Annotated in this window: 51 protein-coding genes and 1 tRNA gene (2 of these 52 cut by a window edge); 32 read left to right on the plus strand and 20 right to left on the minus strand. The window is 67.5% G+C overall.

Translation table 11 applies throughout. The features are described from left to right. The 3 genes in view from JTE92_RS18670 to JTE92_RS18680 are tightly spaced (at most 17 nt apart) and all read left to right on the plus strand, a layout consistent with a single transcriptional unit that may run on beyond the window. Positions 1-322 carry the 3' end of a (Fe-S)-binding protein gene (locus JTE92_RS18670; RefSeq protein WP_063238614.1) on the plus strand. 404 nt of this gene lie to the left of the window's left edge, so only the last 322 of its 726 coding nucleotides appear in the window; its start codon lies off the left edge, out of view; it ends in the stop codon at positions 320-322. A 17-nt stretch (positions 323-339) separates the two neighbouring features. Then, complete coding sequence (locus JTE92_RS18675) at positions 340-1,752, plus strand: LutB/LldF family L-lactate oxidation iron-sulfur protein (RefSeq protein WP_063238615.1); 1,413 nt, start codon at positions 340-342, stop codon at positions 1,750-1,752. Then, positions 1,749-2,018, plus strand: coding sequence for a hypothetical protein (locus tag JTE92_RS18680; protein ID WP_063238616.1), 270 nt, complete (start codon positions 1,749-1,751; stop codon positions 2,016-2,018). Before JTE92_RS18675 ends, JTE92_RS18680 begins: the two co-directional genes overlap by 4 nt. 46 nt (positions 2,019-2,064) lie before the next feature. Here JTE92_RS18680 and JTE92_RS18685 read toward each other — a convergent pair whose 3' ends face one another. Further along, a complete protein-coding gene (locus JTE92_RS18685) occupies positions 2,065-2,952 on the minus strand; it encodes a LysR family transcriptional regulator (RefSeq protein WP_063238617.1) in 888 nt (295 codons plus the stop codon). A 115-nt stretch (positions 2,953-3,067) separates the two neighbouring features. Here JTE92_RS18685 and JTE92_RS18690 point away from each other — a divergent pair, with 115 nt between their 5' ends. The 3 genes from JTE92_RS18690 to JTE92_RS18700 all read left to right on the plus strand — a co-directional run bounded on the left by JTE92_RS18690 (position 3,068) and on the right by JTE92_RS18700 (position 6,028). Beyond that, the gene (locus JTE92_RS18690) at positions 3,068-4,069 is read left to right on the plus strand and encodes an ornithine cyclodeaminase family protein (protein ID WP_063238618.1); all 1,002 of its coding nucleotides are present in this window, start codon (positions 3,068-3,070) and stop codon (positions 4,067-4,069) included. Next, positions 4,066-4,899, plus strand: coding sequence for a phosphate/phosphite/phosphonate ABC transporter substrate-binding protein (locus JTE92_RS18695; RefSeq protein WP_063238619.1), 834 nt, complete (start codon positions 4,066-4,068; stop codon positions 4,897-4,899). The genes JTE92_RS18690 and JTE92_RS18695 overlap by 4 nt, the downstream gene beginning before the upstream one ends. A gap of 160 nt (positions 4,900-5,059) precedes the next feature. Next, positions 5,060-6,028 (plus strand): tripartite tricarboxylate transporter substrate binding protein, encoded by a 969-nt coding sequence (locus JTE92_RS18700; RefSeq protein ID WP_063238720.1) that lies wholly within the window; start codon positions 5,060-5,062, stop codon positions 6,026-6,028. Positions 6,029-6,271: 243 nt separating this feature from the next. On the opposite strand, the gene JTE92_RS18705 is transcribed toward JTE92_RS18700, so the two are convergent. The 14 genes from JTE92_RS18705 to JTE92_RS18770 all read right to left on the minus strand — a co-directional run bounded on the left by JTE92_RS18705 (position 6,272) and on the right by JTE92_RS18770 (position 20,020). After that, positions 6,272-7,066, minus strand: coding sequence for an ABC transporter ATP-binding protein (locus JTE92_RS18705; RefSeq protein WP_063238620.1), 795 nt, complete (start codon positions 7,064-7,066; stop codon positions 6,272-6,274). 1 nt (position 7,067) lies between these two features. After that, entirely contained in the window at positions 7,068-7,964 is an 897-nt protein-coding gene (locus JTE92_RS18710) for an ABC transporter permease (protein ID WP_063238621.1), read from the minus strand. 174 nt (positions 7,965-8,138) lie between these two features. Beyond that, positions 8,139-9,116: an ABC transporter substrate-binding protein gene (locus JTE92_RS18715; RefSeq protein ID WP_063238622.1), complete on the minus strand. Its 978-nt coding sequence runs from the start codon at positions 9,114-9,116 to the stop codon at positions 8,139-8,141. 365 nt (positions 9,117-9,481) lie between these two features. Continuing rightward, entirely contained in the window at positions 9,482-10,516 is a 1,035-nt protein-coding gene (locus JTE92_RS18720) for a quinone-dependent dihydroorotate dehydrogenase (RefSeq protein WP_063238623.1), read from the minus strand. An 81-nt stretch (positions 10,517-10,597) separates the two neighbouring features. After that, a complete protein-coding gene (locus JTE92_RS18725; protein ID WP_063238624.1) occupies positions 10,598-11,395 on the minus strand; it encodes an arginyltransferase in 798 nt (265 codons plus the stop codon). A gap of 69 nt (positions 11,396-11,464) precedes the next feature. Next, the gene (aat, locus tag JTE92_RS18730; protein ID WP_063238625.1) at positions 11,465-12,217 is read right to left on the minus strand and encodes a leucyl/phenylalanyl-tRNA--protein transferase; all 753 of its coding nucleotides are present in this window, start codon (positions 12,215-12,217) and stop codon (positions 11,465-11,467) included. Positions 12,218-12,260: 43 nt separating this feature from the next. After that, entirely contained in the window at positions 12,261-12,845 is a 585-nt protein-coding gene (locus JTE92_RS18735; protein ID WP_063238626.1) for an NUDIX hydrolase, read from the minus strand. 229 nt (positions 12,846-13,074) lie between these two features. Further along, a tRNA-Met gene (locus JTE92_RS18740) sits at positions 13,075-13,150 on the minus strand. A gap of 123 nt (positions 13,151-13,273) precedes the next feature. Continuing rightward, the gene (locus tag JTE92_RS18745; RefSeq protein ID WP_084254532.1) at positions 13,274-14,026 is read right to left on the minus strand and encodes an RES family NAD+ phosphorylase; all 753 of its coding nucleotides are present in this window, start codon (positions 14,024-14,026) and stop codon (positions 13,274-13,276) included. Then, complete coding sequence (locus tag JTE92_RS18750; RefSeq protein WP_063238628.1) at positions 13,986-14,375, minus strand: MbcA/ParS/Xre antitoxin family protein; 390 nt, start codon at positions 14,373-14,375, stop codon at positions 13,986-13,988. The genes JTE92_RS18745 and JTE92_RS18750 overlap by 41 nt, the downstream gene beginning before the upstream one ends. Positions 14,376-14,499: 124 nt before the next feature. Next, positions 14,500-15,738 carry a benzoyl-CoA 2,3-epoxidase subunit BoxA gene (gene boxA / locus JTE92_RS18755; RefSeq protein ID WP_063238629.1) on the minus strand — a complete coding sequence of 413 codons (1,239 nt, stop codon included), beginning with the start codon at positions 15,736-15,738 and terminating at the stop codon, positions 14,500-14,502. Positions 15,739-15,778: 40 nt separating this feature from the next. Then, positions 15,779-17,203, minus strand: coding sequence for a benzoyl-CoA 2,3-epoxidase subunit BoxB (boxB, locus tag JTE92_RS18760; protein ID WP_063238630.1), 1,425 nt, complete (start codon positions 17,201-17,203; stop codon positions 15,779-15,781). 29 nt (positions 17,204-17,232) lie between these two features. Beyond that, positions 17,233-18,933: a 2,3-epoxybenzoyl-CoA dihydrolase gene (gene boxC / locus JTE92_RS18765; RefSeq protein WP_063238631.1), complete on the minus strand. Its 1,701-nt coding sequence runs from the start codon at positions 18,931-18,933 to the stop codon at positions 17,233-17,235. A gap of 124 nt (positions 18,934-19,057) precedes the next feature. Beyond that, the gene (locus JTE92_RS18770) at positions 19,058-20,020 is read right to left on the minus strand and encodes a helix-turn-helix transcriptional regulator (protein ID WP_063238721.1); all 963 of its coding nucleotides are present in this window, start codon (positions 20,018-20,020) and stop codon (positions 19,058-19,060) included. Positions 20,021-20,341: 321 nt separating this feature from the next. Here JTE92_RS18770 and JTE92_RS18775 point away from each other — a divergent pair, with 321 nt between their 5' ends. The 10 genes from JTE92_RS18775 (at position 20,342) to JTE92_RS18820 (ending at position 32,241) form a co-directional block, all read left to right on the plus strand. Beyond that, the gene (locus tag JTE92_RS18775; RefSeq protein ID WP_063238632.1) at positions 20,342-21,967 is read left to right on the plus strand and encodes a benzoate-CoA ligase family protein; all 1,626 of its coding nucleotides are present in this window, start codon (positions 20,342-20,344) and stop codon (positions 21,965-21,967) included. A 4-nt stretch (positions 21,968-21,971) separates the two neighbouring features. Continuing rightward, on the plus strand, positions 21,972-22,808 hold the full coding sequence (locus tag JTE92_RS18780; protein ID WP_063238633.1) for an alpha/beta fold hydrolase: 837 nt from the start codon (positions 21,972-21,974) through the stop codon (positions 22,806-22,808). A 121-nt stretch (positions 22,809-22,929) separates the two neighbouring features. Next, a complete protein-coding gene (locus tag JTE92_RS18785) occupies positions 22,930-24,123 on the plus strand; it encodes an ABC transporter substrate-binding protein (protein ID WP_063238634.1) in 1,194 nt (397 codons plus the stop codon). Between the two features lie 256 nt (positions 24,124-24,379). Next, complete coding sequence (locus tag JTE92_RS18790; protein WP_063238635.1) at positions 24,380-25,246, plus strand: branched-chain amino acid ABC transporter permease; 867 nt, start codon at positions 24,380-24,382, stop codon at positions 25,244-25,246. 1 nt (position 25,247) lies between these two features. Then, positions 25,248-26,336 (plus strand): branched-chain amino acid ABC transporter permease, encoded by a 1,089-nt coding sequence (locus JTE92_RS18795; RefSeq protein WP_063238636.1) that lies wholly within the window; start codon positions 25,248-25,250, stop codon positions 26,334-26,336. Next, positions 26,333-27,094 (plus strand): ABC transporter ATP-binding protein, encoded by a 762-nt coding sequence (locus JTE92_RS18800; RefSeq protein WP_063238637.1) that lies wholly within the window; start codon positions 26,333-26,335, stop codon positions 27,092-27,094. Before JTE92_RS18795 ends, JTE92_RS18800 begins: the two co-directional genes overlap by 4 nt. Further along, entirely contained in the window at positions 27,091-27,828 is a 738-nt protein-coding gene (locus JTE92_RS18805) for an ABC transporter ATP-binding protein (protein WP_063238638.1), read from the plus strand. Before JTE92_RS18800 ends, JTE92_RS18805 begins: the two co-directional genes overlap by 4 nt. A gap of 317 nt (positions 27,829-28,145) precedes the next feature. Then, positions 28,146-30,047 (plus strand): potassium transporter Kup, encoded by a 1,902-nt coding sequence (locus tag JTE92_RS18810; protein WP_063238639.1) that lies wholly within the window; start codon positions 28,146-28,148, stop codon positions 30,045-30,047. Between the two features lie 428 nt (positions 30,048-30,475). Then, the gene (locus JTE92_RS18815) at positions 30,476-30,883 is read left to right on the plus strand and encodes a hypothetical protein (RefSeq protein WP_063238640.1); all 408 of its coding nucleotides are present in this window, start codon (positions 30,476-30,478) and stop codon (positions 30,881-30,883) included. A 278-nt stretch (positions 30,884-31,161) separates the two neighbouring features. Beyond that, positions 31,162-32,241, plus strand: a complete 1,080-nt coding sequence (locus tag JTE92_RS18820; protein ID WP_063238641.1) for an alpha/beta fold hydrolase — start codon at positions 31,162-31,164, stop codon at positions 32,239-32,241. A gap of 25 nt (positions 32,242-32,266) precedes the next feature. Here the strand turns inward: JTE92_RS18820 and JTE92_RS18825 are convergent, their stop codons facing one another. Further along, positions 32,267-33,322 (minus strand): bifunctional UDP-4-keto-pentose/UDP-xylose synthase, encoded by a 1,056-nt coding sequence (locus JTE92_RS18825; protein ID WP_063238642.1) that lies wholly within the window; start codon positions 33,320-33,322, stop codon positions 32,267-32,269. 66 nt (positions 33,323-33,388) lie between these two features. Continuing rightward, positions 33,389-35,122 carry a glycosyltransferase family 39 protein gene (locus JTE92_RS18830; RefSeq protein WP_063238722.1) on the minus strand — a complete coding sequence of 578 codons (1,734 nt, stop codon included), beginning with the start codon at positions 35,120-35,122 and terminating at the stop codon, positions 33,389-33,391. A gap of 243 nt (positions 35,123-35,365) precedes the next feature. Here JTE92_RS18830 and JTE92_RS18835 point away from each other — a divergent pair, with 243 nt between their 5' ends. Both JTE92_RS18835 and JTE92_RS18840 read left to right on the plus strand, forming a co-directional pair. Next, a complete protein-coding gene (locus JTE92_RS18835) occupies positions 35,366-36,037 on the plus strand; it encodes a response regulator (protein WP_063238643.1) in 672 nt (223 codons plus the stop codon). Next, a complete protein-coding gene (locus tag JTE92_RS18840) occupies positions 36,034-37,392 on the plus strand; it encodes an ATP-binding protein (RefSeq protein WP_063238644.1) in 1,359 nt (452 codons plus the stop codon). Before JTE92_RS18835 ends, JTE92_RS18840 begins: the two co-directional genes overlap by 4 nt. A gap of 57 nt (positions 37,393-37,449) precedes the next feature. Here the strand turns inward: JTE92_RS18840 and JTE92_RS18845 are convergent, their stop codons facing one another. Further along, the gene (locus tag JTE92_RS18845; RefSeq protein ID WP_063238645.1) at positions 37,450-39,795 is read right to left on the minus strand and encodes a Tex family protein; all 2,346 of its coding nucleotides are present in this window, start codon (positions 39,793-39,795) and stop codon (positions 37,450-37,452) included. A gap of 143 nt (positions 39,796-39,938) precedes the next feature. Here JTE92_RS18845 and JTE92_RS18850 point away from each other — a divergent pair, with 143 nt between their 5' ends. The 3 genes from JTE92_RS18850 to yoaA are packed head-to-tail and all read left to right on the plus strand — an operon-like array spanning position 39,939 to position 43,246. Beyond that, a complete protein-coding gene (locus JTE92_RS18850; protein ID WP_063238646.1) occupies positions 39,939-40,778 on the plus strand; it encodes a hypothetical protein in 840 nt (279 codons plus the stop codon). A gap of 35 nt (positions 40,779-40,813) precedes the next feature. Further along, positions 40,814-41,017 (plus strand): DUF465 domain-containing protein, encoded by a 204-nt coding sequence (locus tag JTE92_RS18855; RefSeq protein ID WP_013956445.1) that lies wholly within the window; start codon positions 40,814-40,816, stop codon positions 41,015-41,017. Positions 41,018-41,038: 21 nt separating this feature from the next. Beyond that, entirely contained in the window at positions 41,039-43,246 is a 2,208-nt protein-coding gene (gene yoaA / locus JTE92_RS18860; protein WP_063238647.1) for a DNA repair helicase YoaA, read from the plus strand. 81 nt (positions 43,247-43,327) lie between these two features. Here yoaA and JTE92_RS18865 read toward each other — a convergent pair whose 3' ends face one another. Beyond that, a complete protein-coding gene (locus JTE92_RS18865; RefSeq protein ID WP_084254533.1) occupies positions 43,328-44,158 on the minus strand; it encodes an outer membrane protein assembly factor BamD in 831 nt (276 codons plus the stop codon). Between the two features lie 17 nt (positions 44,159-44,175). Between JTE92_RS18865 and JTE92_RS18870 the strand changes: the two genes are divergently transcribed. Together JTE92_RS18870 and pgeF are read left to right on the plus strand one after the other, a co-directional pair. Continuing rightward, complete coding sequence (locus JTE92_RS18870; RefSeq protein ID WP_063238648.1) at positions 44,176-45,426, plus strand: RluA family pseudouridine synthase; 1,251 nt, start codon at positions 44,176-44,178, stop codon at positions 45,424-45,426. After that, positions 45,410-46,213, plus strand: coding sequence for a peptidoglycan editing factor PgeF (pgeF, locus tag JTE92_RS18875; protein WP_063238649.1), 804 nt, complete (start codon positions 45,410-45,412; stop codon positions 46,211-46,213). Before JTE92_RS18870 ends, pgeF begins: the two co-directional genes overlap by 17 nt. A gap of 4 nt (positions 46,214-46,217) precedes the next feature. On the opposite strand, the gene JTE92_RS18880 is transcribed toward pgeF, so the two are convergent. Beyond that, a complete protein-coding gene (locus JTE92_RS18880; protein WP_063238650.1) occupies positions 46,218-46,454 on the minus strand; it encodes a hypothetical protein in 237 nt (78 codons plus the stop codon). Between the two features lie 436 nt (positions 46,455-46,890). Between JTE92_RS18880 and phaC the strand changes: the two genes are divergently transcribed. From phaC to JTE92_RS18925, 9 genes are all read left to right on the plus strand, one after another. Next, positions 46,891-48,660: a class I poly(R)-hydroxyalkanoic acid synthase gene (gene phaC, locus JTE92_RS18885; RefSeq protein WP_063238651.1), complete on the plus strand. Its 1,770-nt coding sequence runs from the start codon at positions 46,891-46,893 to the stop codon at positions 48,658-48,660. A gap of 81 nt (positions 48,661-48,741) precedes the next feature. After that, positions 48,742-49,923, plus strand: coding sequence for an acetyl-CoA C-acetyltransferase (locus JTE92_RS18890; RefSeq protein WP_063238652.1), 1,182 nt, complete (start codon positions 48,742-48,744; stop codon positions 49,921-49,923). 104 nt (positions 49,924-50,027) lie between these two features. Next, positions 50,028-50,768 (plus strand): 3-ketoacyl-ACP reductase, encoded by a 741-nt coding sequence (locus JTE92_RS18895; RefSeq protein WP_063238653.1) that lies wholly within the window; start codon positions 50,028-50,030, stop codon positions 50,766-50,768. A 424-nt stretch (positions 50,769-51,192) separates the two neighbouring features. Then, positions 51,193-51,744 carry a polyhydroxyalkanoate synthesis repressor PhaR gene (phaR, locus tag JTE92_RS18900; protein WP_022534503.1) on the plus strand — a complete coding sequence of 184 codons (552 nt, stop codon included), beginning with the start codon at positions 51,193-51,195 and terminating at the stop codon, positions 51,742-51,744. A 229-nt stretch (positions 51,745-51,973) separates the two neighbouring features. Then, entirely contained in the window at positions 51,974-52,942 is a 969-nt protein-coding gene (locus JTE92_RS18905) for a tRNA dihydrouridine synthase (protein ID WP_063238723.1), read from the plus strand. Positions 52,943-53,087: 145 nt separating this feature from the next. Beyond that, complete coding sequence (rimO, locus tag JTE92_RS18910) at positions 53,088-54,467, plus strand: 30S ribosomal protein S12 methylthiotransferase RimO (protein WP_063238654.1); 1,380 nt, start codon at positions 53,088-53,090, stop codon at positions 54,465-54,467. Between the two features lie 116 nt (positions 54,468-54,583). Then, positions 54,584-55,768: a beta-ketothiolase BktB gene (gene bktB / locus JTE92_RS18915; protein ID WP_063238655.1), complete on the plus strand. Its 1,185-nt coding sequence runs from the start codon at positions 54,584-54,586 to the stop codon at positions 55,766-55,768. Positions 55,769-55,776: 8 nt separating this feature from the next. Further along, positions 55,777-56,394: a hypothetical protein gene (locus tag JTE92_RS18920; protein WP_063238656.1), complete on the plus strand. Its 618-nt coding sequence runs from the start codon at positions 55,777-55,779 to the stop codon at positions 56,392-56,394. 176 nt (positions 56,395-56,570) lie between these two features. Beyond that, a protein-coding gene (locus JTE92_RS18925; protein WP_063238724.1) for a cystathionine beta-lyase crosses the window boundary here: on the plus strand, positions 56,571-57,058 show its beginning. The gene runs 748 nt beyond the window's last position; only the first 488 of its 1,236 coding nucleotides appear in the window; its start codon is at positions 56,571-56,573; its stop codon lies off the right edge, out of view.

Consider the following 57,058-nt stretch of genomic DNA (forward strand, 5'->3'; position numbering starts at 1 on the left):
CGATTCCTGTTCCGGCCTGCGCGAGCTGGGCGTCAAGCAGCAGCCGCGCGAACTGCTGTCGCGCCTGCCCGGCGTGCAGCTGACCGAGATGAAAGACTGCGAAGCGTGCTGCGGCTTCGGCGGCACCTTCTCGGTCAAGTACGGCAATATCTCGACGGCGATCGTCGACGAGAAGTGCGCCAACATCAAGGCCAGCGGCGCCGATGCGGTGGTGCTGGGCGACCTCGGCTGCATGCTCAATATCGAAGGCCGGCTGCGCCGCACCGGCGACAGCCAGACCCGCGTGCTGCATATCGCCCAGGTGCTGGCCGGCGACGCCTGACCACGGGAGACGCCACGATGCAAGTCCACAGCATGGAATTCAAGGCGCGCGCCGGCCAGAAGCTGGCCGACCAGCGCCTGCAGCAGAACCTGAAGAAGCTCTCGACCAAGTTCGTCACGGCACGCGCCGATGCCATCCGCGATATCGACTTCGACGCCACGCGCGAGGCGCTGAAAGAGCGCCGCAACCGCGCGCTGGAGAACCTCGACGTCTGGCTGGCGGAGTTCGAGCAGAACGCCACCAGGCGCGGTGCCACCGTGCTGTTCGCCGAGACCACCGCCGATGCCGCGCGCCTGGTCGCCGAGATCGCGCAGAAGCACGGCGTGAAGAAGGTCATCAAGAGCAAGTCGATGGTGACCGAGGAAATGCGCCTGAACCAGGTGCTGGGCGAGATGGGCGTACAGAGCATCGAGACCGACCTCGGCGAGTACATCCTGCAGATCAACGACTCGGAGCCGCCATCGCACATCATTGCGCCGGTGGTGCACAAGGACAAGGACGAGATCGCCGACCTGTTTGCCAAAGTCCACCACAAGCCGCGCCTGACCGACATCCCGGAGATGACGCGCGAGGCGCGCGAAGTGCTGCGTCCCGAGTTCCTGAGCGCCGACATGGGCGTGACCGGCGGCAACTTCATCATTGCCGAGACCGGCTCGGTGGCGGTGGTCACCAACGAAGGCAATGAAGGCATGTGCACGGTGATGCCGCGCGTGCACGTGGCCGTGACCGGCATCGAGAAGGTGCTGCCGACGCTCGAAGACCTGGCCACGGTCATGCGCCTGCTGCCGCGATCGGCCACCGGCCAGGCGATCTCCAACTATTTCTCGCTGCTGACCGGCCCGCGCGCCGAAGGCGAACGCGACGGCCCCGAGCATATGTACTTCGTGCTGGTCGACGGCGGCCGCTCGGGGCTGATCGGCGGCGACTTCCAGGAGATGCTGCGCTGCATCCGCTGCGGCGCCTGCATGAACCACTGCCCGGTGTACCAGAAGATCGGCGGGCATGCCTATGGCTGGGTCTATCCCGGGCCGATGGGCAGCGTGCTGACGCCCAGCTACGTAGGCCTGGCGAACGCGGTGGACCTGCCGCAGGCGGCGACCATGTGCGGCGAGTGCAACCGGGTCTGCCCGGCTTCGATCCCGCTGTCGGATCTGCTGCGCAAGCTGCGCGAGAAGCAGATGGAACGCGGGCTGCGGCCGTGGCAGGAGCGGTTTGCGCTGAAGGCCTGGGGCTACGTGGCGAAGCGTCCCGACCTTTATGCCTTTGCCACGCGCATCGGTGCCTGGCTGCTGCAACGCATGGGCGGCGGCAACCGCCTGATCACCAGCCTGCCGATGGCCGGCAAGGGCTGGACCGAAACCCGCGACATGCCGGCCCCGTCGGGCCGCACGTTCCGCGAACTCTACAAGGAAAGGAGGGCGCGATCATGAGCGCAGCCAACACGGAAACGCTGGCGCGCATGCGCGCCGCACTGGACCAGCACGTGGCCGGGTCGATGCCGGCGCAGGAACTCGTGCGCGCATGGCGCGATGCCGGCGGCGGGCTGGCGCTGCCACCCGTCTATGGCCAGGCGATGGAGGAACTGCTGCGCAGGCTGGAGATGTCGGCGGTGTTTGCGCAGGACAGCTGCTCGTTCTCGAGCAGCGCGGTGACGGACCAGTTGGCGCGCTGGCTGGACAAGGCGGCGACGGCCTGAGGCCGCAACGCTTCGCCGCGGCAGTTTCCGCAGTCGCCGCCGCGGCTCAACGCTTCATCATCCCCGTCAGCGTCTCCACGAACTCCAGCGACAGCCGCGACAGCGGCTCCGTCTGCACATGGAAGATCTGCACCGAGGCATTGACCTTGGTGCGGATCGGCACGGCAACGATGTTGGGCCAGTTCGCGCCGAATACCGTCATCGCATCGACCAGCGCGATGCCGGCGCCGGCCTGCGCCAGCGCGCGCGCCACGTGCGCCTGCTCCACCTGCACCCGCATGTCGGGCTGGTCACCATCGTTGCCGAACATCTCGTGCACCAGCAGCGCGAACGGCACCTCGGGCCCATAGCCGATCAGGTCTTCGCCGACCAGGTCGGCCGGACGCACCCATTTGCGCGTGGCCAGCCGATGTTCCACCGGCACCAGCGCCACGATCTCGTTCTTCACCAGCAGCCGCGCCTCAAGGTTGGGGTGCGTCAGCGGCATGTTCGATACCGCCAGGTCCACCTGTCCCGATAGCAGCGCGCGCAGCATGTTGCCCGGAATCTGCGTGCGCACCACCACGCGCACCGCCGGGTGCGCGGCGCGGAAGCTGGCGATCGCGCGCGGCAGCACGGTCTGCCCCAGGTTGGGGCTGCATGTGATGCGCAGGCTGCCGGTCCGGTTGGCGGCGAGATCCTCCGCGATCTCGTTGACGCGCTCGATCCCTTCATAGACCGCATTCACTTCGCCCAGCAGCCGCCGCGCTTCCGGCGTGGGGTAGAGCCGCCCCTTGGTGCGGCGGAACAACTCGAGGCCGAGGCGCTGTTCGGTGTGCGACATCAGCCGGCTGATGGCCGGTTGCGACACATAAAGCAGCTTAGAGGCGCCGCTGATGGAACCGGTCAGCATCACCGCGCGGAAGACTTCGATCTGGCGCAGGTTCATTTTCATGGCATTAACCTGATGTTAAGGCAGGCGGATATATAAGCATATGACAGTCAAGGGCGCCAACCCTACACTGGACTCCATCGACACACCACACACTGATCTGGAGAGCGGGGACCGCATGGCTGATATTCATCTCACCTATCTCAACGGCCGGGACATTGCGCGGCTGGAAATGACCGACGCCGAAATCATCGACGCGGTGGAGCAGGCACTGATCGCGCAGGGCAACGGCCAGACCGTGATCGAGCCGCGCATGCACCTGATGCCGGACCCCGCCTTCAACGGCCACTTCAACGTGCTGCGCGGCTACGTGGCGCCGCTGGGGCTGGCCGGCGTCAAGGTGGTCGGCGATTTCGTCGACAACTACAAGCTCGGCCTGCCTTCGGAGATGGCCATGCTGAACCTGTTCGATCCGCGCACCGGCATGCCGGTCGCGGTGATCGATGCCACCTTCATTACCGATGCCCGCACCGGGGCGCTGACCGCGCTCGGTGCCAGGCACCTGGCGCGCCGCGACAGCAAGGTGCTCGGCCACATCGGCGCGCGCGGCACTTCCTACTGGAACGTGCGCCTGCTCGACAGCCTCTATGACTTCGACGAGATCCGCGTGCATTCGCGCCGCCCGGAAAGCCGCAATGCCTTTGCCGCGCGGCTGGAGCGCGATCTCGGCAAGAAGATCGTGGTGACCGAGGACTGGGAATCGTGCGTGCGCGGCGCCGACATCGTGGTCGAGGCCTCGCGCCTGGAACGCCCGACGCCGATGCTCAAGACCGAATGGATCAAGCCCGGTGCGTTCGTCGTGCCCTACGGCACCATGAGCGCGGTCGAGCTGTCGCTGACCGACATCATGACGCGGATGGTGGTGGACCACTGGGGCCAGTGCAAGGGCGGCATGTTCGGCTCGCTGCGCGCGCATGTCGAAGCGGGCAAGCTGACGGAACAGACGCTCTACGGCGAGCTGGGCGAGATCGCCGCGGGCCGCAAGCCGGGCCGCCAGAGCGACGACGAGACCAACCTGTTCTGGCACCGCGGCCTGTCGCTGAGCGATATCGCGCTGGGACACGCCATCCTGAAGAAGGCCGGGCAGCGCGGGCTGGGCCAGCAGCTGGTGTACGCATGATCGCCAATGCCCGCATGTACGCGGTAACGCCGCAGGCCGAAGCGGCATGGCGCGCACTGCTGGCGCGCGTGTCCGAGCGTGCGGGCGTGGCGTTGCCGTATGTCGGGCATCCCGCGCCGGCGCCGGTCAGCGCGCTGTGGGCGCGGCCGGACTGCGGCTGCGTGTTCATGTGCGGCTATCCGTACGCGAGCGCGCCGGTTGCGCCGCAGTTGCTGGCGGCTCCGGTGCCGGCACTGGCGCGCTACGACGGCCGGCCGGTCTATTTCACCGAGTTCATCGTGCGCGCCGATGCGCCGGTGCAGTCGCTGGCGCAGAGCTTCGGCGGGCGGCTGGCATGCATGTTGCCTGAGTCGAACTCGGGCTATAACGCGCCGCGCCATTACCTGATGCGGCTGGCGCCGGCGGGTACGCAGGCGCTGTACCGGCCCGCCGCGATGCCCACGCCAACGCCACGCGAGGTCATCGGTGCCGTGCTTGCTGGCGATGCCGAGGTGGGGGTGATCGACAGCTATGTGATGGACCTGCTGCGCCGCTATGACCCTGGGCTTGCCGCGCAACTGAAGACGCTGGCGCTGACGCCGCCGGCACCGATTCCGGTGCTGGTCGCATCGGCGGGAGCCGATCCGCAGCAGTGCGTGCGCGTGCGTGCGGCATTGCTGGGCCTGCATGAGGATGCCGCGGGCACCGCGCTGCTGGCCATGCTGGGGCTGGCGCGCTTTGCCGCGGTGCAACCCGCCGACTATGCATGCCTGACCGCGATGGCGAACGAAGCGGACCAGGCGCGCTTCGCGCTGACCGATCCCGCGGCCGGAGGGCGGGGCACGGGATAGGCCACGCGTCGGACCGCACAAGGCCATTGACGATAACAAGACTGCCGGCGCGGTGGAGGAGCCATAGCCTGATGACTGCCAAATTGGGGGAACCGTCATGAAATCCGTTGTGAATGCCGCTGTGAAATCTGCCGTGAATCCTGACATCCGGCGCCGTGCCATGCATTGCCTGTTCGCCTGTGCGGCAGCCTGTGCGACATGGCTCGGCGCGGCGGCGCATGCCCAGCCGCCAGCATATCCCGCCAAGCCGGTGCGCATCATCGTGCCGTTCGCCGCCGGCGGCCCCGCCGACGTGCTGGCGCGCGCCACCGGGGAAGGCATCGCCAGGGCCACTGGTCAAAGCGTGGTGGTCGAGAACAAGGCCGGCGCCGCCGGCACCATTGGTGTCGACATGGTGGCCAAGGCCGCGCCCGACGGCTACACCATCGCGCTGGTGCCGGTCGGCAATATCGCGGTGAATCCCACGCTGATGCCGAACCTGCCTTACAAGCAGTCCGACCTGGCGCCGGTGGCGATGCTCGCCACCGCTGAAAACGTGCTGGTGATCAACGCGGCCACGCCTGTCAGGTCGGTGGCGGAACTGCTCAAGCTGGCCGCACAGAAGCCGGGCGAACTGAGCTTCGCCTCTCCCGGCGCCGGCAGCCAGGCGCACCTGGCCGGGGAGCTGCTGCAGCTCGATGCCAACGTCAAGCTGAACCACGTGCCGTACAAGGGCGTGAGCCCGGCCATGACCGACGTGGTCGGCGGGCAGGTGACGATGATGTTCGCCCAGCTGTCGGCGGCACTGCCTTACATCAAGGCCGGCAAGCTGCGTGCCTTGGGCGTGGCCAGCGCCAAACGCTCGACGGTGCTGCCGGATGTGCCGACGATCGCCGAGCAGGGCTTCCCGAAGTTCGAGGCGGTGTCGTGGTATGCGTTGATGGCGCCGGCGGGTACGCCGCCCGAGGTCGTGCGCAAGCTCAGCCAGCATGTCGACGCGGTGCTGGCGGATGCGGCGCTGAAGGAGAAGCTGGCGACGCTGGGGATGGAGGCGGCGGGCGGTACGCCGCAGCAGCTGGCGTCAACGATCCAGCAGGAGAGTGCGCGGTGGGCGGGGGTGATCAGGCAGCGGCGTATCACGATCGATTGAGCTGTGACGCGCTTTGAGACGCCACCGGTTTGCTCCCCTCTCCCGCTTGCGGGAGAGGGGCAGGGGGTGAGGGCAGGCATGTGGCAAGCATGATGCGCTTTACTTTGTGGAGACACCAGCCCTCACCCCCGCCCCTCTCCCATAAATGGGAGAGGGGAGCCAACAGATGGTGTGAGCAACGGTAACGAAGGCTGAAAAAAATGGGGAGCCAAAGCTCCCCATTCTTCTTGGATGTCAGCGCTATCACCCCAGCAGCAGCGCATCATCATCCAGCTGCTCATGCCGCGTCTGCTCGAACATCTTCAGCAGGTCCGGCACGTCCAGCCCCTTGCGCTTGTCGCCCGACACATCCAGCACCACCTGCCCCTGGTGGAGCATCACCGTGCGCTGCCCGTAGTCCAGCGCCTGGCGCATGCTGTGCGTCACCATCATCGTCGTCAGCTTGCTTTCCTCGACGATGCGCGCGGTCAGTTCCAGCACGAACGCGGCGGTCTTCGGGTCCAGTGCGGCGGTATGCTCGTCCAGCAGCAGGATGCGCGACGGCTGCAGCGATGCCATCAGCAGGCTCACCGCCTGGCGCTGGCCGCCGGAGAGCAGGCCGATGCGGTCGGTCAGGCGGTTTTCCAGCCCCAGGTTCAGCAGCCGCAGCTTCTCGCGGAACAGCTCGCGCGAGGCGCGGTTCAGCGCCGGGCGGAAACCGCGCTTCGCGCCGCGGGCCATTGCCAGCGCCATGTTCTCTTCGATGGTCAGCGCCTCGCAGGTGCCGGCCATCGGGTCCTGGAACACGCGCGCCACCAGGTGCGCGCGGTCCCATGCCGGCTGGCGGGTGACGTCGGTGTCATCGATGGTGATGCGGCCAGAGTCGACCATCTGGTCGCCGCTGATGGCGTTCAGGAAGGTCGACTTGCCGGCGCCGTTGGAGCCGATCACGGCAACGAACTGGCCGCTCGGGATTTCCAGTGTCAGGCCGCGCAGCGCGCGCGTCTCGATCGGCGTGCCCGGGTTGAAGGTGAGCTTCAGGTCTTGTGCGCGCAGCATCTCAGGCACCTCCGTTCTTGCGGGCAAACAGCTTCTTGCGCGTGGCCGGCAGCACCAGCGCGATCGTCACCAGCGCGGCGGTGACCAGGTTCAGGTCCTGCGCCTTCAGGCCGATGAAGTCGCTGTTCAGCGCCAGCGCGATGAAGAAGCGGTACAGGATGGCGCCCAGCACCACGGCCAGCGTGGTCCAGATCAGGCGGCGCGCCGGCAGCACGGTTTCGCCGATGATCACCGCGGCCAGGCCGATCACGATGGTGCCGATGCCCATCGAGATATCCGAGCCGCCCTGGGTCTGTGCGAACAGCGCGCCGGCCAGTGCCACCAGCGCGTTGGACAGCGCCATGCCGGCCAACGTGGCGCGGCCGGTGGGGATGCCCTGCGCGCGGGCCATGCGCGGGTTGGCGCCGGTGGCGCGCATCGCCAGGCCCAGCTGCGAGCTGAAGAACCAGTCCAAACCGAGCTTGGCGATCACCACCACGATGAACAGCACCAGCGGGCGCAGCACGTAGTCGGGCATCCACTCCGGCTGCAGCATGGTGAACAGGGTCGGCTCGGTGATCAGCGGCACGTTGGGGCGGCCCATGATGCGCAGGTTGATCGAGTACAGCGCGATCATCATCAGGATACTGGCGAGCAGGTCCATGATCTTGAGGCGCACGTTGAGCCAGCCGGTGATCCAGCCTGCCAGCGCGCCGGCGGCGATCGCCACCACGGTAGCCAGGAACGGATCCTGGCCGGCGGCGATCAGCGTCGCGGCAACGGCGCCGCCCAGCGGAAAGCTGCCGTCAACGGTCAGGTCGGGGAAATTGAGGATGCGGAAGGAAATCAGCACCCCGAGCGCCACCAGGCTGAAGATCAGGCCGATCTCCAGGGCGCCCAGAAGGGAAAAAAGGGACATGGGGGAATCCTGTTGCGGGGGCCGGCGGCTACCCTGGCGCCGGCTTTTTGGGCGGGGCGGGCAGCGCTGCCCGTGTGGGGCTGCCTGCCGCCTCGCCCTGTCATGTCCTGCCGGTCCGGATAGGACCGGCAGGGCGCCCTCCGTCCAACGACGGCAGGGACGGGCTTGCCGTGATTACTTGATGACCGTCTTGGCTTCCTTGATCAGCTCCGGCGACAGCGTGGCGCCTTGCTTGGCGGCGGCGCCCGTGTTCACGAACAGTTCCAGGTTGTCGCTGGTCTGCGAAGCGATCGCGCCCGGCTTCTCGCCCTTCAGGATGCGCACCACGACCTTGCCGGTCTGGTGGCCCAGGTCGGCGTAGTTGATGCCCAGCGCGGCCACCGCGCCACGCTTGACGCTGTCGGTATCGGCCGCCACCAGCGGGATCTTCGATTCGTTGGCGACCTTGACCAGCGACTCATACGCCGACACCACGTTGTTGTCGGTGTTGGTGTAGATCACGTCGACCTTGCCGATCAGGCTCTTGGCGGCCGGGCCGATGTCCACGGTGCGCGGCGCGGCGGCTTCCTTCAGTGTCAGGCCTTCCTTGGCCAGCAGCTCCTTCAGCTCCTTGACCACCACCACCGAGTTGGCCTCGCCCGGGTTGTAGACCATGCCCACGTTCCTGGCCTTCGGCACCACGCGCTTGATCAGGGCGACCTGCTTGTCCAGCGGCAGCTTGTCCGACACGCCGGTCACGTTGGTGCCCGACGGCGACCAGCTCTTGACCAGCTGCGCGGCGACCGGATCGGTCACGCCCGAGTACACCACCGGCACCGTCTTGGTGGCGGCGACCACGGCCTGGGCCGACGGGGTGGCGATGGCAACGATGGCGTTCGGGTTGTCGCCGACGAACTTGCGGGCGATCTGCGCGGCGGTGCCGGTGTTGCCCTGGGCGCTCTGGTATTCCCACTTCAGGCTCTTGTCGGCGTCATAGCCGGCGGCCTTCAGTTCGGCGCGCACGCCGTCGCGGATTGCATCCAGCGCAGGGTGGTCGACGATCGACAGCACCTTGACGGTCTGGGCTTGCACGGCGCCGCCGTACAGCAGGGCCAGCGCCACGGCGCCGCCCAGGATCGACTTGGTTGCTGCGAGACCCTTGATGGACTTCATTCTCTGTTCTCCCCCGAATGCTCGGTTCTGGATGGATGCGGCCGCGGTTGGTTCGGTCCGCTGTCCTGGCGCGCGCCCGCGCGCTGGCGGACGGTGCCGGTCCGGGGCGTGCGCGGCGGCTTCCTGCGGCGGGAGGGAGCGTGCGCGGGCGCGTCGGATGCGACAGCGATAAGCCTGCGAGGATACCACTTCTCGCGCACGAAATGCGTAGTCATCATGCTGATTGAGAGCATCCGATGCTGTCGGAAGCCCGCAATCGGCCATCGGGGCGCATATTATTGCGCGGGATTCGTCATTTGCTTGTGGATTACCCTGATTGCGGTGATCGCATCTTCATGCCATTGCGCGTGCGGGGTGTCACGGTTTTAGCGGCGCAAGGCGGCGGCGCAGTCGCGCACCAGCGCCGGGCCGCGGTAGATCAGCCCGCTGTAGACCTGCACCAGCTTCGCGCCGGCATCGACCTTGGCGCGCGCATCCGCGCCGCTGAAGATGCCGCCCACGCCGATGATCGGCACCGCGTCACCGACCACGGCGTGCAGCGCGCGTACCACGCGCGTGGAGGCCTCGAACACCGGGCGCCCCGACAGGCCGCCGGCTTCCTCGGCATGGGGCAGTCCCTTGACCGCCTCGCGCGAGATGGTGGTGTTGGTGGCGATCACGCCGTCGATCCTGTGGCGCACCAGCGCGTCGCCGATATTGCCGACCTGGTCGGCATCGAGGTCCGGCGCGATCTTCAGCGCCAGCGGCACATAGCGCTTGTGCCGGTCGGCCAGGCGCTGCTGCGCGTCCTTCAGCGTCGACAGCAGGCTGTCCAGTTCGCTGGCGCCTTGCAGCTGGCGCAGGTTCTTGGTGTTGGGCGAAGAGATATTGACCGTCACATAGCTGGCGTGCGGGTAGACGCGTTCCAGGCAATAGAGGTAGTCGTCGTTGGCGCGCTCGATCGGGGTGTCGGCGTTCTTGCCGATGTTCAGCCCCAGCACGCCGCCCTCGGCCTTCCAGCGCGAGGCCCTGACGTTGGCGACAAAGGCATCGACGCCGCCGTTGTTGAAGCCCATGCGGTTGATCAGCGCATCCGCCTGCGGCAGCCGGAACATGCGCGGGCGCGGGTTGCCGGGCTGCGCGCGCGGCGTGACCGTGCCCACCTCGATAAAGCCGAAGCCGAAAGCGGCCAGCCCGTCGATATACGCGCCGTCCTTGTCCAGCCCGGCGGCCAGCCCGACGGGGTTGGGGAAGCGCACGCCCATCACGGTGCGCGGATCGTCCGTGATCTTGTTGCCGATGCAGCCGGCCAGGCCCATGCGGTGGGCGCGGATCAGGTTGTTCAGCGTGAAATGGTGGGCGTCCTCGGCATCCATCGAGAACAGGGCGGGGCGAAACAGGGGATAGAGCGCGTTGAGCACGGGACAGGCGGCCGGTGGGGCCGTCACAGAGTGAATTCCAGCCCGGCATTGTAGCGGCTGGGCCGCTTGCCCGGTGGCGGGCTACTCCTGCGCGGGGGGCGCGGATGGTGTGTCAGGCCCTGCGGGCGCGGCGTCCTTTTCCTCGAAGGCGTGCCAGTGGTTGCCGGTCAGTACCTGCAGCGGCTGGAAGCGTGCCTTGTACGCCATCTTGCGGCTGTCTGCGATCCAGTAGCCCAGGTACAGGTGCGGCAGGCCGAGCGCATGGGTCTGCTGGATCTGCCACAGGATGTTGAAGGTGCCATAGCTGGCATTGCGCTCGAGCGGGTCGTAGAAGGTGTAGACCGACGAGAGCCCGTCGTCCAGCACGTCGATCATGCTGACCATGCGCAGCCGGCCCGCCTCGGGCGACCCGGGCGGCTCGCGGAACTCCACCAGGCGCGAATTGACGCGGCTTTGCAGCAGGAACTGCTCATACTGGTCGCGGCTGTCCTGGTCCATGCCGCCGCCGGCGTGGCGCATGGACTGGTACAGCAGGTACAGCGAATAGTGTTCTTCGACGTAGGTCAGCGGCGCCACCAGTGCCTGCAGGTGCTCGTGCCTGCGCCACGCGCGGCGCTGCGAGCGGTCGGGCGTGAACTGGTCGACCAGCACGCGGCACGGCGTGCAGGCGCGGCAATCGTCGCAATATGGCCGGTAGGTGAAGATGCCGCTGCGCCGGAAACCGGCGCGCACCAGTCGCGAATAGACGTCGGCGTTGATCAGGTGCGCGGGCGTGGCGACCTGCGAGCGCGCCATGCGGCCTTCCAGATAGCTGCAAGCGTAGGGCGCCGTGGCGTAGAACTGCAGCGCAGAGAGCGGTAGTTCCTTCAGCTTGCTCATGGCTCTGGGGGCTCCGGGCGGGACGATGCGGGCGGACGGTGACTTGCAGCGGCGTCCTTCCCTCGGGATTCAACCGGCTGGCGCGGCTGGCGTCCCGGCCCAGCGCTCCAGCACCGACTTGTCGAACCGCCACGGGTGGATCGCGGGCTGCACCGCCGCCGCGCGCACATGTGCCACGAACTCTGCGCGGGGGATCGGGCTGGCGCCCAGCGAGGCCAGGTGGTCGGTCTCTTGCTGGCAGTCTATCATCGCCACGCCGTGGTTGCCGAGGAAGGCGCACAGCGCTGCCAGCGCAATCTTGGAGGCGTCGGTGCGGTGCGCGAACATCGACTCGCCGAAGAACATCCGGCCCAGCGCCACCCCGTACAAACCGCCGACACGCTCGCCGCGATACCAGCTCTCGACCGAATGCGCCATGCCGTTGCGATGCAGCGTGCCGTAGGCGGCAATGATCTCGTCGGTGATCCAGGTGCCGTCCTGGCCATCGCGCGGCGTGATGGCGCAGGCGCGCATCACCGCCAGGAAATCGTCATCGACGCGGATTTCCCAGTCCGCATCGCGCAGCACGCGGCGCAGCGTCTTGCGCAGCGTCGCCGACACGCGCAACGCGTGCGGCGCCAGCACCATGCGCGGGTCGGTGCTCCACCACAGCACCGGCTGGCCGCTCGAATACCAGGGAAAGATGCCTTGCCGATACGCCAGCAGGAGACGTTGGGGCGACAGGTCGCGGCTCGCCGCCAGCAGGCCCGGCGCGTCCGAATCGGATCCGAGCGCCTGCTCCACCGGCGGAAACGGGTCGTGCGGGTCCAGCCAGGCGATCATGCGGGCCGTGCCGGGAGTGGTGCTGCGCGCGCCGGCCGGGCGCTCAGGGCGTGACCGTGGCCCGGCTGGTCAGCGGGCGCATCGGCTTGTCGATATCCAGGCTGTGCAGCCGGAAGCTGCCGTCCTGCAGCCGGCCGGCGGCGCGGTCGGCAAAGAAGCAGCGCAGCGTGTGGATGACGGTCGGGAACGCGAGTTCGTCCCACGGCACGTCGGCTTCTTCCACCAGCTTGACCTCCAGGCTTTCCTCGCCCGGCGCGACGTCCAGGTCGTCCAGCGTGGCCAGGTAGAACAGGTGGACCTGGTGCACATGCGGCACATTCAGGATCGAGAACAGCTCGCCCACCTGCACGCGGGCGCCGGCTTCTTCCAGCGTTTCGCGGGAGGCGGCCTGCGCGGTGGTCTCGCCGATTTCCATAAAGCCGGCGGGCAGGGTCCAGAAGCCATAGCGCGGCTCGATCGCGCGCTTGCAGATCAGGATCTTGTCTTCCCAGACCGGAATCGTTCCCACGACATTGCGCGGGTTGACGTAGTGGATGGTGCCGCAGCTGTCGCAGACACTGCGCGGGCGGTTGTCGCCGTCAGGCACACGCAACACGACCGCATGGCCACAGTTCGAGCAGAATTTCATGAGGGGCGTCCGGGAGGAATGGCGAAAGTGTATCACCCTCGCGGAGGGCGCCGGGGCGGGCCGGCGGGGCAATGCGGCGCGCTCGGTTGCGTGCCGCACCGATGATGCCCACGGTGTCTGCCCGTAGCGGCGCGACCAAAACAAAAAACCCGCCAGCGGCGGGTTTCTCTGTCGTTTTCTGTCGAACGGATCGGATGACTTGCCGTGTCCAACCGCATCATCAAGCGGTTGGTTGCGGGGGCAGGACTTGAACCTGCGACCTTCGGGTTATGAGCCCGACGAGCTGCCAACTGCTCCACCCCGCGTCCGTCGAAGAAAAGATTATAGGGCAACTTGGTTGCGCATTGCAACACCTGATTGAAAATATCGTCAGTCGCGGCGACAACCCGCATCCCATAACGATTAGATCGCCGCCAGCGCGAACAGGTTCAGCCCTCGCCCGGACTATCGCTTGTGCGCTGCCACAGCGTGGCGGCGAACTCGAAGCTGTCGCGCTGCTGCAGGTCGTCGCGCTGCCAGATCACGCGGTCGCGGCGCACGGTCAGCATCCACGTGGTGGTCGCCAGTGGCTGCGGGTGGGCGAAAGCGCGCGGCGTCAGCACGGCGCCGCACAGGCCGTGGAGCGGGTCGCGGACCGAGGTGTAGCGGATCATGCCGAGGCCGGCTTCGCGCGCGACGCGGCCGAAGGACTGGCAGGGTTCGTGTTGGTCCGGGTCGGTCCAGGTGTCGCGGTCGCGGTCGAAGGGCGGGGCGTCGAGCGCCACGCCGTCGGTGGCGATGCGCACTTCGAACAGCGTCTGCGCGCGGGCGTCGATGCGTGGCAGTGCCGGGCTGTCGTTGAGGAAGCGCCAGCGCCAGTAGCCCAGCTCCGCGCAGGCGGTGCGGATCTCGGCGGCGCCATAGAACACGCCGGGATCCTGGGCGGCGCGGAAGCGCGAACCCCAGGGAGACGGGGGATAGCGAAAGGGGGTGAACAGCAGGTAGTGCAGGTGGCGTGCCTCGATCGGCACGGCGGGCTTGCCGGCATCGAGCACGGCTTCCAGCACAGCCTGTTCTTCGAGGCTGTCGACCAGCGGCATGGTGGAGACAACGTGCTGGGCTTCCACCGCCCGCCACAGCGTGAGCGCGAACTGCCGGCGCTCAGATGCGACCGCGGGTGGCGTCCAGGTAGTGAACGACACGGACCAGACCTTCCGTTGTGCGGATCATTTCGATGGGCTTGCCGCCCAGTGCCAGGTTTTCATGGGTGAGCCACAGCCGCGCCTGGTCGCCATGGCCGAGGATTGCGTCCAGCGAGCGGAACAGGCGTACGAACAGGACGCCGAATTCCCACTCCTTGCGGTGGGCATCGAGCACATAGCCGCCGGATGCCATGCGCGATACCGAGGCCGTGCTGATGCCGAGCACACTCGCTACCACCGCCTGGCTGATGCCGAGGAAGCCGGCGGCGCGCATTACCGCCTTGGTCAGCGTGGTGCCGGGGTCGGGGCCGCCGGCGGGGTCTGTTTCCGGGATCCGCCTGGATTGCATCGCCTTGCTCCTGTTTCTTGAGAAAGATTATAGGCGAACGATTTCAGAAGGGAAGTGCTTGACGTAAAAAGCGCCCGGCCCGCCGGGTTCTGGCGGGCCGGTATCGGTTAGACAGGCGTGCAGGCTAATAGGTCTCGATATGCAGCCGGCCCTCGGCTTTCATGGTGGCTTCCAGTTCGGCCCAGCTGCGGCCGGCACCGGTGCAGACCGCGTCGAAGGCGGCCAGCACGCCTGCCTCCATCCCTTTCAGGCCACAGATGTAGACATGGCCGTTCGGATCCGCGAGCAGGGTGGCCGCGGCATCGGCGGCCTCGCGGATCGCGTCCTGCACATAGCGGCGCGGCGCGTCGGGATCGCGCGAAAAGGCGAAATGGATGTCGAGGAAATCCCTGGGCAGCTTGAGCAGCGGGCCGAAGTAGGGCAACTCGCTGGCGTTGCGCGCGCCGAAAAACAGCATCCGGCGCCCGCTGAAGTGCGCCAGGTTGCGGCGCATGCGCTCGGTCATGGCGCGCATCGGTGCCGAGCCGGTGCCGGTGCAGACCATCATCACGCTGGCCTGGGCGTGGTTGGGCATCAGGAAGGTGGTGCCGAACGGGCCCACCACCTGGACGGTATCGCCCTTGGCCAGGTCGCACAGGTAGCTGGACGCCACGCCGCGCACCGGCCGGCCGTCATGGTCCTGGTCGACCCGCTTTACCGTCAGCGCGAGGTTGTTGTAGCCGGGACGCTCGCCGTCGCGCGGACTGGCCACCGAGTACATGCGGATGTAGTGCGGCTTGCCGGCGTCGTCGGTGCCCGGCGGCACGATGCCGATCGACTGGCCTTCCAGGATGGGGAAGAAATGGGTGCCGAAGTCCAGCACGATATGGTGGATATCGCTGGATGCGTCGTCGGCGGTGAGCCGGTAGTTGCCGGCCACCGTCGCCGTGACCGGGGCGCGCACGCCGTGCAGGTTCACATACGGGTGCGCCGCCGACCATGGCGCGCGCGGCGAGGTGTGGCGGCTGGTTTCCACCGACTGGATCGTGGCTTCAGGCGTAGCCGTGGCTGGCGTTGCTGAGCCGGCACCTTCGGCCGCGGTGTCCAGTTCAGGCAGCGGCACCTCGGCCGGCAGTTCGTCCCACAGCAGCTGCGCCGCGATGGGATAGGCGTCGCCGCGCAGCATGGTGCGCCAGTTGTCGATGGCGCCGGTCGGGCACGGCGACAGGCAGGCGTTGCAGCCGTTGCAGACGTCGGCCTTGACCACGTAGTTGCGGTCGTCGTGGGTGATGGCGTCGATCGGGCAGGTGTCTTCGCACGTATTGCAGCGGATGCAGATTTCCGGGTCGATCAGGTGCTGCTTGATGATGTCGGGGGCGCCCATCCTTTATCTCCGGTATCTCCTTGCCGGCTTCTGGCCAGGCTCAGTTGAAGCGCACGTACTCGAAATCCATCGGCTGGCGGTTGATGCCCACCGCCGGCGGCGCGATCCAGTTGGCGTACTTGCCGGGCTCGACCACGCGGCCCATCAGGCTGGCGACAAAGGCGCGGTCCTCGTCGGTGGCGAGCCACTTGCGCTCGTTGGCCTTCCACTCGGCCTCGGAGATCAGCTCGCCCTGCGGCGACACATGCACATTGGCCAGCGTGCCGATCTTGCGGTTGAAGGCCTTGTGCGGCACGGTCAGGCGGAAGGGGATGCCGGCTTTCTCGATCACCTTGTTCCAGCGCGCCACGCCGCCCATGCTGTCCTTGATGTAGTCGTCGCGCAGCACTTCATTGAGCGCATTGAGCATCGGCACCTCGCGCTCGCCCAGGCGGCCGTCGCGCACTTCCAGCACGCGGTAGGCATCGCCCTTGAGCACATGGTCGTCGGCGCGCTTGCCTTCCTCGAAGCGCCCCTTCAGGCCGGCGCTGTAGAAGGTGGCCGCGTTGGACGACTGGTCCGCGCCAAAGAGGTCGATGGTCACGCTGTAGTGGAAGTTCAGGTAGCGCTGGATCGTCTCCAGGTCGATCACGCCGGCGGCGCGCACCTGTTCCGGATCTTCGATGCCGCGTTCGCGCATGACCTCGCAGGTGCGCTGGATCACGCGCGACACGCCCGACTCGCCGACGAACATGTGGTGCGCTTCCTCGGTCAGCATGAAGCGCGTGGTGCGCGCGAGCGGATCGAAGCCCGACTCGGCCAGCGCGCACAGCTGGAACTTGCCGTCGCGGTCGGTGAAGTAGGTGAACATGAAGAACGACAGCCAGTCCGGCGTGCGCTCGTTGAAGGCGCCGAGGATGCGCGGATTGTCCTGGTCGCCGGAGCGGCGCTCCAGCAGCGCCTCGGCTTCTTCGCGGCCGTCGCGGCCGAAGTAGCGGTGCAGCAGGTAGACCATGGCCCACAGGTGGCGGCCTTCTTCCACGTTCACCTGGAACAGGTTGCGCAGGTCGTACAGGCTGGGCGCGGTCAGCCCCAGGTGGCGCTGCTGCTCGACCGATGCCGGCTCGGTATCGCCCTGCGTGACGATGATGCGGCGCAGGTTGGCGCGGTGCTCGCCGGGCACGTCCTGCCACGCGGCTTCGCCCTTGTGCTCGCCGAAATGGATCTTGCGCTCCGGGTCGGCCGGCTGCAGGAAGATGCCCCAGCGGTAGTCGGGCATCTTGACGTGCTCGAAGTGCGCCCAGCCCGACGGGTCGACCGACACCGCGGTGCGCAGGTACACGTCGAAGTTATGCGAGCCATCGGGCCCCATGTCGCGCCACCAGTCGAGGAAGGCGGGCTGCCAGTGCTCGAGCGCGCGCTGCAGCGCGCGGTCGTCGGACAGGTTGACGTTGTTGGGGATCTTCTGGCTGTAGTCGATGCTCACGGTGTCTCCTCGTTGTGCTGGCAGGGTCGTCAGACCCGGTCCCAGTCGAAGCGCGCCTTGTTGCCGGTGCCGAACACCTTCAGCGCGCCGTTCTCGCCGACGGCGTTGGGCCGCTGGAAGATCCAGTTCTGCCACGCGGTCAGGCGGCCGAAGATGCGCGTTGCCATGTTCTCGGCGCCGCCGAAGCGCAGGTTCGCTTCCATCCCGGTCAGTGCGTCGGGCGACAGGCTGGCGCGCTCTTCCAGCGCGATGCGGATCTCGTCCTCCCAGTCGATATCGTCGGGCGCGGCGGTGATCAGTCCGAGCGAGTCGGCGCTGAGCGCGTCGAGCGGCGCGCCGATGTGTTCGCGCACCGCGGTCAGTGCGGTCTCGTCGCCATAGAAGCGCGCGGCCAGCCGGGTTTGCCCGTTCGGCATCGGGTAGCGGCCGAAATTGACCGCGGACACGAAGATGCGCGGCGCGTCGTCGGGGGCGTCGGGCAGGTGCAGCATGTAGCTGCGGTCGGCCGCCAGCGCCAGTTCGAGCAGCGTGCCGGCAAAGCACGAATCCTGCTCGATCAGCGCGATCAGGCTGCGCGACGACACGTCCAGCCGCGCCAGCGTACGGCGCAGCATGCCGATGGTCTCGCGCACGAACCAGTGGCCGGCATTGGCTTCCAGCAGCGCGTCGGCGGCCAGCACCTGCGCCGGGTCGCCGTCGGTCTTCAGCACCCAGATGCCGATGTCGAGATGGTTGGTGCGCAGCGTCAGGATGGCATCGTCGAGCTCGCGCGCCATCTTCAGCGGCCACCATTGCGCGCCGGCCGCGACCACGCCGGCGAGGTCGGCGGGCTGGTGCTTGTCGGGGCCGAACACGATGAGCGTGGCCTTGCGTGCCGCGGGATCGATGTGCACGCGCACGGTCTCGTAGCGGTAGCCGTCGGGCTCGACCGTGCGCGACAGCGGCGTCAGCGTGATGCCGTGGTGGCCCTGCGGGCGGTCGCTGGCGGCGGCCAGCGCCGCGGCGCGCTCGGCGACGTATTCGGCGAAGCGCGCCGGCTTGACCACTTCATCGACCAGTTTCCAGTCCCGGGCGCGCTGGCCGCGCACGCCCTCGGTAGTGGTGCAGAAGATATCGGCATGGTCGCGCCGGACCTTGCGCTTGTCGGTCACCCGGGTCAGGCCGCCGGTGCCAGGCAGCACGCCCAGCAGCGGCACTTCGGGCAGGCTGACCGCGGACGAGCGGTCGTCGACCAGCACGATCTCGTCGCAGGCCAGCGCCAGCTCGTAGCCGCCGCCGGCGGTGGTGCCATTGCAGGCGGCGATGAACTTCAGCCCGGAGTGCTCGCTGGCATCCTCGATGGCATTGCGGGTCTCGTTGGTGAACTTGCAGAAATTGACCTTCCACGCGTGTGACGACTGGCCCAGCATGAAGATATTGGCGCCGGAGCAGAAGATGCGCTCGCGCGCGCTGGTCAGCACCACGGTGCGCACTTCGGGATGCTCGAAGCGGATGCGCTGCAGCGCGTCGTGCAGTTCGATATCGACGCCGAGGTCATAGGAATTCAGCTTGAGCGCGTAGCCGGGGCGCAGGCCGGCTTCCTCGTCGACGTCCATCGCCAGCGTGGCGACGGGGCCGTTGAAGCTGAGCTTCCAGTGGCGGTACTGGTCGGGATGGCGCTCGAACGTGACGGGAGCGGGGGCTTCTGCCTGGGCGGCAGGCTGAAGGGGGGCGGTTGCCGGCGCGGACATGGCTGTCTCCTTGATGCACTATAGTGCCTTGCGGCTTTTGATGAAATATAGTGCAGAGGAAGGCGCGACGCAATGCCTGATTGCCCCGCGCGGCATGGAGCGGGGTTGGGGCTTTGAAAGCCGGTCAGACCCCGGCGGCCTGCAGTTGTGCGCGCAGCTGTTGCAGCGAGGTCGCGGCATCCAGGCCGCTGGTGTCGATCGAGATATCGGCGCGGGCGTACAGCGGCGTGCGCGCCTGCAGGATGCGGCGCAGGTCGGCCATGGCCTCGCGGTTGCCTTCCATCGGGCGCATGTCGCCCTGGGCCACCACGCGGGCCATGTGCTCTTCCGGCGAGGTGCGCACCCAGATGGTGTAGCACTGCGCCAGCAGCAGGTTGAAGGTGGCCGGCTCCGACACCAGGCTGCCAGGCGTAGCGAGCACCATGCGCTCGTTCTCGCGCAGCGTGCGTTCCAGCGCCCGCATCTCGTAGCGGCGGTACGCGGCCTGGCCGTACAGCGAATGGATTTCGGACAGGCTGGCGCCGGCTTCCTGCTCGATCACGGTGTTCAGTTCGACGAACGGCACGTCGCGCGCGGCCGCCAGCGCGCGGCCCAGCGTGGACTTGCCGGCGCCGCGCAGGCCGATCAGCGCGATGCGGCGGTGGCGCGCGTCACCGGATTCTTCAGGTGCCAGCGCGTGGCGGCAGGCTTCGCGCACGCGCGCCAGGTCCGCGGACGGCAGTTGCGCCAGCCATTGGAGCATCTGCGCGAACTCCGTCGCCTGCTGGCCGTTCAAGCCGTTCGGGCCGTCCACCTCGGCCAGCACCACCGGCAGCGGCACGTCGAGCGCGCCGGCCACCTGGCGCAGCAGCAGCACCGAGGCATTGCCGGTGCCGGTTTCGAGGTTGGCCAGATAGCGCTCGGACACGCCGGCGCCGCGCGCCAGGTCCTTGCGCGACATGCCGCGCGACGCGCGCAGCGAGCGGATGCGGTCGCCCAGTTGCGTCAGGTAGGGGTCGCGCTCGCCGTTGGCGGCCGGCGCGGACGCTTCGCGCGCTGGGCGGGCGTCGGAATCGATGGCAGGCAGCGGGGCTGGGTCGCGGCGCATGGTGTCGAGGGTCATGTTGGCCGGGCGGCGCCTGGGCCGCCTGGCAAAAAAAGCAAGGGCGCATTATACGAGCAGGGTTGCTGTGTCTTGTGACGCTGCGGGCTCCCCGTTCGGCGACAACCGCTAAGGCAACCGCCAAGGCCCTGTCTTATAGTGCATTCCCTTGCTTGCATAATAGTTGATATGAAATAAAATGCATCGCAAAGCGGAGGCCGGAATGCAACGTGATCCGGACATCGCGATAACAGCGACTGGCCTGGCGCCTGGCGCGCAGTTGCCGGTCCAGGCAGCGCGCGGCATGCGACACCAAGGAGTGGAGACATGACGCCCCCCAATACCGCCGCGACTGCCGACACCGGCGCCGTCGCGGTGCTGCCGCCGCGCTATAACGCCGCCGAAGACCTGCTTTCGCGCAACCTCGATGCAGGACGGGGCGACAAGCTCGCCTATGTCGACGACGCCACTTCGCTGACCTACGCCGAACTCGATGCCCGCGCCCGCCGCTTTGCCGGCGCGCTGCGCGAGGCGGGGTTCCGGCAGGAAGAGCGGCTGCTGCTGTGCGCGCTCGATACCGTCGATTTCCCCACGGTGTTCCTCGGCTGCCTGCTCGCGGGCGTGGTGCCGGTAGCGGTCAACACGCTGCTGACCGCGGACGACTATGCCTACATGCTCGCGCACAGCGGCGCCCGCGCGGTGGTGGTATCGACGCCGCTGTTGCCCGTGATGCAGGCCGCGATCGACAAGAGCGGGCTGGCGCCGACGGTGATCCAGGCCGCTCCGCACGGCGATGCGGCGCCGGCATGCGGCGTGGGCGCGATGCTGGCGCGCACCCGTTCGCCCGCACCGGTCGCACGCACCGGTCCGGATGACATGGCGTTCTGGCTCTATTCGTCGGGCTCGACCGGCCGCCCCAAGGGCACGGTGCATACCCACGGCAACCTGTTCCATACCGCCGACCTCTATGCCCGCCAGGTGCTTGGCATCCGCGAGGACGACGTCGTGTTTTCCGCCGCCAAGCTGTTCTTTGCCTACGGGCTGGGCAATGCGCTGACCTTTCCGATGTCGGTCGGCGCGACCACCGTGCTGATGGCCGAACGGCCCACGCCGACGGCGGTGTTCCGGCGCCTGCGCGAACAGCGGCCGACGGTGTTCTGCGGCGTGCCGACGCTGTTCGCGGGCATGCTCGCCGCGCCCGACCTGCCGGCGCGCGACGAGGTGGCGCTGCGCGTGTGCACCTCCGCCGGCGAGGCGTTGCCGCGCGATATGGGCGAGCGTTTCCTGGCACATTTCGGCTGCGACGTCCTGGACGGTATCGGCTCCACCGAGATGCTGCATATCTTCCTGTCGAACCGGCCCGGCGAGGTGCGCTACGGCACGACGGGCATGGCCGTCCCCGGCTACGAACTGAAGTTGCTGGACGAGCGCGGCGAACCGTGTGCGCCCGGCGAAATCGGCGACCTCTACATCAAGGGTCCGAGCGCGGCGCTGATGTACTGGTGCAATCGCGACAAGACGCGCGACACCTTCGTCGGCGAATGGACGCGCAGCGGCGACAAGTACCTGCGCGATGCCGACGGTTACTACACCTATGCCGGGCGCAGCGACGACATGCTCAAGGTCGGCGGCATCTACGTCTCGCCATTCGAGGTCGAGGCCGCGCTGGCGCTGCATCCGGCCGTGCTGGAAGCCGCGGTGATCGGCGTGGCCGATGCCGACGAGCTGGTCAAGCCCAAGGCCTTCGTCGTGCTGCGGCCGGGCCAGCCATGGCATGACGGCATGGCCGCGGAGCTGCAGGCATTCATCAAGTCGCGGCTGGCGCCGTACAAGTACCCGCGCCAGATCGAATGCGTGCCGGAACTGCCCAAGACCGCCACCGGCAAGATCCAGCGGTTCCGGCTGCGCCAGCGCGAAGAAGCCGCGCGCCAGTCCCCGACAACTCTTTCCTGAAGCGATGCAAGACGACAAGACACCGATGCCGGCCAGCCTGGTGGAAATTCCCTTCGACGAACGCCGTATCCAGATCGAATACCAGTGGCTGCGTCCCGAGCGCACGCAGCGACCGCTGGTGGTCTTCCTGCACGAAGGCCTGGGCTCGGTCAGCATGTGGCGCGATTTCCCGCGCCATTTCTGCGAAGCCGGCGACTATCGCGGGCTGGTGTTCTCACGCTACGGCTACGGCCGTTCCACGCCGCGTCCGCATGCCGAGAAATGGCGCCCCGATTTCATGCACCGCCAGGCGCGCGAGGCGTTGCCGGCATTGTTCGATGCGCTCGACATCGGCCCCGGCCGCAAGCATGGCGTGCCCTGGCTGATGGGGCATAGCGATGGCGGTTCCATCGCGCTGATCTATGCCGCCAGCTTTCCGCAGGCGCTCGATGGCATCACCGTGCTGGCGCCGCATATCGTGGTGGAGGACCTGTCGGTGCGCAACATCGCCGCCACGCGCCAGGTCTATCTCGACACCGACCTGCGCGAGCGGCTGGGGCGACATCATGACGACGTCGAATCCGCCTTCTGGGGCTGGAACGATATCTGGCTCGACCCGGATTTTCGCCAGTGGGACCTGCGCCCGCTGTTGTCCGGATTGAAATGTCCGGGGCTCGCGGTGCAGGGCGAAGACGACGAGTACGGCACCATGGCGCAGATCGAGGGTATCCATCGATATGCCCCGCAAACCACCTTGCTTAAACTCGCGCGATGCGGCCATTCGCCACATCGCGACCAGCCTGAGGCGTTGACGCAGGCCGCGGTTCGGCATATAAACACACATACTTCATACCTAAAATAATTGGGCTTCCCGCCCGCTCCGCAGGGTCCGCGGCGCAGCATGCGCCGTCGCAGGCCACGGCAGCGGCAGGGGGACCGGCAACGGTCCGGTAAGCCGCCGGCTTGACCACCAGGAGACATTCATGCGTCGCTTCACACCGCGCAGGCTCGCGCCTGCCTGCCTTGCCGTCGCCACCGTGTTTGCCATGGCCGGCGCCTCGGCCCAGCCTGCCCAGACAGCACCTGGCGGCAAGATCAAGGTCGGCTTCATGCTGCCGTACACCGGCACCTATGCGGCGCTCGGCACCGCCATCGAGAACGGCTTCCGCATGTATGTGCAGCAGCAGGGCGGCAAGCTCGGTGGACGCGACATCGAGTACTTCAAGGTCGACGATGAGTCCGACCCCGCCAAGGCCCCGGAAAACGCCACCAAGCTGGTCAAGCGCGACCAGGTCGACGTGGTGGTCGGCACGGTGCATTCGGGCGTGCAGATGGGCATCGTCAAGGTCGCCAAGGAAAACAACACGCTGCTGATCATCCCCAACGCCGGCGTCGACGAAGCCACCGGTCCGCTGTGCGGCCCGAACATCTTCCGCACGTCGTTCTCGAACTGGCAGCCGGGCTATGCGATGGGCCAGGTGCTGGCCGAGCGCGGGCTCAAGAAGGTGGTGACGCTGACGTGGAAGTACGCGGCCGGCGAGCAGTCGGTCAAGGGCTTCAAGGAAGCCTTCGAGGCCAAGGGCGGCAAGGTGGTGAAGGAACTGAGCCTGCCGTTCCCCAATGTCGAATTCCAGGCGCTGATCACCGAGGTGGCTTCGCTCAAGCCGGATGCGGTGTTCGTGTTCTTTGCCGGCGGCGGTGCGGTCAAGTTCGTCAAGGACTGGGCCGGGGCAGGACTGAAGGACAAGATCCCGCTGTATGGCTCGGGCTTTCTGACCGACGGCACGCTGGAAGCGCAGGGCAATGCCGCGCAGGGGCTGGAGACCACGCTGCACTATGCCGACGGCCTGACCAATGCGCGCGACAAGAATTTCCGGCTGGACTACGCCAAGACCTTCAAGCTGCAGCCTGACGTCTATGCGGTGCAGGGCTATGACGCGGCACAGCTGCTCGCGGCCGGCGCCAATGCGGTCAAGGGCGACATGACGCGCAAGGCCGACCTGTACAAGGCCATGGGCGCGGCCAAGATCGACAGCCCGCGCGGTGCCTTTACGCTGTCGAAGGCGCACAACCCGGTGCAGGATTTCTACCTGCGCAAGGTGGACGGGCGCGAGAACAAGGTCAGCACGGTGGCGGTCAAGGCGCTGGCTGATCCGGCGCGCGGGTGCAGGTTGTAAGGGCATCAATGCCCGCGGGTTTGCTCCCCTCTCCCGCTCGCGGGAGAGGGGCCGGGGGTGAGGGCATGCGGGTCAAGGGCTGACGCCCATCGGTTCAAAACCGAAGGCTCCGCTTGATCTGGTACCTAGCTAAACCACCCCTCACCCCAACCCTCTTCCCGTGCGGGGAGAGGGAGAACACCTTGCTCAGGCAAGTCCGGGCGGCTTTGGCGCACCCCAAACCGTCTTCCCTGTCGTAGTCTGCAGAAGTGCCCGCATGGACATCGTCTCCTTCCTTATCCAGTGCCTGAACAGCGTGCAGTACGGCCTGCTGCTGTTCCTGGTCGCCAGCGGCCTGACGCTGATCTTCGGCATCATGGGCGTGATCAACCTGGCGCACGGCAGCTTCTACATGCTGGGCGCGTACCTTGCCTTCACGCTCGCCGGGCTGACCGGCAACCTGTTTATCGCCATCCCGCTCGGCATCGTGCTGGCGGTGGTGTTCGGCTACGTGCTCGAGTGGGCCTTCTTCAGCTACCTGTACGAGCGCGACCACCTGCAGCAGGTGCTGATGACCTACGGGCTGATCCTGGTGTTCGAAGAGCTGCGCAGCATCCTGGTCGGCGACGATGTGCACGGCGTGCAGGTGCCGGCGCTGCTCGACGGCGCGCTGCCGATCGGCAACGACATGACCTACCCGGTGTACCGGCTCTTTATCTCGGCGGTGTGCCTGGCGGTGGCCGCGGCCATGTACTACGTGATCCGGCGCACGCGGCTGGGCATGATGATCCGCGCCGGCGCGACCAACCGCGAGATGGTGCAGTCGCTCGGCATCAACATCACCGTGCTGTACCGCTTCGTGTTCGCGCTGGGCGTGGCGCTGGCGGTGCTGGCGGGGATGATCTCGGCGCCGGTGTCGTCGGTGTATCCGGGCATGGGCGGGCAGGTGCTGATCGTGTGCTTCGTGGTGGTGGTGATCGGCGGTATCGGCTCGGTCAAGGGCGCGCTGGTGGCGTCGCTGCTGCTGGGCTTCGTCGATACCTTTGGCAAGGTGTTCTGGCAGGAGGCGGCCGGCGTGCTGATCTACCTGCTGATGGCGGTGATCCTGCTGTGGAAGCCGCAGGGGCTGTTCAAGGCGGGCTGACATGAATCCGACGACATTGCCGGCGCGCCGGCATTCCCGCGGCAATGCCGCACTGCTTGCCGCGCTGGGCTGGCTGGTGGCCTTCTCCGTGCTGGCCGTGCTGCCGCTGCTGCTGACCGCGGACAGCCACAAGTTCTATATCGAGCTGCTCAGCAAGGTGATGATCATGGCGATCTTCGCGCTGTCGCTGCAGCTGCTGATCGGCTATACCGGGCTGGTCAGCCTGGGGCATGCCGCGTACTTCGCCATGGCGGCCTACGCCACCGCGATGCTCGCGCCGCAATCCGGGCCGGGCAACGGCTGGCTGCTGCTGGCCGGCGCGCTGGCCGCCTCGGCAGGGCTGGCGCTGGTGGTGGGCGCGCTGGTGCTGCGCACGCGCGGCGTGTATTTCATCATGGTCACGCTGGCCTTCGCGCAGATGGTGTACTTCGTCTTCCATGACACCAATGTTGCCGGCGGCAGCGACGGCACTTATATCTATTTCCGCCCGGAATTCCCGGTGCCGGGCGAGCAGTTGCTGACCGTCACCGACCCCATGCACTTCTACTGGCTGGTGTGGGCGGGCCTGGTGGCCACGGTCGCGCTGCTGGCGCTGGTGCTGCGCTCGCGCTTCGGCCATGCGCTGGTGGGCATCCGCCATAACGAGCAGCGCATGCGCGCCGCCGGCTATGCCACCTACCGCTACCAGCTTGGCGCCTTTGTCGCCGGCGGGGTGCTGGCGGGGCTGGCCGGCTTCCTCTATGCGATCCAGTTCGGCTTCGTCAATCCGGAGATCGCGTCGTGGCACCAGTCGGGCAACGCCATGCTGATGGTGATCCTGGGCGGTGTCGGCAGCCTGGCCGGGGCGGTGCTGGGCGCGTTTTCGTTCGTGCTGCTGGCCGAATGGTTCAGCACGCTGACCAAGCACTGGCAACTGGCGATGGGCGGCTTCATCATCGTTGCCGTCGCGCTGCTGCCGCGCGGGCTGGTCAGCCTGCCCGCGGTGCTGCGGCATGGGCGCCGCGGCAAGGCCGGGCGCCACAACGGCGGGCACGGGACCCAGGCCGGCGAGGCCGGTGACGGCAGCGCGCGCAATACGGAGGCCGCATGAATACGCCGGTACTGCAGGCGCAGCAGCTCACGCGCCGCTTTGGCGGCCTGACCGCCGTGGCCGGCGTCGACCTGTCGCTGGCGCTGCACGAGATCCATGCCGTGATCGGCACCAACGGCGCAGGCAAGTCCACGCTGATCAACATGCTGTCGTGCGAACTGCCGCCCACGTCCGGGCGCCTGTTCCTGAAGGGCGAGGAGGTCACCGGCTGGTCGCAGCCGCGGCTGGCGCGGCACGGCGTGGGGCGCAGCTACCAGCGCAACAACATCTTCCTGCCGCTGACCGTGCGCGAGAACTGCCGGCTGGCGGCGCAGTCGCGCGCGCAGCGTGCCTGGCGCCTGTGGGAAAGCGCGCAGGGCTGCCGCACCAGCGCCACGCTGGCCGACGAGGCCATGGAGCGCGCCGGCCTGGCGCCGCTGGCGGACCGGCTCGCCAGCGACCTGGCGCATGGCCAGAAGCGCCAGCTCGAGGTGGCGATGTGCCTGGCGACGCAGCCGGTGGCGCTGCTGCTCGACGAGCCGCTCGCCGGCATGGGCGCGGAGGAATCGACACGCATGCTCGGGCTGCTGCGCGGCCTGCGCGAGGGCCATGCCATCCTGCTGGTCGAACACGACATGGACGCGGTGTTCTCGGTTGCCGACCGCATCACCGTGATGGTCAACGGCGCGGTGATCGCCACCGGCACGCCCGAGGCGATCCGGGCCAACCGCGAAGTCCAGCTTGCCTACCTGGGCGAGGAAGAAAGCGAGGCCGCATGAGTACGCCCACTAGCACACGCACCAGCACACCGATGATCGAAGCCACCGGCATCAATGCCTGGTACGGCTCCAGCCATGTGCTGCGCGGCATCGATTTCACCGTCGGCGTGGGCGAGACCGTGGGCCTGCTGGGCCGCAACGGCATGGGCAAGAGCACGCTGTTGCGCACGCTGCTGGGTCACGTGCGCCAGCGCCAGGGGCAGATCCGGGTGGCCGGCCGCGACATGTCGCGTGCGCAGCCGTACGAGGTGGCGCGCCTGGGCGTCGCCTACGTGCCGGAAGGGCGGGGCATCTTCCCCAGCCTGTCGGTGCGGGAAAACCTGCTGATGGCCGCGCGCAAGGGCTGCAACGGCCGCAACGACTGGGACGAGGCGCGCGTGCTCGACCTGTTCCCGCGCCTGAAGGAGCGCCTGTCGCACGGCGGCCAGCAGTTGTCCGGCGGCGAGCAGCAGATGCTGTCGATCGGCCGCGCGCTGATGACCAATCCCGACTGCCTGGTGCTGGACGAAGCCACCGAAGGGCTGGCCCCGCGCATCGTGCGCGAGATCTGGGAAGTCATCGCCACGGTGCGTGCCACAGGGATCGCTTCGGTGGTGGTCGACCGCAACTTCCGCTTTGTGCTGGCGCACGCCGACCGCGCCGTGGTGCTGGAGAAGGGCCGGGTGGTGCTGGCCGGTCCGGCGGTCGACCTGGCCGGCAAGCCGGAAGCGCTGGATCGCTATCTCGGCGTCTGAGTCCTTCGTGGGTGCCGCATAGGCCACAATGTTGCCCTGCCGCAACGACCCTTGCGGGCGCAGGGGCATGCAGTTTTGCTTACCGGGCCTTGACCACCGGCCACTTCCCTCCCATGCTTGCTGAGTCGCGAAAACGGCACCCGAATTGTCCGGAGTGGTCGTTAGCGGGCAGTTCATCTAGAATTGCGCGGGTTTGTGCAATGCAATAGAACGCTAAAAGCGCCGGAAAACGGCGCAGCAGTCCGTGCCCGTGCGCCGGGTGGCGACTGCCAGAGCCAACAAAACTGCCGGCGAGCCGGCCGGGCAGACCCAATCTCATGACTACCCAGTCCACAACCAGCCATTATTTCGTCGAGAGTCCGAGCACGCGTGCCCTGGTGCTCGGCGCGGTCGGCGTCGTCTTTGGCGACATCGGCACCAGCCCGCTGTACGCGCTCAAGGAGTGCTTCAGCAAGGAGCACGGCATCGCCTTCAGTACCGACGCCGTGCTCGGCGTCATCTCGATGCTGTTCTGGGCCATGATCATCGTGGTCTCGATCAAGTACGTGGTGTTCATCATGCGCGCCGACAACGACGGCGAGGGCGGGGTGCTGGCGCTGATGGCGCTGGTGCTGCGCACCGTGGCGCAGCGCTCGGCCAAGGCCAGGATCCTGATGATGCTGGGCATCTTCGGCGCCTGCATGTTCTATGGCGATGCGGTCATCACGCCGGCGATCTCGGTGCTGTCGGCCGTGGAAGGGCTGGAGATCGCCGCGCCGCAGTTGTCGCGATTCGTGATACCGATCACGCTGGCCATCCTGGCGGGGCTCTTCCTGATCCAGCGCCATGGCACCGCGGCGGTGGGCAAGCTGTTCGGGCCGATCATGACGGCGTGGTTCCTGACGCTGGGCGCGCTGGGCGTGTTCAACCTGGTCCAGGCGCCGGAAATCCTCAAGGCGGTCAATCCGCTGTACGGCATCACCTTCCTGGTCGAGCACGCGCTGCAGGCCTTTATCGTGCTGGGCTCGGTGTTCCTGGTGCTGACCGGGGCCGAGGCGCTGTACGTCGACATGGGCCATTTCGGCGCGCGCCCGATCCGCATCGGCTGGTTCGTCCTGGTGATGCCGTGCCTGATGCTGAATTACTTCGGCCAGGGCGCGATGCTGCTGCACAATCCCGCCGGTGCCGAGAACCCGTTCTACCTGATGGTGCCGGAGCTGCTGCGGATCCCGATGGTGCTGCTGGCCACCTGCGCCACGGTGATCGCCTCGCAGGCGGTTATTTCCGGCGCCTTCTCGCTGACCAGCCAGGCGATCCAGCTGGGCTTCGTGCCGCGCATGCGCGTGCGCTACACCTCGGCCGCGGAGATCGGCCAGATCTACCTGCCGGTGGTCAACTGGCTGCTGCTGGTGCTGGTGTTCGGCGTGGTGATCTCGTTCAAGAAGTCGGAGAACCTGGCGGCGGCCTACGGCATCGCCGTGACCACGACCATGGTCATCACCAGCATCCTGGCGGCGGTGTGCATGCGCAACGCGTGGAAGTGGAACACGGCGCTGGTGGTGCTGGTCGGCTCGGCCTTCCTGCTGGTCGACCTGTCGTTCTTTGCCGCCAACCTGCTCAAGGTTGCCGAAGGCGGCTGGTTCCCGCTGCTGCTGGGCAGCATGGCCTTCTTCATGCTGATGACCTGGTACAGCGGCCGCAAGCTGCTGCGCGCGCGCAGCCTGGAAGACGGCATCCCGCTGGAGCCGTTCATCGCCGGCCTGCTGGCGCACCCGCCGCACCGCGTCGAGGGCACCGCGGTGTTCCTGACCGGCAATACCGATTCGGTGCCGGTGTCGCTGCTGCACAACCTCAAGCACAACCGCGTGCTGCACGAGCGCGTGGTGTTCCTGCACTTCATCACGCGCGACGTCCCGTATGTCGACGACGATCATCGCCTCAGCTGCAAGGACCTGGGCGGCGGCGTCTTTATCCTGAAGTCGGAATACGGCTTCAAGGAAACGCCGGACGTGCAGAAGGTGCTGGACCTGGCCGACCGCAAGCTCGGCATGCATTTCGAGCTGATGGAGACCTCGTTCTTCATCGCGCGCGAATCGGTGATCCCGTCCAAGCTGCCGGGCATGCCGATGTGGCGCGAGAGCTTGTTTGCCTGGATGCATCAGAACGGCGCCAAGCCGTCAGACTTCTTCCAGATCCCGGCCAACCGGGTGGTGGAGCTGGGCACCAAGGTCGAGATCTGAAGCGGGCGGGCCGTGCCCGCCGCTGCAAGCCCCGGGATGGCGCCGCAAGGCGTGTTCCGGGGCTTTTTGTTTCATGCGGCCGGCGCGGACGCGGTGCACGCCAGCCATGCGCCACCCGCCGGCGCGTCCCCGGGGCGCTGGTCCCGGAATCCCGGGCGTCGCAGCAGCCGGCCCGGGACCACGGCCTCATGCGCGCGCCGGCCCTCGCGCCGGACAATGCAACCCTCAACCTGTCACAGGACCCCTTCGTGGCGGTCCGCCTCCTCGAGGAGCCGTGCCATGCGATCGTTGCAGCAATGGTCTCGCCGGCGCCAGGCAATCTGCCCGCACGGCAAAGGCGATCCCGTGCGGCCTGTGCTTTCGTTGGTGATCGCCTGCATGAGGGACCGCAGCGGCCACGCTGCCGGCATCCCCGGTTGGAGATAGCCATGCATCAGAAGTTTGCCAAGACCCTGCTCACCGTCACCACGCTCGCCGCCGCACTGGCTGCCGGCGTGAGCCCGGCGGCTCACGCAGCAGTGAGTGACGAAGCCATGCGGACTGCCGCGCATGCCCGCCACGGACAGCGCGACGCCTTCACCGACGGCGCGCACGGGCCCGCGACCGAGGCCTCGATGCTGCCCGTGGTGGCGCGCCAGGGCATGTCCGTGTGCGCGGTCCGTGGCTTTGATCCGTACCGGGACGCCATGCGCAGGCCCGATCCATATACCGACGGCGCGCGCATGGGAGAGTTCGACCCGTTCACGGAAGGGGCTCGCATCAGTTCGCGCGACGGCTACAGCGACGGCGCGCGCAGCGGCTCGCGCGACAGTGGCGAATGCCTCAGCCATGCGTAAGCGCGTGCCTCGGTGAGGCAACATGCCAGTGCATGTGCGCCCGCATGTGCGTCATGACACGCGCATGCCCAATGCCGGCGCACGCTCATCCCTGACCACCGGCCCGGTTTCATGCCGGGCCGCCGCATTCGCGCAGCGCCGTGAGCGCCGGCGCAATCCCCTGCAAGGTCGCACCGATCCTTTCCTACACTAGTGAAGTCACGCGGCGCGCCCGCCTGGCAGGCAAGGCCTGAGGGCCGCGCTGCCGGCAGGGCCGTCCCAGCACCGCGCGGCCCGACATGCCGATGTTCAAGCAGCAGATTCGCCTGTGCACCAGCCGGGATGGCGTCCGCCTTGCCTACGCCGTCACCGGCAGCGGCGCGCCGCTGGTCAAGGCGGCCAACTGGATGAGCCACCTCGAGTTCGATGTGGGCAGCCCGGTGTGGAGCCACATGATCACGGCCCTGTCGGCGCACCATACGCTGATCCGCTATGACGAACGCGGCTGCGGGCTCTCCGACCGGGATGTCGAAGACCTGTCCTTCGACGCCTGGCTGCGCGACCTGGAAACCATCGTCGATGCCAACGGTGTGGAGCATTTCCCGCTGCTGGGTATCTCGCAGGGCGCATCGATTGCCGTCGCCTACGCCGTGGCGCACCCCGGGCGCGTCAGCCACCTGATCCTGCACGGCGGCTATGCGCGCGGGCGGCTCAAGCGCGACAACCTGAGCCCAAGGCTGCGCGAGGAAGCCGAGCTGATGAACAAGCTCGCCGAACTCGGCTGGGGCCAGGAAAATCCCGCGTTCCGCCAGTTCTTCACGACCCAGTTCATTCCGGGCGGCACGGCAGAGCAGCATGCGTGGTTCAACGAGCTGGAGCGCGTCTCCACGTCGCCGCTGAATGCCGCGCGCTTCATGCGCGTGTTCAACGACATCGACGTGGTCGCACTGCTGCCCAAGGTCACGTGTCCGACGCTGGTGCTGCATGCAGTGCGCGACGCGCGCGTGCCGTTCGACGAGGGCCGCCTGATCGCCAGCGAAATTCCCGGCGCACGCTTCGTGCCGCTGGAAAGCGGCAACCACCTGCTGCTCGATACCGAGCCGGCCTGGCGCCGCTGGCTCGACGAGGTGCGTGCTTTCCTGCCGGCCGCGGCGCCGGTGCGCGATCCCGCCTTCACCGCACTGACGCGGCGCGAGCGCGATATCGTCGAGCTGATCGCGCAGGGCCGCGACAACGCCCAGATCGCCGCGCGCCTGGACCTGTGCGAGAAGACCGTGCGCAACCACATCACCAGCATCTTCGCCAAGCTGGAAGTGGAGAACCGCGCGCAGGCCATCGTGCTGGCGCGCAAGGCGGGCTTCGACCGCGCTGACGCGTAAGGCCGCCCTTGCCGCGAGCCTGTGCCTACGACTGGTTCACCAGCGTGCGCGCGTCGGATACGTGTCCGCGATACGCCTCGAAGATGCGGCGCAGCGACTGTTCCATCGTGACCTCGGGCTTCCAGCCCAGCTCTTCGATGGTGTTGCCGATCTTCGGCACGCGGTGCTGCACGTCCTGGTAGCCCTTGCCGTAGAAGTCGCCCGACGAGGTTTCGACGATCTGCGTCTTGCGCGCCTCCCCGGCGTATTCGGGATAGTCCGCGGCCATCTCCAGCATCATCTCCGCCAGCTCTCGCACCGAATGGATATTGGCCGGATTGCCGATATTGAAGATCTTGCCGCTGGCGATGCCGTCGGGGTTCTCGATGATGCGCATCAGCGCGCCGATGCCGTCCGAGATATCGGCGAACGCACGCTTCTGCGCGCCGCCGTCGACCAGCCTGATCGGCTCGCCGCGCACGATATGGCCGAGGAACTGCGTCACCACGCGCGACGATCCTTCCTTCGATTCGAAGATCGAGTCCAGGCCCGCGCCAATCCAGTTGAAGGGCCGGAACAGCGTGTAGTGGAGGCCCTGCTCCATGCCGTAGGCGTGGATCACGCGGTCCATCAGCTGCTTGGAGCACGCATAGATCCAGCGCGGCTTGTTGATCGGGCCGTAGACCAGCGGCGAGGCTTCGGGGTCGAACTCCTCGTCGGCGCACATGCCGTAGACCTCCGAGGTCGACGGGAACACCAGGTGCTTGCCGTACTTGACCGCGGCGCGCACGATCGGCAGGTTGGCCTCGAAATCCAGCTCGAACACGCGCAGCGGCTGGCGCACGTAGGTGGCCGGCGTGGCGATGGCGACCAGCGGCAGCACCACGTCGCACTTGCGGATGTTGTACTCGATCCACTCCTTGTTGATGGTGATGTCGCCTTCGAAGAAGTGCATGCGCGGGTGGTCGACGAGGTCGCCGAGGCGGTCCGCGTTCATGTCCATGCCGTAGACCTCCCACGGCGTGGTTTCCAGGATGCGGCGCGTCAGGTGATGGCCGATGAAGCCGTTGACGCCGAGAATCAGTACTTTCTTGCCTTGCATTGTGTTGACGATCGCATCGAAAAGAAGGCGTGCCGCGCTCGCGCGGCACGAAACACCGGCAGCACGCTAGCGCACGCCGGCAACGGGGAAGTTGGCCACGGCCACGCGCCGCCAGTCGCGCGCGATCACGTGCATCGGCACGCGCGCGCTCAGCTCGGCAAACATCCGCGGCGACAGCAGCGCCACGGCACGCGGGCCGTGCTGCCACGCATCGACAAAGGCGTCGATGGTCGGCAGCCACTTCTGCGGCTCCTGCTCCGTGCCGAAGGCCAGTTCATCGGGCTGCGCCACCATGGTGAGCGGATGCCGCAGGTAGAAGGGCAGCGTATGGTCGAGCATGCCCACGCCATAGAGCGGCATGCCGGGCCGCAGCACGCGCTCGATCGGCGCAGCCAGGGCAATGCCCGATGCCGGGCGGCCGATGGCCTCATGGCCGAGCAGGGCAACGGTGAATGCCAGCAGCATGCCCAGCGCGTAAGCCGTGATGCTTGCCATGCGCCCGCGCCGGCGCAGCAGCCACAGCGCGGCTAGTGTGCCGGCGCAGACGAGGGCAAACGCCGTCGCCACCCACACGGCATAGGCGCGATAGAGCAGGTTCGGTGTGTTGTTGGAATCGAGGGTCGCCACCACGGGACTAGCCAGCAGCCCGAGCGCGCCGATCGCCAGCATCGCCCAAAGCTGCGTGCGCCACGCCGGCGCGCCGGTTTGCGCCAGCGCGGCACCGGCGAGGATCGCCAGCGCCGGGAACAGCGGCAGGATGTAGCCGGGCAGCTTGGAGCCTGACAGGCTGAAGAAGGCGAAGATCGACAATGCCCACGCAGCGCACATCTGCGCGGGCTGGAACGGTGCCGGGCCGATTGTCATGGGGGTGGTCACGCTGGTCCCGGCGCGATGCCTGACGGTGCGGACCATCGCCGGCAGCACCCCAAGCCACGGCATGAACCCGCCCAGCACCAGCGGCACGAAGTACCACGGCGGACCCTGGCGCGCATGCACGGTCGACGTGTAGCGCTGCCAGTGCTCGTGCACGAAGAAGAAGTGCAGGAACTCGGGGTTGCGACGTGCCACCAGCCAGTACCACGGCACCGCCACCAGCAGCATCAGCGCAATGCCCGCCAGCGCATGCAGGCGCCGCCACAGCGCCAGGTCGCGCGTGACGCAGGTGTACGCCACCAGTGCCAGTCCCGGCAGCACCACCCCGACCAGCCCCTTGGTCAGCAGCGCGATACCCATCGCGGTCCAGCACGCCAGCATCCAGTTGCGTCGCGCCGTTGGCGTGGTGCGGGGGTGCTGTGCCAGCAGCATGCTCGCCAGCGCGCAGGCCAGGACGCCGGAGAGCGTCATGTCGAGCGTATTGAAGTGTGCCGCCGCATTCCACATCGGCGCCGATGCCAGCACCAGCCCCGCCAGCCATCCCGCGCGCGCGCCGAACCAGCGCGCCGCCGCCAGCATCGATGCCGCCACGCCGGCCAGGCCGGCAAGCGCCACGCACAGCCGCGCCTGCCATTCGCCGATGCCGAACAGCGCGTATGACACGGCCGTCACCCACATGTGGAAGGGCGGCTTCTCGAAGTACTTCAGGCCGTCATAGCGGATCGTGACCCAGTCGCCGGTGGCCAGCATCTCGCGCGCGATCTCGGCGTAGCGGCCTTCATCCGGTCCCAGCAGATGGCGTGCCCCCAGCGTGCCGAACCATAGCAGCGCGAACGCCAGCAACGCGAGCGCGAGCGCAACGGCGGGGATGCCTGCCACGCGCACGGCATGGTCGGGCCGCGCGGCAAGGCGCTCGGCTTGCGGCAGAACGGCGGGGCTGGCAGGGCTGGAGGGCAGGTGTGACGGCAAAGCGGCGCGGGCGGAAGAGTTGACGGCCTTGTCGGCGCCGGCACCAGGCGCGGCGTTGAACAGGACAGGGCCTGGCAATGCGAGCGCGAGGATAAGCCGCCAACCTTAATGGCACATTAAGCTTGCAGGCGCACAATCGATGTCCTGCGCGGCGTGGCGGCCGCATAACACTCGCACAACACGCGCATCGCACCCCGGAACATGAGAATCCTTATCGTTGAAGACGACCCCATGCTCGGCGACGGCCTGCGGCGCGGGCTGCAGCTGCTCGACTATGCGGTCGACTGGTTCAGCACCGCCGCCGAAGCCGACCATGCGCTCGAGCTGGCCGGCTATGACGCCGTGGTCCTGGACCTTGGCCTGCCCGGCGAAGACGGCATGGCGCTGCTGGCACGCTGGCGTGCGCGCGGCTGCCGCATCCCCGTGATCGTGCTGACCGCGCGCGATGCGATCGAAAGCCGTATCTGCGGGCTCGACGCCGGCGCCGACGACTACCTCGTCAAGCCGATCGCGCTGGACGAACTGGCCGCGCGCCTGCGTGCCGTGACACGCCGGGCCGTGGGGATGTCGTCGCCGGTGTGGAAGCATGGCGCGCTGGAATTCCATCCGGCCCGCAGGCAGGCGTTCTGGGCCGGCGCGCCGGTGGAGCTGACCAGCCGTGAAGCCATGCTGCTCGAATTGCTGCTGGCACACCCCAACCGCCTGCTGACGCGCGACTTCCTGCGCGACAAGCTTTACGACTGGCAGGGCGGCGTCGAAAGCAATGCCCTTGAAGTCCACATCCATCACCTGCGCCGCAAGATCCACCCCAGGATCGTGCGTACCTTCCGCGGCGCGGGCTACACGCTGGGCGCCGCCGAGGACTGCCAATGACGCTGCAGCGCCGGCTTATCCTCGCCGTGCTGATCGCCACGCCAGTGGTCTGGCTGCTGACCATCGGGCTGACCTACGTGCGCGCCCGGCATGAGATCAACGAGCTGTACGACACCGACATGGTGCGCATGGCGTTGCAGATGCATTCCGTGGTGCCAATGGTCGACCTTGCCGCCGGACCGTCGCGCACCCGGCTGCCGCAGCCGGCGGAAGGCGACCAGGGCGATGCCGGCCTGGGCGATCTCGCCATCGCCGCGTGGCTGCCAGACGGCCAGCCCTTGCATATCGATCCGGAGGGAGACCGGCTGCCGCGCGCGCCGGGCGTGAAGGGCTTTACCGATACCGTGCTTGACCACCAGCGCTGGCGGCTTTATTACCTCGACGATCCCGATACCGGCTGGCGTGTCTGCGTCGGCCAGCAACTGGCCGAGCGCAATGAACTGATCCTGTCCTATATCGCCGCGCAGGTGCTGCCCTGGGCCGCGGGCCTGCCGCTGCTGATCGGGCTGCTGATCTGGTTCATGCGCCGCGCGATGGCGCCGGTGCGGGCGTTGTCGTCCGATATCGAACGGCGCGCGCCCGACGACCGCCAGCCGCTCAGCCTGGCGGCGGTGCCTGGCGAACTGGCGCCGCTGGTCCATGCGATGAACCGGCTATTGGCGCGCGTGTCGGACTCGATCGAGCACGAGCGCCGCCTCACTGCAGACGCCGCGCATGAGATGCGCACGCCGCTGGCCGCGCTGAAGGCGCAATGGGAGCTTGCCGAGCGCTCGCCGGACGCCGCAGAGCGCGACCAGGCCCGCGCCAACGTCGCCGCCGGCATCGACCGCATCGGCCGGCTGGTATCGCAGCTTCTGACGCTGAGCCGGCTGGAGGATGCCTCGGCGCTGCCGACGCGCCAGCCGGTCAGCTGGCTGCCGGTGGCGCAGCAGGCGCTGTCGGACTGCCTGGCGCTGGCGCAGCAGAAGCGGGTCGACGTCGAACTCGAATGGCCGGAGCAGGGCGGGGAACCGCTGCCGGTCGCGGGCGATGCCAACCTGCTGTCCTTGCTGCTGCGCAACCTGCTCGACAATGCCATCCGCTACAGCCCGCCGGGGGCGCTGGTCACGGTGGATTTCCAGCCGGACGGCATTACCGTGCGCGACCAGGGACCGGGCATTGCGCCTGCTGTGCTGGCGCGGCTGGGCGACCGGTTCTTCCGCGGGGGCGGGGCGCAACGGGAGCACGGGCATGGCCTGGGCGTTTCCATCGCGCTGCGCGTGGCGCGGCTGCATGGGCTGGACCTTGCGTTTGCCAACCGGACCGACGGCGCGACGGGGCTGGTCGTGACGATCGCCCGCGGCGGCACGCAATGAAAAACGCCCCGCACGGCTTCGTGCGGGGCGTCATGGATTCTGCGTGGTGCGTGCGGCTCAGCGCTTGAGCTTGGCGAATGCCGCCGCCATCGCACCCGCCGGTTCCGCCTCGCGGCGGCCGCCGCCGAAGCCCTTGCCGCTGTTGCGCTGGCCGCCTCGGTCGCCGCCACCGCTGCGCGGCGCCGCCTGCCCCGGCTCGTCATCCAGCCGCATCGACAGCCCGATGCGATTGCGCTTGACGTCGACCTCCATCACCTTGACCTTGACGATCTGGCCGGCCTTGACCACCTCGTGCGCGTCCTTGACGAACTTGTTCGACAGCGCCGAGATGTGAACCAGCCCGTCCTGGTGCACGCCGATATCGACAAACGCGCCGAACGCCGCGACGTTGGTGACCACGCCTTCCAGCACCATGCCGGGCTGCAGGTCCTTCACGTCTTCCACGCCTTCCTGGAAGGTCGCGGTCTTGAACTCGGGGCGCGGGTCGCGGCCGGGCTTTTCCAGTTCGGACAGGATGTCGCGCACGGTCGGCAGGCCGAACGACTCATCGGTGAATTTTTCCGGCGACAGGCCGCGCAGCGCTTCGCGGTTGCCCATCACGTCGCGCAGGCCCTTCTTGATGGCGTCCAGGATGCGCTGCACCACCGGGTACGCCTCCGGGTGCACCGACGAGCGGTCCAGCGGGTTGTCGCCATCGTTGATGCGCAGGAAGCCGGCCGCCTGCTCGAAGGTCTTGTCGCCCAGGCGCGGCACCTTCTTCAGCGCATTGCGGTTGGCGAAGGCGCCGTTGGCATCGCGGTATTCGACGATATTGCGCGCCAGCACCGTGTTCAGGCCCGATACGCGCGCCAGCAGCGGCGCCGAGGCGGTGTTGACGTCCACGCCCACGGCGTTCACGCAGTCTTCCACCACGGCATCGAGGGTACGCGCCAGTTCGCGCTGGTTCACGTCGTGCTGGTATTGGCCCACGCCGATCGACTTGGGATCGATCTTGACCAGCTCGGCCAGCGGGTCCTGCAGGCGGCGTGCGATCGACACCGCGCCGCGCAGCGACACGTCCAGGTCCGGGAATTCCTTGGCGGCCAGTTCCGATGCCGAATAGACCGAGGCGCCGGCCTCGCTGACCACGATCTTGGTCAGCTTCAGCTCGGGCATCTGCTTCATCAGGTCCTGCACCAGCTTGTCGGTCTCGCGGCTGGCGGTGCCGTTGCCGATCGAGACCAAGGCCACGTTGTGCTGCTTCGCCAGGCGCGCCAGCGTGGCGAGCGAACCGTTCCAGTCGCGGCGCGGCTCATGCGGGTAGATGGTGGCGGTGTCCAGCAGCTTGCCGGTGCTGTCCACCACCGCGATCTTGCAGCCGGTGCGGATGCCGGGGTCGACGCCCATCACGGACTTGGGGCCCGCCGGCGCGGCCAGCAGCAGTTCATGCAGGTTGCGGCCGAACACCTTGATGGCTTCGCTTTCGGCGGTTTCGCGCAGCTGCGTCAGCAACTCGGTTTCCAGGTGCGGCTGCACCTTGACGCGCCAGCACCAGCGGCACACGTCGCCGAGCCACTTGTCGGCGGGGCGGCCCAGCTGCTGGATGCCGACATGGCGCGCGATCATGCCTTCGCACGGGTGCGGCACCAGCGCGTCCTGTTCTTCGCCCAGGCCCAGCTTGACCATCAGCACGCCCGCGTTGCGGCCGCGGAACAGCGCCAGCGCGCGGTGCGACGGCACCGTGCGGATGGTTTCGCTGTAGGCGTAGTAGTCGCGGAACTTCTCTTCCTCGGCGGTTTCCTTGCCTTCCATCACAGTGGAAGACACCACGCCGTTGCTCCACAGGTGTTCGCGCAGCTTGCCCAGCAGTTCGGCGGTCTCGCCGAACTGCTCCGACAGGATGTCGCGCGCGCCGTCCAGCGCGGCCTTCACGTCGGGCACGCCGCCATCGGCGGTCGGGTTGCCGTTGACGTACCTGGCGGCCTCGGTTTGCGGGTCCAGCGTGGGATCGGCCAGCAGCGCCAGCGCCAGGGGCTCCAGTCCGCATTCGCGCGCGATCTGGGCGCGGGTGCGGCGCTTGGGCTTGTAGGGCAGGTACAGGTCTTCCAGCGTCTGCTTGGTTTCGGCGGCCTCGATGGCGGCCTGCAACTCGGGCGTGAGCTTGCCTTGCTCCTGGATCGACGCCAGGATGGCCGCGCGGCGGTCTTCCATGTCGCGCAGGTAGAGCAGGCGCTCTTCCAGGTTGCGCAGCTGCGTGTCGTCCAGGTTGCCGGTCGCTTCCTTGCGGTAGCGGGCGATGAACGGGACGGTGGCGCCCTCGTCGAGCAGGTCCACGGCGGCCGCGACCTGGCGGGGCTGCACGGACAGTTCAGCCGCGATGAGCGACACGATTTTTTGCGAGACGGAAGCGGGCAGGTTGGACATCTGAAAACGCAGTCGGTCGAAAGCGGGGCATTTTGCCACAAGCGCGCCGCAGTTCGGCCATGCTGGCCGCCAGCGCCGTGCAAGGGGCGTTACCGCCATGTGCGGGGCAGGCCGCCAGGCGGCCCGGATGCTAGAATCCCGTCATGATCGTCAAGCCCCGTCCGGCCACCGCCCAGGCCACTTCAGCGGTAACTTTGCCCGTGTCCTTGCCCGAATCTTCGCCGGCCATGCCAACTGTCGCCAACGTGCCGAAATCCGTTCTTTTCCGGGCTGCCAGCCTGGCAGTGCTGGCGCTTGCCGCCGGCGCCGCGATGATGCCGGTGCGACCGGCGCTGGCGCAAGCCTCTGCACCGGCTGCCGTACCGGCCACTGCACCGGCCACCGGAGCTCCGCGCGACTTCGGTGCCGAACGCAAGGCCATCGGCGATTCGCGCGCCTGGACCAACTACCGTTTCTCCGCGGCCGAGCACGAGTGCTACAGCAAGTTCTTCGTCAACAGCTGCATCGACAAGGCCAAGGAAGTCCAGCGCCAGGAGCTGCAGGTGCTGCGCAAGCGCGAACTGGAAGTCGGCGAGGCCGAGCGCGCGCACCGCGCCGCCGAGCGCGACCGCGAGCAGGCGCTGCGCCGTGCCGAATTCGAGGCCAGCCAGCCGCAGCGCGCCGCCAGCGAGCAGTCCAGCCGTTCCGCGTTCGAGAAGAAGCAGCAGGAACAGCAGCTGCGCGACGCGCAACGCCAGGGCGAAGCGCCGCAGCGTGCCGCCAACGCGCAGGCGTACCAGCAGAAACAGTCCGACTTTGACGCGAAGATGAAAGAGGCGCAGCAGAAGGGCGCCGAGCAGGCTCGCCAGCGCGAGGAGAACGTGAAGGCGTACGAGGCCAAGCAGCGCGACCTCGAGCAGCGCCAGAAGGAACTGGAAGAGCGGCGCGCCAAGGCCAGGGAGCAGCAGGGCCAGGCGTCGGCGCCGCGCCCGTTCGGCTTCTGAGCCGATCGCACCGTGACCGTACAGCGGAGGCGCACATGGACAGCAACCTGAATACCCTGGAGCGGCGCATCATGGAGTTGCAGATCGAGCACCGCGACCTGGATTTCCTGATCGACCGGCTCGCAAGCGACGCCGTCCACGACGAGCTGCAGCTGCGCCGCCTGAAGAAGCGCCGGCTGAAGCTGAAGGACGCCATCACGCTGCTGCAATTGCAGCTGGAACCCGACGTGCCGGCCTGAGCATCCGGGTCAACGCGCCAAATGCCGCCGGCACACCGACCGGCGGCTTACACAAAGTATTCCCCCACCTTGTCCGACCTTTCCGATTCCCCCGAGCAAGACGACGCCGCCAGCGCGGACGACGCAACGGACCTGCATGACGTTGCCGCCAGCGCCATGGACGCAGCAGCCAGCCGCAGCGCCGAGCTTGGCGCCATCTTTGCCGATACCGGCACGCTGGCGCAGGCCATCCCGGGCTACCGGCCGCGCGCCTCGCAGCACAAGATGGCCGATGCCGTCGCCGAGGCGATCGCGTCCAACGACACCGTGATCGTCGAGGCCGGCACCGGCACCGGCAAGACCTACGCCTACCTGGTGCCGGCCATGCTGTGGGGCGGCAAGGTCATCCTGTCCACCGGCACCAAGAACCTGCAGGACCAGCTGTTCCTGCGCGATATCCCGACGGTGCGCCATGCGCTGAACGTGCCGGTCTCGGTGGCGCTGCTCAAGGGCCGCGCCAACTACGTCTGCCACTATCACCTGGAACGTGCGCAGGCGGCCGGGCGGCTGGCATCGCGCCAGGACGCCGCGTGGCTGCGCGACATCGGCCGCTTCCTCAAGGAAACCAAGACCGGCGACAAGGCCGAGCTGGCCGCCGTGCCCGAGAACGCACCGGTGTGGCAGATGGTGACGTCGACGCGCGACAACTGCCTGGGCTCGGAGTGCCCGTACTACAAGGACTGCTTCGTGATGCGCGCGCGCAAGGAAGCGCAGCAGGCCGACGTGGTGGTGGTCAACCATCACCTGTTCTTCGCCGATGTGGTGCTGCGCGATACCGGCATGGCCGAGCTGCTGCCCGCCGCCAACACCGTGATCTTCGACGAGGCGCACCAGCTGCCCGAGACCGCGACGCTGTTCTTCGGCGAGACGCTGTCGACCAGCCAGTTGCTCGAGCTGGCCCGCGACACGGTGGCCGAAGGCCTGTCGCACGCGCGCGACGCGGTCGACTGGGTCGCGCTGGGCGCGCCGCTGGAGCGTGCCGCGCGCGACCTGCGGCTGGCGTTCGGCAAGGACAACGCGCGGCTGGCGCTGGGCCAGATCGAGGCCGACCGCCGCATTGCCGGGCCCTTCAACGAAACCCTCGATGCGCTGGATGAGGCGCTGTCCGCCTTCATCGAGATGCTGGAAAGCCAGGCGGAGCGCGCCGAATCGCTGCAGCAGTGCCATCGGCGCGCGCTGGAGCTGGCCGAGCGGCTGGCGGCATGGCGCAGCGATGTCGGTGCCGCGCCCGCCGCACCGGCAGGCGAGGGCAGTGAAGGCGGCGACGCAGCCCAGGCGCCTGCGCCCGCAGAAACCGTACGCTGGGTCGAAGTGTTCTCGCACACCGTGCAACTGCATCGCACTCCGCTGTCGATCGCGCCGATCTTCTCGCGCCAGCGCGGCGGCCAGCCGCGTGCGTGGGTCTTTACCTCGGCCACGCTGTCGGTCAAGGGCAACTTTACGCACTATGCGGCCCAGCTTGGGCTCGACAAGGACCGGTCGCTGACGCTGCCGAGCCCGTTCGACTATGCGAAGCAGGGGCTGCTGTATGTGCCGCGCGACATGCCCGCGCCGCAGTCGCCGCAGTTCACCGATGCCGTGGTGCAGGCCGCGCTGCCGCTGATCGAAGCGGCCGGCGGGCGCACCTTCCTGCTGTGCACCACGCTGCGCGCGGTGCAGCGCGCCTCCGACCTGCTCTACGATGCCTTCGCCGAGCGCGGGCTGAACCTGCCGCTGCTGGTGCAGGGCCAGGCCAGCCGCACCGAGCTGCTCGACCGCTTCCGCGAACTGGGCAATGCCGTGCTGGTCGGCAGCCAGAGCTTCTGGGAAGGGGTGGACGTGCGTGGCGAGGCGCTGTCGCTGGTGATCATCGACAAGCTGCCGTTCGCGCCGCCGGACGACCCGGTGCTGGCCGCGCGTATGGAGGTGCTGCAGAAGAAGGGGCTGAGCCCGTTTGCCGCGCACCAGCTGCCGCACGCGGTGATCACGCTGAAGCAGGGCGCGGGGCGGTTGATCCGCTCGGAGTCCGACCGCGGCGTGCTGGCCATCTTCGACACCCGGCTGGTGGAAAAGCCCTATGGCCGCCAGATCTGGCAGAGCCTGCCGCCGTTCACCCGTACGCGCGAGGCCGCCACGGTGGTGCGCTTCCTGGAATCGCTGCGCGGCGAGGGCAAGGCAGCACCTGCCGGGAAGGCGGGCGCGGAAGACTGAAGGCCGCCGCAGGAAAACAAAAACGGGACGGTCATGCGACACGTCCCGTTTTTTATCGCCACCGCTGCGCGTTGGCGAGATTCAGAACACTTCCCACCAGGACTTGTCCTTGCGGCGTTCGCCGTACTTGATGAAGTCGCTTTCCGGGAAGTTCTTTTCCATCACGCGGGCGGTATCGTCGCGCAGGTCCTTCATGCCCATCGCATCGTACGAACGGATCATGATGTACAGCGCTTCCTCGTTGGCCGGCGCGCCGTCATAGTCCTTCAGCGCCTGCTGCGCGCGGTTCACCGCGGCCAGGTAGGCGCCGCGCTTGTAGTAGTAGCGCGCGGCATGCACCTCGTGCTGGGCCAGCGAGTTGACGATGTACTGCATGCGCAGCGCGGCGTCGGGGGTGTACTTGCTGTCCGGGTACTTGGTGACCAGCGTGTTGAACGCGTCGTAGGCGGCGCGTGCGGCCTTGGGGTCGCGCTCGCTCAGGTCCTGGCCGGAGAAGCGGCCCAGCCAGCCCAGGTTGTCGTTGAAGTTGATCAGCCCCTTGAGGTAGTAGGCGTAATCGATGTTGGGGTGGTTCGGGTGCAGCTGGATAAAGCGGTCGACCGCGGCCAGCGCGGCGGCCGTCTCGCCGTCCTTGTAGTTGGCGTAGGCGGTGTCGATCTGCGCCTGCTGCGCATAGCGGCCGAAGGGGTAGCGGCCTTCGAGCTTTTCGTACAGCTTGACGGCGCGGGTGTAGTCGCCGCCATCCAGTGCATCCTTGGCTTCCGAATATAATTTGTTGGCCGACCAGCCGGCGGTCTCGTCGGGCTGGTCCGCCAGCAGGCCGCATGCCGACAGCATGACGCAGCCGCCTGCGAGCAGAACCGCTCCAATTGTCGCGCGCCACGGCGCGCGTTTCATGCTCTGCAATTGCATGGGCAATCGTATCCCGGATGAAAAAAAATAGCGTCAAGCATTATAGCCCAAGCCCCCAACCCCAAGCCCGACCGGGCGCAGGTGTGGGAGGACTGCCACCCGAACAGGTACGCGCCGCCGCGGCCGTGGCCGATTCCGAGGAATTCGAAGACCTGGCCGATGGCTCGCCGGCCAATGCCGTGCCAGGGGCCGAGGCGGGGGTGACGCTGTCGCTCGAGGTGGACAGTGCCGCGCACGGCGAACGCCTCGACAAATTGCTGGCGCGTCACTTCAGTGAATTCTCGCGCAGCCGCCTGCAGCAGTGGATCGAAAGCGGCGCGGTGCGCGTCGACGGCCAGGTGCGCCGCCCGCGCGATGCGGTGCAGATGGGCAACCGTATCGAGGTGCGGCCGCAGGCCGCGCCGGAATCTTCCGCGTTTGCGCCGGAGGACGTGCCGCTGGACGTAGTCTATGAAGACGACACGCTGCTGGTCATCAACAAGCCCGCCGGGCTGGTGGTGCATCCGGCAGCCGGCAACTGGAGCGGCACCGTGCTCAACGGGCTGCTGCATCGCGACCCGGCCGCCTCCGCGCTGCCGCGCGCGGGCATCGTGCACCGGCTCGACAAGGAAACCTCCGGCCTGATGGTGGTCGCACGCACGCTGACCGCGCAGACCGATCTGGTGCGCCAGTTGCAGGCGCGCACGGTCAAGCGCACCTACATTGCGCTGGTGTGGGGCCGCACCTACGACGAGGGCACCATCGATGCGCCGATCGGCCGCGACGCGCGCGAACGCACGCGCATGGCGGTCGTGCACACGGCCAGCGGCAAGCCCTCGCGCACGCATTTCCGCACGCTGGCCACGGTGCCGCTGGGGCGCAGCTTTGTCTCGATGGTGATGTGCAAGCTCGAGACCGGACGCACGCACCAGATCCGCGTGCACTTCGAATCGATCGGCCATCCGCTGGTGGGCGATCCGGTCTACTTCCGCGCGACACAGCGCGGCCAGCGTCCGGCGATCCGCGTGCCGCTGCCGGTGCCGTTCGAGCGCCAGGCGCTGCATGCGTACAAGCTCGGGCTGGTGCATCCGGCCACCGGCCGCCACATGTCGTGGACCGCGCAGCCGCCGGCGGACCTGCAGGCGCTGGTCGATGCGCTCGACTTCGAAAGCGCGCAGGATGACGATGAAGAGGAAGCCTGGGGCGAAGTGTGGGAGGGCGGTGAAGCCCACTGGGAATATGCCGGCGAGGGCGACGAAGATGAAGACGACGATGAGCGCGACGCCTGATTCGCACTGGCTGGTGCCCGACTGGCCCGCGCCGGCGCGCGTGCGCGCGCTCTCGACCACGCGCCACGGCGGCGTCAGCCAGGGGCCGTATGGGCTTGCCGGCGGCGTGCCGGGCGGCCTTAACCTGGGCACGCATGTGGGCGACGACCCGGCGGACGTCGCGCGCAATCGCCAGCGCCTGGCCGCGCACCTGCCGTCGATGCCGCGCTGGCTCGACCAGGTGCATGGCTGCGCCGTGGTCACGGCCGACCACGTGGGCGGTGCAAATGATCGCACCCCGCAGGCCGATGCCAGCGTTGCGATCGCGCCTGGCCATGTCTGCGCCGTGATGACGGCGGACTGCCTGCCGGTCCTGCTGTGCGATGCGCAAGGCACGGTGGTGGGCGCCGCGCATGCCGGCTGGCGTGGCTTGTGCAACGGCGTCATCGAAGCCACGCTGGCGCGCATGCATGCCGCAGCCGGCGGTGATGGCCAGCGCTGGCTGGCATGGCTGGGGCCGGCCATCGGGCCGGATGCGTTCGAGGTCGGCGCCGAGGTCCGCGACGCCTTCCTGGCGCAGGCGCATGCCGGCGAGCAGGCCGCTGTTGCAGCGGCTTTCCGTGCCGGTGCCCCGGGCAAGTACCTGGCCGACATCTATGCGCTCGCGCGCACGCGGCTGGCACGCGCCGGCTGCACTGACGTGTATGGCGGTGACGCCTGCACCGTCACCGATGCGGCGCGCTTCTACTCGTATCGCCGCGATGGCGTGACCGGCCGCATGGCCAGCCTGGCCTGGCTGGCCGACTGACGCGTCAGTCTTTCCCCTCCGGCGGCGTTTCCGCCACCGGCGGCGCATTGGCGCCGGCCTGCGCGGCGCGCTCGGCTTGCGCCTTGCGCCGCCGCCGTGCGGGCGTCCCCATGATGTAAAGCACCAGCGCCACCGGCGCCAGGCCATAGAACACGAACGTGGCGACGCCCGCCACCACCGTGTGCTCGGTGATCGCCATCATCAGCGCGACATAGAGCCAGCCAATGGCCACGATGTACATAAAATTTTCATCCTTCTCGTCTATCCTGCGGAGCCTCGGCGGAGGCAGGTGCGGCATACCGTCCGGTAGGTCGGGAAGCGCGCCTCGCCGGGACGGATTTCCGCATTGACAGCGCGTGCGTTGCAAGGCAACAATGGCCTCAAATGTCTCGGGATCGCTGACGATTCCAAGGATTTTTGCCGGCAAGCATACCGCATGGCGTTGCCAGCCAGAGCGCCGCGGTAGCCGGTAAAAAGGGAGTTGCTATCGGGATGGGCGGAATCCGCCGCGCAAGCGCGGCGACAGGGTTCCGGCGAAATGATCTGGCTAGCCTGCCCCTATTCGGGTGAGGCGCGCGCCGGGTCCATCCGGATAGCATCTCCCTATGCAAGAGTGCCGGCCAGGGCAATGCCCAGGAGCCGGTTCGTATAGTGACGGCAGAGAGACAATTCACATCATGGCGACCGGCAAAGGTGCGGCAGCTTCCACTCAGGAAGGCAAGTCCCAACCGTTCAAGTTCACGCCGGGGCCATTCGATCCAGCCACATGGCTGGAATGGTCCCGCCAGTGGCAGGGCACAGAAGGTAACGGCCATCCGGCCGGTGCAGGCATTCCGGGCCTGGACGCGCTGGCAGGCGTGAAGATCGCGCCGGCGCAGCTGGGCGATATCCAGAAGCGCTACATGCACGACTTCGTGGCCTTGTGGCAGGCCATGGCCGAGGGCAACCCCGACGCCGCAGGGCCGCTGCACGACCGGCGCTTCGCCGGCGAGGCGTGGCGCAACAACATCCCTTACCGCTTTGCCGCCGCGTTCTACCTGCTCAACGCACGCGCCATGACCGAGCTGGCCGATGCGGTAGAGGCAGACGCCAAGACGCGCCAGCGCATCCGCTTTGCGATCTCGCAATGGGTCGATGCGATGTCGCCGGCCAATTTCCTGGTCACCAACCCCGAAGCGCAGCGGCTGCTGATCGAATCGGGTGGCGAATCGCTGCGCGCCGGCGTGCGCAACATGCTCGAAGACCTGACGCGCGGCAAGATTTCGCAGACCGACGAGACCGCGTTCGAGGTCGGCCGCAACGTCGCGGTGACCGAGGGTGCGGTGGTCTATGAAAACGAATACTTCCAGCTGCTGCAATACAAGCCGCTGACCGCCAAGGTCCACGCGCGGCCGCTGCTGCTGGTGCCGCCGTGCATCAACAAGTACTACATCCTCGACCTGCAGCCGGAAAGCTCGCTGGTGCGGCATGCGGTGGAGCAGGGCCATACGGTGTTCCTGGTGTCGTGGCGCAACCCCGATGCCAGCCTCGCAGCCGCGACCTGGGACGATTACATCGAGCACGGCGCGATCCGTGCCATCGAGGTCGCGCGCGACATCGGCGGCCAGGACCAGATCAACGTGCTGGGCTTCTGCGTGGGCGGCACCATCGTCTCGACCGCGCTGGCGGTGCTGGCCGGGCGCGGCGAGCATCCGGCCTCGAGCCTGACGCTGCTGACCACGCTGCTCGATTTCTCCGATACCGGCATCCTCGACGTGTTCGTCGACGAAGCCCATGTGCAGCTGCGCGAAGCCACGCTGGGTGGCGCCGCGGGCGCGCCGTGCTCGCTGCTGCGCGGGATCGAGCTGGCCAATACGTTCTCGTTCCTGCGCCCGAACGACCTGGTGTGGAACTACGTGGTCGACAACTACCTGAAGGGCAACACGCCGGTGCCGTTCGACCTGCTGTTCTGGAACGGCGACGCCACCAACCTGCCGGGCCCGTGGTACTGCTGGTACCTGCGCCACACCTACCTGCAGGACGAGCTGAAGGTGCCCAACAAGCTGACCGTGGCCAACGTGCCGGTCGACCTGGGCAGCATCGACACGCCGACGTATCTCTACGGCTCGCGCGAGGACCATATCGTGCCGTGGACCGCCGCCTATGCCTCGACCGCGCTGCTGAAAAACAAGCTGCGCTTTGTGCTGGGCGCGTCCGGGCATATCGCCGGCGTGATCAACCCGCCGGCCAAGAAGAAGCGCAGCCATTGGACCAACGAGTCGTTGCCGGCATCGCCGCAGCAATGGCTGGCCGGTGCCACCGAGCATCACGGCAGCTGGTGGCCGGACTGGATGGCATGGCTCGCCGGCCACGCCGGGGCCAAGCGCGCCGCGCCCACCGAGTACGGCAACGCGCGCTATCCCGTGATCGAACCCGCGCCTGGGCGTTACGTCAAAGCCAAGGCATGACGCTTGCATGATGGCCTGGCCGCCACACTGGCGGCGCCGGCCGTCGCGCAGGCTTTCCATTTCCATTGAAAGGACTACACCATGACTGACGTTGTCATCGTTTCCGCGGCTCGTACCGCAGTAGGCAAGTTTGGCGGATCGCTGGCCAAGATCCCGGCCCCGGAACTGGGCGCCGTGGTCATCAAGGCGGCGCTGGAGCGCGCCGGCATCAAGCCGGAACAAGTCAGCGAAGTCATCATGGGCCAGGTGCTGACCGCCGGCTCGGGCCAGAACCCGGCGCGCCAGGCGTCGATCAAGGCCGGCCTGCCGGCCATGGTGCCGGCCATGACCATCAACAAGGTTTGCGGCTCGGGCCTGAAGGCCGTGATGCTGGCGGCCAATGCCATCGCTGCCGGCGACGCCGAGATCGTGGTGGCCGGCGGCCAGGAAAACATGAGTGCCGCGCCGCACGTGCTGCCGGGCTCGCGCGACGGCTTCCGCATGGGCGATACCAAGCTGGTCGACACCATGATCGTCGACGGCCTGTGGGATGTGTACAACCAGTACCACATGGGCATTACCGCCGAGAACGTCGCCAAGGAATACGGCATCACGCGCGAGGCGCAGGACGAATTTGCGGTCGGCTCGCAGAACAAGGCCGAAGCCGCGCAAAAGGCCGGCAAGTTCGACGAAGAAATCGTGCCGGTGCTGATTCCCCAGCGCAAGGGTGACCCGGTTGCGTTCAAGACCGACGAGTTTGTCCGCCACGGCGCCACGCTGGACAGCATGGCCGGCCTGAAGCCCGCCTTCGACAAAGCCGGCTCGGTGACCGCGGCAAACGCCTCGGGCCTGAACGATGGCGCCGCTGCAGTGGTGGTGATGTCGGCCGCCAAGGCCAAGGAACTGGGCCTGACGCCGCTGGCCACGATCAAGAGCTTCGCCAACGCCGGCGTCGAACCCAAGGTGATGGGCATGGGCCCGGTGCCGGCTTCCAAGCGCGCGCTGTCGCGTGCCGGCTGGACGCCGCAGGACCTCGACCTGATGGAAATCAACGAAGCCTTTGCCGCGCAGGCGCTGGCGGTGCACCAGCAGATGGGCTGGGATACCTCCAAGGTCAACGTCAACGGTGGCGCCATTGCCATCGGTCACCCGATCGGTGCATCGGGCTGCCGTATCCTGGTGACGCTGCTGCACGAAATGAAGCGCCGCGACGCCAAGAAGGGCCTGGCCTCGCTGTGCATCGGCGGCGGCATGGGCGTGGCGCTGGCGGTGGAGCGCAACTGATCGGCAGCCAGGCTGAATTGAAGCGGCAACAAGTCAGCAGTAGGCCGGGCCAGCGGTTCGCGCGGGTCCGGCAGCGATAACGAAGAGCCAATCAAGGAGTGGACATGACTCAGCGCATTGCGTATGTGACCGGCGGCATGGGCGGCATCGGGACCGCTATCTGCCAGCGGCTGGCCAAGGATGGCTTTCGTGTGGTGGCCGGTTGCGGCCCCAACTCGCCGCGCCGTGAAAAGTGGATCGAGCAGCAGAAGGCGCTCGGCTTCGATTTCGTTGCCTCGGAAGGCAACGTCGCCGACTGGGACTCGACCAAGGCGGCCTTCGACAAGGTCAAGGCCGAGGTTGGCGAGGTCGATGTGCTGATCAACAACGCCGGCATCACGCGCGACGTGGTGTTCCGCAAGATGACCCGCGCCGACTGGGATGCGGTGATCGACACCAACCTGACCTCGCTGTTCAACGTCACCAAGCAGGTGATCGACGGCATGGTCGACCGCGGCTGGGGCCGGATCGTCAATATCTCGTCGGTGAACGGCCAGAAAGGCCAGTTCGGCCAGACCAACTACTCCACCGCCAAGGCTGGCCTGCACGGCTTCACCATGTCGCTGGCCCAGGAAGTGGCGACCAAGGGCGTGACGGTCAACACCGTATCGCCGGGCTATATCGCCACCGACATGGTCAAGGCGATTCGCCAGGATGTGCTCGACAAGATCGTCGGCACGATCCCGGTCAAGCGCCTGGGCGAGCCGGAAGAGATCGCTTCGATCTGCGCCTGGCTGTCTTCCGATGAGTCCGGCTTCTCCACCGGCGCCGACTTCTCGCTGAACGGCGGCCTGCACATGGGCTGACCTGCCGGCATGATCGGCAACCGCGCCGGCGGCCGCATTTTGCGGTGCAGCCAGCGCGGCGCACAAGGCGGCGGACGTTTCGTTTCGCTGTCTCTTTCGCGGGCCGCAATGGCCCGCGAATCGTTTCTGCGCGGCTTTTTTTTGCCGTTCTGGCGCCGGTTTACCGGGTTTTCCTTAAGCGGGGTCGCTTTTCTTAGTGCTTTGTTGGGCATAGAATCAGGGCAGCGGCGCAGCCAGCACCATAGTCGTGCAGCGCGGCCCTCGCGGGGGCGAGGTGGCGAAGCCGCAACGCGCAGCCATGCGCGAACAGGCCGCGGCAAGCCGATACGACAATTACAGATGGCGCAGGCGGTACCGATTTGCGCACTGCACCCCATGCGGTGCAGCAGCGCGCAATCAGCGACGACACAAGGACAGAGCACCGATGGCCACGACCAAAAAAGGCGCAGAGCGACTGATCAAGAAGTATCCGAACCGCAGGCTCTACGACACCCAGACCAGCACCTATATCACCCTGGCTGACGTCAAGCAGCTGGTCATGGATTCCGAAGAATTCAAGGTCGTGGACGCCAAGTCGGGGGATGAACTGACCCGCAGCATCCTGCTGCAGATCATCCTGGAAGAAGAGACCGGCGGCGTGCCGATGTTCTCCAGTGCCATGCTGTCGCAGATCATCCGGTTCTACGGCCATGCCATGCAGGGCATGATGGGCACCTACCTGGAAAAGAACATCCAGGCCTTTATCGATATCCAGAACAAGCTGGCCGAGAACTCCAAGGGCCTGTATTCGGGCGAAGCCTTCAGCCCCGACATGTGGTCGCAGTTCATGAACATGCAGGGCCCGATGATGCAGGGCATGATGAGCAACTACATCGAGCAGAGCAAGAACCTGTTCGTGCAGATGCAGGAACAGATGCAGAGCCAGGCGAAGAATATGTTCGGGACGTTCCCGTTCAACCAGCCGGACAAGAAGTAAGGGTTGTTGCGGCGGGCCGCCTGGCCTGCCGCTTTTCCTGCACGCCTTCGATTAAGAACTCCGGCGTGCAGCGCAGCGGCCGAAGCGGTTAAAATGCCGACCTCCTGAACTGGCGGCTCATTTGCGGACTCGCCTGCAAAGCGCGAATCCCGATGCCTTCCAGAATCCACTGTCCTTGCCGTTTGCGCGCCCGCACAGCCGGGGCGCGCCGCCTGGCGCACGCCTGATCATGAGCCGGCTGATCCTCGCCCCGATGGAGGGGCTTGCGGACTACGTCTTGCGCGACGTGCTGACCGGCCTTGGCGGCTACGACGGCTGCGTATCGGAGTTCGTCCGGGTGACGGGCTCGCTGCTTCCCGCGCGCGTCTATGAGCGGGATACGCCCGAAACGCTGCAGGGCGGCTACACCAACAGCGGTACGCCGATGGTGATCCAGCTGCTCGGCAGCGACCCCGAATGGCTGGCGCGCAATGCCACCTATGCCGCAACCCTGTCGCCGCACGGCATCGACCTGAATTTCGGCTGTCCGGCGAAGGTGGTCAACCGGCATGGCGGCGGCGCGATGCTGCTGGGGCAACCTGAATTGCTGAACCGCATCGTGGCCGCCGTGCGCGCCGCGGTGCCGGCGCATATCGCCGTGACCGCCAAGATGCGGCTGGGCATTTCCGATACCGCACTCGCGCTGGACTGTGCCGCCGCGCTGGCGGAGGGCGGGGCGGCATCGCTGGTGGTGCATGCGCGCACGCGCGACGACGGTTACCGGCCGCCCGCGCATTGGGAGTGGATCGCGCGGATCGCGCAGGCCATCGACATTCCGGTCATTGCCAACGGCGACGTCTGGACCGTCGCCGACTGGGAGCGCTGTCGCGTCGTGACCGGTTGCGACGATGTGATGATCGGGCGCGGCGCGGTCTCCGACCCGTTCCTGGCCCAGCGCATCCGCGGGCAGATGGAGAGCACGCCGTCCGCCGCCGAATGGCCGCTGGTGCTGCGCCAGATCTCGCTGTACCTGAAGAAGCTGCACGAGCGGATCTCGTCCTGCCATGAGCACGGTCGGGTCAAGCTCTGGCTCAGCTACCTGAAGCGGACCTGGCCGCAGGCTGCCGAACTGCATGCCGCGATCCGGCGCATGCAAGACTCCGCGGAGATCGGGCACTTGCTGCAAAGTGTCCCCGGCGCCTCTCCGATTCCTGACTGAACCCGTCATCAAGTGTGGCGTCAGGCGCCGGCAAAGCATGGCAAACGGGTAAAATACGCGATTGGCCTGCATCGCCTGGCGCACGCTCGCCCCGCGCGATAACCGGATATACTCCGCCCCGCCTGCCCCACATTCGTATCACACCGTGAAAAACCCTTCAGAATCAACGACCCAGAAAGACAATAGTCCGCGCGTGGGTTTCGTTTCGCTTGGCTGTCCCAAGGCCCTGGTCGACTCCGAGCAGATCATCACCCAGCTCCGCGCCGAGGGCTATGCCATCAGCGGCACCTATGACGGTGCCGACCTGGTGGTGGTCAATACCTGCGGCTTTATCGACGAGGCCGTGCAGGAAAGCCTGGACGCCATCGGCGAGGCGCTGACCGAGAACGGCAAGGTCATCGTGACCGGATGCCTCGGCGCCAAGAAGGATGCGGCGGGGCAGGACATTGTGTCGTCGGTGCACCCCAAGGTGCTCGCCGTGACCGGCCCGCATGCGCTGGGTGAAGTGATGCAGGCCGTGCATACGCACCTGCCGAAGCCGCACGACCCGTTCACCGACCTGGTGCCCGCTGCCGGCATCAAGCTGACGCCCAAGCACTACGCCTACCTGAAGATCTCCGAGGGCTGCAACCACCGCTGCTCGTTCTGCATCATCCCGTCGATGCGCGGCGACCTGGTTTCGCGCCCGGTCGCGGAAGTCATGCTCGAGGCCGAGAACCTGTTCAAGGCCGGCGTCAAGGAACTGCTGGTGATCTCGCAGGACACCAGCGCTTATGGCGTCGACGTCAAGTACCGCACCGGCTTCTGGAACGGCCGCCCGCTCAAGACCCGCATGACCGAACTGGTGGCGGCGCTGGGCGAGCTGGCTGCGCAGTACGGTGCCTGGGTGCGCCTGCACTACGTCTACCCGTACCCGCACGTCGACGAGATCATTCCGCTGATGTCGCAGGGCCACGTGCTGCCGTACCTGGACGTGCCGCTGCAGCACGCCCACCCGGACGTGCTCAAGCGCATGAAGCGCCCGGCCAACGCCGAAAAGACCATGGACCGCATCCGCGCCTGGCGCGAGATCTGCCCCGAGCTGACCATCCGCAGCACCTTTATCGCCGGCTTCCCGGGCGAAACCGAAGCGGAATTCCAGACGCTGCTGGACTTTATCGCCGAGGCCGAACTGGACCGCGTCGGCTGCTTTGCGTACTCGCCGGTGGAAGGCGCCACGGCCAACGACCTGCCGGGCGCGCTGCCCGACGAGGTGCGCGAGGAGCGCCGCGCCCGCTTCATGGAAGTGGCCGAGGAAGTGTCCGCGCGCCGGCTGCAGCGCAAGGTCGGCCAGACCCTGCGCGTGCTGGTCGACGAGGTCAACCAGGACGGCGGCATCGGCCGTTCGTCGGCGGATGCGCCGGAAATCGACGGCCTGGTCTATATCGCGCCGCCGGAGCGTACCTCGCAGCGCTACCGCGCGGGCGAGTTCGTCGAGGTGAAGATCACGGGCGCCGATGGCCACGACCTGTGGGGCGAGGTCTGAGCTAGTCTTGCCGGACAAGGCCCGCCTGCTCGCGATTAGGTAAAAGTACGGTCGTTCGTTTCTGGCGTTACGCCGCTATACTGTGCGGCGCAACATAACCCTCCTGGAGACAAGTCATGACGCGTGAAGTCGTAGTGGTGAGCGGTGTCCGTACCGCGATCGGGACCTTTGGCGGCAGCCTGAAGGACGTGGCGCCGGCGGAACTGGGCGCGCTGGTCGTGCGCGAGGCGCTGGCCCGCGCGCAGGTGTCCGGCGACGACGTCGGCCATGTGGTGTTCGGCAACGTGATCCAGACCGAGCCGCGCGACATGTACCTGGGCCGCGTCGCTGCGGTCAACGGCGGGGTGTCGACCAATGCTCCGGCGCTGACCGTCAACCGCCTGTGTGGCTCCGGCCTGCAGGCCATCGTCAGCGCCGCGCAGACCATCCTGCTGGGCGATACCGACGTTGCCATCGGCGGTGGCGCCGAGAGCATGAGCCGCGCCCCGTACCTGGCGCCGGCGGCCCGCTGGGGCGCCCGCATGGGCGATGCCGGCCTGGTCGACATGATGCTGGGCGCGCTGCATGACCCGTTCCACCGCATCCACATGGGCGTGACCGCCGAGAACGTCGCCAAGGAATATGACATCTCGCGCGCGCAGCAGGACGAGGCCGCGCTGGAATCGCACCGCCGCGCGTCCGCTGCGATCAAGGCCGGCTATTTCAAGGACCAGATCGTCCCGGTGGTGAGCAAGGGCCGCAAGGGCGATGTGACGTTCGACACCGACGAGCACGTGCGCCATGACGCCACCATCGACGACATGACCAAGCTCAAGCCGGTCTTCGTCAAGGAAAACGGTACGGTCACGGCCGGCAACGCCTCGGGCCTGAACGACGCGGCCGCCGCGGTGGTGATGATGGAGCGTGCCGAGGCCGAGCGCCGCGGCCTGAAGCCGCTGGCGCGCCTGGTGTCGTATGGCCATGCCGGCGTCGATCCGAAGACGATGGGCATCGGCCCGGTGCCGGCGACGAAGATCGCGCTGGAACGCGCCGGCCTGCAGGTGTCGGACCTGGACGTGATCGAGGCCAACGAAGCCTTTGCCGCGCAGGCTTGCGCCGTGACCAAGGCCCTGGGCCTGGATCCGGCCAAGGTCAACCCGAACGGCTCGGGCATCTCGCTGGGCCACCCGATCGGCGCCACCGGCGCGCTGATCACCGTGAAGGCGTTGTACGAGCTGCAACGCGTGCAAGGCCGTTACGCGCTGGTGACGATGTGCATCGGCGGCGGGCAGGGCATTGCCGCCATCTTTGAACGGATCTGAGGCTCGCCTTGCGCCGTGTGCTGCTGAAATCGTCTATTCCGGCGCTGGCTGCCGTGCTCGCCCTGGCGGGCACGGCGCAGGCGGCACCGGCGACCGAATTGTCGACCGGGCAGGTCGGGGCGGTATCGGGCGACGGCGCGGGCCTGGGCATCAACCAGGCCATCCGTGATGGCGAGGCCCGGCGTGGCACGGCGCTGTCGACCGGTGCGCCAACGCCGCTGGCGCCGCGCGCTGAGTATTCCTCGCTGCCGGTCTATGTCGGCAAGGTCGGCGACCAGCCCGTGCGGCTGCGGCTCGGCCCCAAGCCTGACGAACGCGACAGCGTGCGCGGCGAATACACCGGCCGCGGCGCCGGTGTGCGCCTGCTCGCCGGCGAATGGGAAAACGGCGCTTTCCTGATGGAAGAGTCGGACGACGGTACGCGCGTATCGGGCAACTGGGAAGGCAATATCGACGCCAGCGGCGCCGTGCGCGGCACCTGGACCGATGCCTTCAATCCCGCCATCGTGCTGCCGTTCTTTATCCGCCCCCTGGGCGTTCTGGTCATCCCGCCGTTCGACATGACGCCCAACAGCGGCGTTACCTACGCGCCGCCGCCGCCCAAGTCGTCGATCTCGGGCTGGTAGTCGGGCACCATTTTCCACAGGACAAGCGGTCCGCCATCGTTCCCGGTGGCGCGGCCGGCATTTGCTGGTAAGCTCGAAGGCTCACCGAGTCTCATTGCTGGCCGGACAGCGTGATGCCTGCCTGGCATCGCGCCAGCGCCGGCCAGCAGTCGCAAGCAGCCAGCAAGGAATTCGCCGTGTCCGATTCGCCGTCCGACAAGCCCGACAAGCCCGTCCCCCGTCCCCATTACCTGCAGACCGTCGCAGTCCAGCCCGAGCTGGACATCGCGCCCGGCTTTGTCTCGTTCTCGCCCGCCACCCACCGCGGCTCGACCGTGGTCTTCCGCAACCTGGCCGAACTGCGTGCCCAGGGCGACGGCGCCACCACTTACTGGCGCTACGGCCTGCACGCCACCCCGACCAGCGAGGCGCTGTGCCAGCACCTGGCGCTGATAGAAGGCGCGCGCCATACCCTGCTGCTGCCTTCCGGGCTGGCGGCGATCTCGCTGGTCTACTTCGCGCTGCTGAAGAGCGGCGACGACGTGCTGGTGCCGCACAACGTCTACGGTCCCAACCGCGACCATGGCGAATGGCTGGCGCGCGACTACGGCGTGTCGGTGCGCTACTACGACCCGATGGACGTTGCCGGCATGGCCGCGATGATCCGCCCCGAGACGCGCCTGAT

The sequence above is a fragment of the Cupriavidus oxalaticus genome (assembly GCF_016894385.1).
Taxonomy (GTDB): Bacteria; Pseudomonadota; Gammaproteobacteria; order Burkholderiales; family Burkholderiaceae; genus Cupriavidus; species Cupriavidus oxalaticus.

Bases quoted from the DNA above. Each gene is read 5' to 3' on its own strand.
- pgeF (WP_063238649.1), top strand. From the start codon at position 45,410: ATGAGCGCGACGCCTGATTCGCACTGGCTGGTGCCCGACTGGCCCGCG.
- boxA (WP_063238629.1), bottom strand. From the start codon at position 15,738: ATGGGCGCCCCCGACATCATCAAGCAGCACCTGATCGACCCGGAAATC.
- JTE92_RS18800 (WP_063238637.1), top strand. From the start codon at position 26,333: ATGAATACGCCGGTACTGCAGGCGCAGCAGCTCACGCGCCGCTTTGGC.
- JTE92_RS18825 (WP_063238642.1), bottom strand. From the start codon at position 33,322: ATGCAAGGCAAGAAAGTACTGATTCTCGGCGTCAACGGCTTCATCGGC.
- JTE92_RS18775 (WP_063238632.1), top strand. From the start codon at position 20,342: ATGACGCCCCCCAATACCGCCGCGACTGCCGACACCGGCGCCGTCGCG.
- JTE92_RS18850 (WP_063238646.1), top strand. From the start codon at position 39,939: ATGATCGTCAAGCCCCGTCCGGCCACCGCCCAGGCCACTTCAGCGGTA.
- JTE92_RS18890 (WP_063238652.1), top strand. From the start codon at position 48,742: ATGACTGACGTTGTCATCGTTTCCGCGGCTCGTACCGCAGTAGGCAAG.
- yoaA (WP_063238647.1), top strand. From the start codon at position 41,039: ATGCCGCCGGCACACCGACCGGCGGCTTACACAAAGTATTCCCCCACC.
- JTE92_RS18675 (WP_063238615.1), top strand. From the start codon at position 340: ATGCAAGTCCACAGCATGGAATTCAAGGCGCGCGCCGGCCAGAAGCTG.
- JTE92_RS18770 (WP_063238721.1), bottom strand. From the start codon at position 20,020: ATGCGCCGCGACCCAGCCCCGCTGCCTGCCATCGATTCCGACGCCCGC.
- JTE92_RS18820 (WP_063238641.1), top strand. From the start codon at position 31,162: ATGCCGATGTTCAAGCAGCAGATTCGCCTGTGCACCAGCCGGGATGGC.
- JTE92_RS18785 (WP_063238634.1), top strand. From the start codon at position 22,930: ATGCGTCGCTTCACACCGCGCAGGCTCGCGCCTGCCTGCCTTGCCGTC.
- JTE92_RS18735 (WP_063238626.1), bottom strand. From the start codon at position 12,845: ATGAAATTCTGCTCGAACTGTGGCCATGCGGTCGTGTTGCGTGTGCCT.
- JTE92_RS18905 (WP_063238723.1), top strand. From the start codon at position 51,974: ATGAGCCGGCTGATCCTCGCCCCGATGGAGGGGCTTGCGGACTACGTC.
- JTE92_RS18710 (WP_063238621.1), bottom strand. From the start codon at position 7,964: ATGTCCCTTTTTTCCCTTCTGGGCGCCCTGGAGATCGGCCTGATCTTC.
- JTE92_RS18680 (WP_063238616.1), top strand. From the start codon at position 1,749: ATGAGCGCAGCCAACACGGAAACGCTGGCGCGCATGCGCGCCGCACTG.
- JTE92_RS18845 (WP_063238645.1), bottom strand. From the start codon at position 39,795: ATGTCCAACCTGCCCGCTTCCGTCTCGCAAAAAATCGTGTCGCTCATC.
- JTE92_RS18855 (WP_013956445.1), top strand. From the start codon at position 40,814: ATGGACAGCAACCTGAATACCCTGGAGCGGCGCATCATGGAGTTGCAG.
- JTE92_RS18705 (WP_063238620.1), bottom strand. From the start codon at position 7,066: ATGCTGCGCGCACAAGACCTGAAGCTCACCTTCAACCCGGGCACGCCG.
- aat (WP_063238625.1), bottom strand. From the start codon at position 12,217: ATGATCGCCTGGCTGGACCCGCACGACCCGTTTCCGCCGGTGGAGCAG.
- JTE92_RS18700 (WP_063238720.1), top strand. From the start codon at position 5,060: ATGCATTGCCTGTTCGCCTGTGCGGCAGCCTGTGCGACATGGCTCGGC.
- JTE92_RS18865 (WP_084254533.1), bottom strand. From the start codon at position 44,158: ATGCAATTGCAGAGCATGAAACGCGCGCCGTGGCGCGCGACAATTGGA.
- JTE92_RS18690 (WP_063238618.1), top strand. From the start codon at position 3,068: ATGGCTGATATTCATCTCACCTATCTCAACGGCCGGGACATTGCGCGG.
- JTE92_RS18835 (WP_063238643.1), top strand. From the start codon at position 35,366: ATGAGAATCCTTATCGTTGAAGACGACCCCATGCTCGGCGACGGCCTG.
- JTE92_RS18715 (WP_063238622.1), bottom strand. From the start codon at position 9,116: ATGAAGTCCATCAAGGGTCTCGCAGCAACCAAGTCGATCCTGGGCGGC.
- JTE92_RS18725 (WP_063238624.1), bottom strand. From the start codon at position 11,395: ATGAGCAAGCTGAAGGAACTACCGCTCTCTGCGCTGCAGTTCTACGCC.
- JTE92_RS18880 (WP_063238650.1), bottom strand. From the start codon at position 46,454: ATGTACATCGTGGCCATTGGCTGGCTCTATGTCGCGCTGATGATGGCG.
- JTE92_RS18895 (WP_063238653.1), top strand. From the start codon at position 50,028: ATGACTCAGCGCATTGCGTATGTGACCGGCGGCATGGGCGGCATCGGG.
- JTE92_RS18695 (WP_063238619.1), top strand. From the start codon at position 4,066: ATGATCGCCAATGCCCGCATGTACGCGGTAACGCCGCAGGCCGAAGCG.
- JTE92_RS18815 (WP_063238640.1), top strand. From the start codon at position 30,476: ATGCATCAGAAGTTTGCCAAGACCCTGCTCACCGTCACCACGCTCGCC.
- JTE92_RS18840 (WP_063238644.1), top strand. From the start codon at position 36,034: ATGACGCTGCAGCGCCGGCTTATCCTCGCCGTGCTGATCGCCACGCCA.
- JTE92_RS18795 (WP_063238636.1), top strand. From the start codon at position 25,248: ATGAATCCGACGACATTGCCGGCGCGCCGGCATTCCCGCGGCAATGCC.
- JTE92_RS18750 (WP_063238628.1), bottom strand. From the start codon at position 14,375: ATGCAATCCAGGCGGATCCCGGAAACAGACCCCGCCGGCGGCCCCGAC.
- boxC (WP_063238631.1), bottom strand. From the start codon at position 18,933: ATGTCCGCGCCGGCAACCGCCCCCCTTCAGCCTGCCGCCCAGGCAGAA.
- JTE92_RS18780 (WP_063238633.1), top strand. From the start codon at position 21,972: ATGCAAGACGACAAGACACCGATGCCGGCCAGCCTGGTGGAAATTCCC.
- bktB (WP_063238655.1), top strand. From the start codon at position 54,584: ATGACGCGTGAAGTCGTAGTGGTGAGCGGTGTCCGTACCGCGATCGGG.
- JTE92_RS18810 (WP_063238639.1), top strand. From the start codon at position 28,146: ATGACTACCCAGTCCACAACCAGCCATTATTTCGTCGAGAGTCCGAGC.
- JTE92_RS18805 (WP_063238638.1), top strand. From the start codon at position 27,091: ATGAGTACGCCCACTAGCACACGCACCAGCACACCGATGATCGAAGCC.
- JTE92_RS18870 (WP_063238648.1), top strand. From the start codon at position 44,176: ATGAAAAAAAATAGCGTCAAGCATTATAGCCCAAGCCCCCAACCCCAA.
- JTE92_RS18685 (WP_063238617.1), bottom strand. From the start codon at position 2,952: ATGAAAATGAACCTGCGCCAGATCGAAGTCTTCCGCGCGGTGATGCTG.
- phaC (WP_063238651.1), top strand. From the start codon at position 46,891: ATGGCGACCGGCAAAGGTGCGGCAGCTTCCACTCAGGAAGGCAAGTCC.
- JTE92_RS18790 (WP_063238635.1), top strand. From the start codon at position 24,380: ATGGACATCGTCTCCTTCCTTATCCAGTGCCTGAACAGCGTGCAGTAC.
- phaR (WP_022534503.1), top strand. From the start codon at position 51,193: ATGGCCACGACCAAAAAAGGCGCAGAGCGACTGATCAAGAAGTATCCG.